This window comes from Kineosporia babensis (assembly GCF_021129305.1).
In the GTDB taxonomy this organism is placed as follows: Bacteria; Actinomycetota; Actinomycetes; order Actinomycetales; family Kineosporiaceae; genus Kineosporia; species Kineosporia babensis.
The window spans coordinates 115,343-171,875 of sequence record NZ_JAJOMB010000022.1 but is presented as its reverse complement, the minus strand read 5'-3'; the positions used below and the strand labels follow the sequence as shown (position 1 = coordinate 171,875).

The following is a 56,533-nucleotide window of genomic DNA, read 5'->3' as shown; positions in this document are numbered from 1 at the left end:
CGCGGGGCACATCGACACCGTCCCGATCGCCGACAACCTGCCGACCTGGCTGTCTCCCGACGGCACGATGCTCCACGGTCGCGGAACGGTGGACATGAAGGGCGGCGTCGCCGTCGCACTGGCACTGGCCGCGCAGGTCGAAGCGCCCTCTCGCGACATCACCTACGTGTTCTACGACTGCGAAGAGGTAGAGGCCACCCGCAACGGGCTGGGCCGGCTCTCCCGCACTCGGCCCGAACTGCTCCAGGCGGACTTCGCGGTGTTGGGGGAGCCCACTTCGGCGGTGGTCGAGGGCGGCTGTCAGGGGACCATGCGGATCGAGGTGGAGACCACAGGAACGGCGGCCCACTCGGCGCGGTCGTGGATGGGCTCCAACGCGATCCACAAGGCCGGCGCCGTCCTGGACATCCTGAACGAGTACCAGGCGCGCGAGATCGAGGTGGACGGGCTGGTCTACCGGGAGGGCCTGAACGCCGTAGGTATCTCCGGGGGCATTGCTGGGAACGTGATCCCCGACCGCTGCACGGTGCTGGTCAACTACCGGTTCGCCCCGGACAAGACGCTGGACGAGGCCGAGGCGCACCTGCGCTCGCTGTTCGGCGAGTACGCGGTGAAGGTCACGGATGCTTCACCCGCGGCCCGGCCGGGGCTGAACGCGCCGGTGGCGGCCGAGTTCGTCCGGGCCGTGGGCGGAACTCCCGGCCCGAAGTTCGGCTGGACCGACGTGGCGCTGTTCTCCACGCTCGGTATCCCGGCGGTGAACTTCGGGCCCGGCAACCCCTCGCTGGCGCACAAGGACGACGAGCAGTGCCCGGTCAGCGAGATCGCGGCCTGCCTGAGCGCCCTGCGGCGCTGGCTGACCGCCTAGAAACCTGAAATTGAGGACGTCGTGGTCGCCTCAGGCGACCGCGAACAGATGGTCGACGATCGGGTCGGGAACCGCGTAGGAGTTCGCCCCGTCGATCGTCAGGCAGGTGGTGGTGCCCTGCATGAACCAGACCACGTCGTCGAACTCGAACGGCACCACCGGGCGCATCAGCCAGTGCTTGAACGACTCCCGGTGCATCACGGCCAGCGTGCGATTGCCGTACCAGAGCGTCACCGTGTCGATCCGCACCACGACCTCGATCGTGCCCACCCGCCAGCCCCGGCTGTCGGTGAGGTCGAACTCCAGCCGGCCGGTCCACTGAACCGGATGCACCTGCTGCGGATTGAACGGGGTACGCGGAGTCTGGGGGGCCGTGTCGGCCGCCCGGTCGTCACTGCGGTCCGGCTTGGAAGCGTCGAGTCGGCTGCCACTGGTCTGCTGCTCTGTCATCAGGTCTCGATTCCGCCCGTCACGCCCGTCACCGTCGCCGTACTCCGCACTGCTGCGCGTGGCCGGAATCCGCACGTCAGCCACAACGGGCTCGCGCCCGGCCCGCCGTCACCGTGCTGGTCTGCGTACTCATCTCGCCAGCGTCCCCCGGTCATCTCGCCCGTTGTGTCGCACCGTTACATCTTGCTCACGCATAGGCTTAATCAATGAGTGATTAGAGCGCAATATGGCGTTTTGCGCACCCGACGAGTGCAGTAAGCGTTCATTGATGAAGGTGGACAGGGGGTGTGGAAGATGCGGGGTCGTGTTACGGGGTACTTGCGAGTGTTAAGGGACCAAGGGGAACGGCGAGCAGATGGGCCGATACAGCCGAGAGATTTAAGAATCCTCGGCTCGGCCGAATCCGGTTACCGCCCGGTGCAGTCCCAGTGCATCAGCCCGGTGCATCAGGAGGGTGCAGCCGACAAGGCGGATCCAGCGGGGTGCCGCACCGCAGACTCATACCCCTGGCCTGCCCCGCCGGCCAGCGCGTCTGCCTGCGCCGCCGCTGCGCCTCTTCCGGCTCCCGGCGTGGGGCGAGCGGGGTCGGCCGTTTTGCTCGGCGTGGCTTTCCGGCTGCTCGCCATCGCCGGTGGTCCTTCGGTGGTCGCGGGGGCAATCCGGCGTTGTGTACTTCGAGTACATCCGGTGCCATGTGTACACAAGTGGCGGTGGGGGGTCGTTTCTCGCGGGGCCCCGGTCGGGCTCGGCGCGCACCATGGTCATGGGGCAAGCGGGCGCCTTCTCACCTACTGCGGTGGAACGGTGCTGCCTCGGCGTGACTTGCGGGTCGCGCCCTAGTCCCTAGGGCCTGTCCTGCGGATCTTTGCCTACTGCGGGGCACCCGGGACGCCGTCTGACCGCGTCCGGCGTGGCCCCACGCAAAACCATTGCGAGGGGCCCCACCGGCCACGCCCAGCCGACGCCCCGGGCACCTCCTCGCTACGGCCCTGATCCGCAGGACAGACCCTAGTCGTTGCGGTGCCGGCGGCGGGCCGAGAGGTCGATGATCGCCTGGCGTGAGGTGGGCGGGCCCAAGGGGTCGCGGCGGCCCTTGCCAGAGGACTTGCCCGACCCTGACTGCTCGCGGCCTTCGTCTTCACCGTTCTCGTCCGGCCAGCCGTTCGCCGAGCCGGCGCCGGCCTGCGGGTCCTTGTCCCACGGGGCCGGTGAGGACGGGGATGGGCTGGGGCTCCAGGGAGCGGGCTCTTCCGGGGCGTTGCTGTACGGCGAGGGGTAGGACGAGCTGCCGGAGTAGCTGTCGCCGAAGCTCGAGCTGCCGTACGACGAGCTGCTGCTGGAATAGCTGCTGTCCGAACCGGAAGATGAGCCCGAGGACGGGTAACCGGAACCGCTGCCGTACGAGGAACCGGAGTAGCTGTCACTGGACGACCGGCTGCTCGAGCTGCCGGAACCGGAGCCGGGCAGGGGGTCGTTGAGCGGGTCGCTCAGGGCCCGGATCGTCTCGGTGGACGGGCCGAGGTTCGGGTTGGGCCGGTAGATCTCGGCCGCTGCCTCCTGGAAACGGCGGTCCGCTTCGACCTGCTCCGGGCGCGGGGCCGAGGGCGTGGTGGGGGACTCGATCGCGGCGGCGCCGGGCATCATCCAGCTGCCGGTGTTCGGGCCCTGGGTGGTGGGCCAGCTGCCGGTGCTGCCGGATGCCGAAGCAGCCAGCCGGGCGGCCCGCTCGTAGGCCTCGCGGCGAATCTCCTCGGCGGCCCGGCGCACCTCTTCCAGGCGGCGGCGCTCGGCCTCGTCCCGCTCAGCCTGATCGCGGGCCAGGCGTTCGGCTTCTTCCCGCTCGGCGCGCTCACGGGCCTCGCGTTCCCGGCGGGCTGCCGCGGCGCGCTCGCGGGCCTCGTGGATCCGGCGCTCACGCTCGACCCGCTGCCGCTCCAGGCGGTCGGCCTCGGCCTTGGCCAGGGCCTCCTTGCGCTCCTTCTCGGCCTTTTCGGCAGCGATCCGCTCGGCTTCCGCCTTGGCCCGGGCCTCGGCTTCCTTGCGCTCGCGCTCCAGCCGTTCCCGTTCGAGCCGTTCCCGTTCGAGCCGTTCCCGTTCGAGCCGGGCCTGCTCCAGGCGCTCGCGCTCGAGGCGTTCGCGTTCCAGCCGTTCCCGTTCCAGGCGCTCGCGCTCGACGCGCTCCCGTTCCAGCCGTTCCCGTTCCAGCCGTTCCCGCTCCAGGCGTTCGCGTTCCAGGCGCTCGGCCTCGGCCTTGGCGCGGGCCTCCGCCTCCCGACGCTCACGTTCGACACGTTCGCGTTCACGACGTTCGGCCTCCGCCTTGGCGTGCGCCTCGGCAGCGATCCGCTCACGTTCCTTGCGCTCGCGATCCAGGCGCTCGGCCTCGGCCTTGGCCCGGGCCTCCGCCTCCCGACGCTCGCGCTCACGGCGCTCGGCGTCACGACGTTCACGTTCACGTCGCTCGTGTTCGATCCGCTCGCGTTCGCGGCGTTCCGCCTCGGCCTTGGCCAGCGCGGCCTGGCGTTCCCGCTCCAGCCGCTCGGCCTCGGCGCGGGCCTGCGCCGCCTCCCGCTCCCGCTCGATCTGCTCGGCCAGGCGCCGGGCCTCGGCCTCGATCCGCTCGCGCTCTTCCTTCTCGCGGCGCTCGGCCTCAATACGCTGCCGGGCCTCCTGGGCCGCGCGTTCCCGAGCCTCCCGTTCGCGAGCCTCCCGCTCAGCCCGTTCCCGGGCCTCCCGCTCGATCCGCTCTCGGGCTGCCCGCTCCCGTTCGGCGCGTTCCTGAGCCTGACGTTCGGCCTGCTCCCGGGCTTCTCGCTCGACCTTGGCCCGGGACTCCCGCACTGCCCGATCCTGGGCCTCGGAAGCCTGCCGGGACACCACAGAAGCAGCTGCAGCCTCTGCCCCGAGCGCCCCGAGCAGGCCCTGCGGCTCGACCGAGATGCCGTTGACCGGCGAAGCCGCCGCCTCGGCGTCCCGCGCCGCCCGCCGCGAGCGCCGGGTACCGGTGCCGGGCGTCTTCGGCGACTGTGACGATGCCGACTGGGACGACGGAGTGGACTGCGGCAGCTCGGCAGTGGTGCCGTAAGGCGTTTCGGCCCGGCCCTCTTCGATCTCGCGATCGGCCAGGCCGTCGGCGAGCGCCGGGTCTCCCGCAGCCGGCAACCGCAGGTCGACCCCGTTCACCGGGGCGGTACCCGAGGTGACCTCAGCGGCACTGGCATCGAGTTCCGGGTCGGTGGCCCGACGTCCCCCATTGAGCCCTTGAGAGACTGCGGAACGCGTGCCCGGACGGCTGTGCGGGCCGAGCACCTCGGCGCCGAGAGTGCGGGTCGGCGTGGGCGGTATCGAGACGGCCGTGACATCGTCCGCCGATTCCGCATCCCAGCTGGTGGTGGGGGCGCCGCTGTAGAGCGAGCGCGCCTCTTCGTCGCCCGGACGTTCCCGCTTGGCGGCCAGCAGACGTTCGTCGGCCCGGCGGAACAGCTTCTCGGCGTCCGCGTCGGGGCGCCGGCCGGACAGTGACCAAACCGCGGCCACCCCGGTGGTGATCGTCACGTCGAGACCGTCGGCCAGCTCGTTCCAGGGCCGTGCCCCGACCGCCGCGCACATCCGCTCGGCGACCGCGTTGGCCTCTTCGTCGCCGGTCCCGGGCAGCAGCACCACGAATTCGTCGCCGCCGTAACGCAGCAGCTGATCGTCGGTGCGCAGCTGCAGGGACAGGCTCGCGGCCACCCGGCGCAGCACCTCGTCCCCGACGACGTGGGTGAAACGGTCGTTGATCTCTTTGAAGTGGTTGACGTCGACCAGGATCAGCGCCAGCGGCAGCGAGCCGAAACGCAGCAGCTGCCGCAGTTCCTCGTCCAGCGCCCGGCGGTTACCCACCCCGGTCAGCGCATCGGTACGGCTCTCGGTGCGCAGCGCCTGGTGTTCCAGGGCCTGGCGGGCGGTGTCGGCCACCAGGTCCATCCCGCGCCAGCCGAGCCGGACCAGCAGCTCGGTCATCCGGTGCAGCACCGGCACGACCTCGCCGTTGGCGTAAGTCTCCAGCCAGAGCCGTTCCCGGGTCCGGCAGACCTCGAGCACCAGGTTGGGCAGGGTGGCCGGCGGGGCGATCGCCGCGTCGTCCAGGCTGCGGGCAGTGGCCAGCGAGCCGACCAGGGCGTGGGCCCGCATCGCGGCCAGCGAGACGATCTGACGCTCGGCGGAGGGTAGGTCACCCACCGTGCCGAAAGCATCGGGTCCGAGCAGCCGCAGGGCCTCGGACGGCCGGCCGCGGTAGGCGGCGGCCAGCGCCCGCACCCCGTTCGCACCCCGGCGCAAGGTGCCGGGGACCGCGTCCTCAGGCAGTTCGTCGACCTTCGTGGCCAACTCGACCGCACGCGTCATGAATTCTTGCTGCGGGTCCTGGGCACCCCCGGCCAGCGGTTCCATCGCCCGGGCGGCCAGTTCGGTGGCCCAGGTGGCCCAGTGCTCGGCCTGGTCGAGGGTGCTGCGCGAGGAGATGGTGTGCTCGATCCGGGTGCGGATCTCGTCGGCCCGGTCCTGCAGCCGCAGCGCCGCGTAGACCACCGCGAGGCCGTTCAGCAGCCGGTAGCCGCCGTCCTCGGTGAGCTCGTCGCCGGCCAGCGCGGAGTCGGCCCGGGCCAGGTCGGACGTGGCCCCGCCGATGTCTCCGGAGTCGACCCGGAACTGCGCCCGGGCGGCACAGGCGATCGCCGCCCAGAGCCCGGCCTGACGTTCGTGGGCGGCGCGTTCCAGCACGTCGCAGGCGGCGATGGCGGTCTGGTGACCCCCGCCCAGCCTGCGCAGCAGCACCGCGCGGCCGTACAGCGCGAGCAGCAGCGTCTCGTCGTCGGCGGTCTGGGCCAGGCTCGGGATCAGTGCCTCGAGTCGCCGAAGAGCGAGATCGGCGCGCCCGTACCGGCCTTCGACGACGAGTTTCTCGACGTCCGCCAGCGGAGACACGCCGTCCCGGGTCAACTCCTCCGGCAGACCGCGCACGCGCCGCACACTATCTGGGTTTGAGCGCACGACTCGAGTGAAGCGGGTCGTTAATTCTCAGGTGTGGGCTGAGCGTCACCTACGCGGACGAAGCGTAACGGTCGGGGCGGGTGATGAGGATGGTGTTGCGGTAGTGCGGGCCTGCCCCGAGCGCCTACCGTCACCGGATGAGCACGCGATCTGACAACGACCCGCAGCTGGCCAAGGACGAGCACACCTCCGGCCCGACCACGCTGCGTGGCGAACTGGTACCCGGATCCACCACCGACCAGAGGCTGCTGGACGGCCGCGGCCGAAGTGACTGGGTCCACACCGATCCCTGGCGGGTGATGCGCATCCAGGCCGAGTTCGTCGAGGGTTTCGGCACCCTCTCCGAGCTCGGGCCGGCGATCAGCGTCTTCGGCTCGGCCCGGACCCCGGAGGGCGCACCCGACTACAAGCTCGCCCAGCAGGTCGGGCAGGCGCTGGTGAAGGCCGGCTTCGCGGTGATCACCGGCGGCGGGCCGGGGGCGATGGCCGGGGCCAACCAGGGCGCGCACGAGGCCGAGGGGGTCTCGGTCGGCCTGGGTATCGAGCTGCCGTTCGAGCAGGGCCTGAACCCGTGGGTGAACCTGGGCGTCAACTTCCGCTACTTCTTCGCCCGCAAGACCATGTTCGTCAAGTACGCCCAGGGATTCATCGTGCTGCCGGGCGGTTTCGGCACCTTCGACGAGCTGTTCGAGGCGCTCGTGCTGGTACAGACCCACAAGGTCACCTCGTTCCCGATCGTGCTGCTGGGCACCGAGTACTGGCAGGGCCTGATGGACTGGCTGGCCGGGCCGGTGCTGGCCCGGGGGATGATCAAGGAGTCCGACCTGAAGCTGGTCACGCTCACCGACGACGTGGACGAGGCGGTGGCCCTGATGGTGGCCGCCCGCTCGGAACACGCCGCCGCCCCGGACCCCGCCGCGCGGGCCTGAGCCACCGGGTCAGAATGGCCTGGTGGCCCGCATCTGTGTTTTCTGCTCGTCGTCCGTGAGGATCGATCCCGCCTTCGTCGAGCTCGCCGCCCAGGTGGGCACCGCGATCGCCGCCCGGGGCCATGACCTGGTCTCCGGCGGCGGCTCGGTCTCGATGATGGGCGCGGTGGCCCAGGCGGTACGGGCCGGCGGCCGGCACACCGTGGGGGTGATCCCGCAGGCGCTGGTCGATCTGGAGGTGGCCGACCACGACTCGGACGAGCTGATCGTCACCCCCGACATGCGCACCCGGAAGGGGCGGATGGACGAGCTGGCGGACGCCTTCCTGACCCTGCCGGGCGGGATCGGCACGCTCGAGGAGCTGACCGAGGTCTGGGTGGCGGCCTCGCTGGGTATGCACGCCAAGCCGGTGGTGGTGCTCGACCCGACCGGGCTGTACGCGCCGCTGCACGAGCTGATCAGGAAGCTCTCGGCCGAGAACTTCCTGTCCGAGTCCGCGCTCGAGACCTTGGCCTGGACGGCTTCGGTGGACGAGGCGCTGGATCAGATCGACGCCCGGCTCGGCGAACTGCCGGTGGTGCCGGCCGTGATCGAGCAGGTGGAGTCCGCTCCGTGACGCTGCCTGCCCCCTCCGCCCGGCTCCGGCTCGGCGGCCGGGATTTCGCGCCCGGTGTGCCGGTGGTGATGGCGGTGATCAACCGCACCCCCGACTCGTTCTATGCCGGCAACCGGATGTTCGACGAGGACAAGGCGGCCGCCGCGGTGGCGAAGGCCGAGGCCGACGGCGCGGACATCGTCGACGTGGGCGGGGTGAAGGCTGGCCCGGGCGATCTGGTGGACACGGCCGAGGAACTGCGCCGGGTGGTCCCGTTCATCGCCCGGATTCGCGCGGCCCACCCCAATCTGCTGCTCAGCGTGGACACCTGGCGGGCCGACGTGGCCCGGGAGGCGTGCGCGGCCGGGGCGGACCTGATCAATGACACCTGGGCCGGTCACGATCCGGAGCTCCCTGAGATCGCGGCTGCCGCGGGGGCGGGGTTGGTCTGCTCCCACACCGGCGGAGCGGTCCCACGGACGCGTCCGCACCGGGTGGGCTACGGCACCTCGCCAGAGGGGGTGGTCGACGACGTCCTGAGCGGTCTGGCCTCCAGTGCCCGACGAGCAATGGACGCTGGGGTCCCGGGGGAGTCCTTGCTCCTGGACCCGACCCACGACTTCGGGAAGAACACCTGGCACGGCCTGGCTCTGCTGCGCCGTACCGACGATCTGGTGGCGCTAGGGCACCCGGTGCTGATGTCGTTGTCCCGCAAGGACTTCGTGGGCGAGACGCTGGACCTGCCGGTGGACGAACGGCTCGAGGGGACGCTGGCGGCGACGGCTGTGGCGGCCTGGTGCGGGGCGAAGGTCTTCCGGGTGCACGACGTCGCGGCCAGCCGGCGGGCGATCGACATGGTAGCGAGCATCCGCGGTGAACGGCCGCCGGCTCGTGCGGTGCGGGGGCTGGCGTGAGCGGTGGTTCAGAACTGCGTGAGGACGTGCGGGGCTGGTTCGCGCGGCGGACGTGGCAGCCGGTGCCGTGGTCGGCTGCGCAGCTGTTCGAGGCCAAGCGGGGGCAGACGGTCAGCGTGGTGCTGCCGGCGCTGAACGAGGAGGCGACGGTCGCCGGGGTGGTCGAGGCGGTCCGCGCGGCCGGGCCCCTGGTGGACGAGATCGTGGTGATGGACGGCGGGTGCACCGACCGCACGGCACAGCGCGCGGCCGCGGCCGGGGCCAAGGTGATCGGGCTGGCCGAGGCGCTGCCCGGGGTGGAGCCGCGGCCGGGCAAGGGCGAGGTGCTCTGGCGCTCGCTGGCCGCGACCACCGGCGACCTGGTGGTGTTCGTGGACGCGGATCTGGTCGAGGTGGGGCCGGAGGTGGTGGTCGGCCTGCTCGGGCCGCTGCTCACCGAACCGCAGGTGCAGCTGGTCAAGGGCTTCTACCGGCGGCCGCTGCGGCTGGACTCGGTGGAGCAGCGCAGCGGTGGCGGCCGGGTGACCGAGCTGATGGCCCGGCCGTTGCTGGCCCGGTTCGCGCCCCAGCTGAGTGGGGTCGTGCAGCCGCTGGGCGGGGAGTACGCGGCCCGGCGGGCGCTGCTGGAGCAGTTGCCGTTCGCCGGTGGGTACGGGGTCGAGATCGCCCTGCTGATGGACACCGTGCGCCGGGCCGGGCTGGACGCGATCGGGCAGGTGGACCTGGGGGTGCGCAAGCATCGCAACCGGGATCTGGCCGACCTGGGGGTGATGGCCTCGGAGATCCTGGCGGTGGTGCTGGATCGCGCCGGGGTGGACGAAGAGCCGCAGCCGGTCGACCTGGTGCAGTTCGCCGAGGCTGGTTCTTCGGCTGGTTCGTCGGCTGGTTCGTCGGTAAGGCCTGAGGCCGGGGGTGGCTGGCATCCGGTGGTACGGACCGTCGCGCGCTCCGGCCGGGCGCCGATCGAGCAGGTCCTGACCAGCTCATAGGCGCGACAAACCCGAACTGTCGGTGGCCCGTGGGACGATCTGTCGCGTGACCCTGCTGCTTCTGCTGCTCACCCTCGCCGTGATCGCCGCGGTGATCGCCGTGGCCACCGGCATGATCCGCGGCGGCCTGGACGAACCGGCCCCGACCGTCCCGGCCCGGGCCCTGCCGGCCGAAGGCATCACCGGCCGTGACGTGGCCGCGCTGCGCTTCGTGCAGGGCCTGCGCGGCTACCGGATGGACCAGGTGGATGCCGCGCTGGACGTACTCGGCGCCGAGGTGGACCGGCTGCGGGCCGAGGTGGCGCAGGAGCGGTCTGCCCGCCTGCAGATGGCGCGCGGCGGGCTGCTGAACGGTGGTCTCTCGGATGTGACGGTGCCGGGTGAAGGTGCCGCCAGCGCTGGGCCCGCCAATGTTGGGCCGGCCGATGCCGGGCGGACAGTTGAGCCGCAGGACGAGCCGAGTTGGCAGAGCGCTGCCCCTGGGCAATCAGGTGAGGCCGGTCAACCTGGCGCAGGCGGGGCTCCCGGCCCAGGAACCGGGCCTGCGTACGGATTCGCGACCGGCGCAGTTGCCGGCCAAGGGGCCAGCTCCGCCTCCGGTTACGGGGCCGGCGCAGCTGCCGGCCTGGGGGCCAGTTCTGCCTCCGGTTACGGGACGGGCGCTGCTCCTGGCCGCAGGACCGAGCCTGAATCCGGGCCTGAGATCGGCGCTGGCCTCGATCCCGGGCCGGGTGCCGTTCCTGAGCGCCCGGCGGACTCTGGAGCCACCTCAGGCTCTGGTGCCGCTCCACTCGGCTCTGCTCAGGGCAGCGGTCCCTCCTCCGGCCTCCCCGCCGGCGTCGCGGCTCCTTCCTGGCCCGATCCCAGCGTCCCCGAGACATCTTCTCCCACCAGCGATCCCGCACCTTCTTCCGCCAACGCGCCCACCCCGTCCCCTGATCCGGTTACCCGACCGCTGCGCCGCCCCCGGCGCCGCGCCGCAGGCGATCCGCTCACCGGTGAGTTCCCGGGGTCCCGGCCGGAAGAGCGTTCCTGATGGCGCAGTTCCGGGTCGAGGTCCCGGTCGCCGCGCCGGTCGCGCAGGTGTGGGCCCGGCTGACCGACTGGCCCGCCCACGCCGAACTGGCCCCGCTGACCACCATTCGGGTGATCGGGCCGGGCAATGCACCGGGTTCGTCGTTCGTCGCGCGGACGGGTTTCGGGCCGCTGGCCTTCGACGACCCGATGGAGATCGAGGAGTACCGGCCGCCGGCCGCTACGGGTCTGGCCGACCCGGAAGGGCGGGAAGAAGGTACCTCGGCGGCGGCCCGCTTCCGGGTGCGCAAGACCGGGTGGGCGGTGCGCGGCTGGATCGTGGCGGAGCTCTTTTCCGGTACCGGCTCCTCCGGCCGGCCCACCACCCGGCTGGTCTGGACCGAAGAGATCCGGGTGCCTCCCGAGCCGCTCACCCGTTGGGCCGCACCGGTGATCGCTGCGGTGGCCAAGGCCGGCTACGGGGCGGCGCTGCGGAAGATGGCCCGCCAGATCGAGAAGGGATCCGATGGCTGAGACACCTGCCCTGCTCACCGGCGAGGACGGCCTACGGCGCTGTTTCTGGGGCACCTCCAGCGCGGAGTACCGGGCCTACCACGACGAGGAGTGGGGGCGTCCGGTGCGGGGCGAGACGCGGCTGTTCGAGCGGATCACCTTGGAGGCGTTTCAGTCGGGTCTGGCCTGGATCACGATTCTGCGCAAACGGGAGAATTTCCGGGCTGCCTTCCACGGCTTCGACCCGGAGAAGGTCGCGGCCTTCGGCGAGGCCGACGTGGACCGGTTGCTCGGCGATCCGGGGATCGTGCGCAACCGGGCCAAGATCAACGCCGCGGTGCGCAACGCCCGGGCCGTTCTCGAGGTCCGGGACTCGGTCGAGGGCGGCCTCGACGCGCTGATCTGGTCGTTCGCGCCGGAGAAGCCTGCTCGGGCGCCGCGCCGGGCCGCCGACGTCCCGGCCACCACGCCCGCCTCCACGGCCCTGGCCAAGGAGCTCAAGCGGCGGGGCTTCGCGTTCGTCGGCCCGACCACCGCCTACGCCGCCATGCAGGCCTGCGGGCTGGTCAACGACCACTTCCAGGGGTGCCTGGCCCGGGACGCCTCAGGCCGCGGTTCAGCGGCGAAAAAGTGACGGTTGGGGCGCGAAGAGCGCGCCGATGTCCCAGGTCATGCCAAAATCGTCCGGCACCGGCTGATGTAATGCGGCCCCCTCGGGCGGCAAATCCTGCATCGCAGGTTGTGGTGGCAGCAAAATGAGGCGTGCGGACCCCGCCGGGGGCCACCGCGTTTCGTAGTGGAACCGGTAAGCGGGATAATGCTCGAGGTCACGCTCCGTGCCTGGCACGGGTTCGCGGCGGGTGTTGTGCCCACTAGCATTCAGCGATTCCAAGATCAGGAGTCGCGCCGAGGAAGGGGAGCCAGATGGCGGCCATGAAGCCGAGGACCGGCGACGGACCGCTGGAGGTCACGAAGGAAGGGCGCGGCATCGTCATGCGCGTTCCTCTCGAAGGTGGCGGCCGGCTGGTGGTTGAGATGTCCGCCACAGAAGCGAGCGAGCTGGGTGACGCGCTCAAGGCGGTAGGCAACTAGTACGGGTCCGGCCGGTGTCCGCACCGGCCGCAGTGACGGAGGTCGGGAACAGATGGTTGCGGTGGCACCGGTAGCGGTAGCACCCCGAGTGGGACCGCAGACCAGCGTCACGAGCAGGTCCGGGAACCTCGTCTCCGCACTGCGGCAGACGCAGGAGGCCGACCTGGTCGCGGTGTCGGTCCGCAAGGCCGAGGGTTCGGTCGTCGCGGACCGGCACGGCGATCAGGTCGCCGCCGCCTACGGCGTGGACCTGCGCGCGGTGATCGAGGCCGAGCGGGTCAAGGGCAGCACCGGGGAGATCGTCCGGGTTCCGGTGCTGGCCCCGGACGGTCTGCCGCAGCGGTTCGTCCTGGTCGGGATCGGCGCGGGCACCCCGCAGGACCTGCGCCGGGCCGCGGCCGCGCTCGGCCGTTCCGCCCGGGGCCGTCGCCATGTGATCACCACCCTCGGTAACGGATCATCCGCGGAAGGTGCTCGCGCGGTGGTCGAGGGTGTGGTTCTCGGCGGGTACACCCCGCCCAGCGCGGGCCTGAAGTCCCGCACCGAATCTTCGCCCGTCCCCCAGGTCACCCTGGTCGGCGCTCATCCCGAGGCCGGACTGGACCGGGGCCGGGCCCACGCCCGGGCCACCGTTCTGGCCCGCGACCTGGCCGAGACCCCGGCCAACCTCAAGAGCCCGGCCTGGCTCGCCGCCCAGGCTGCCGAACTCGGCGCCGCGGCCGGGCTGGAAGTCCGGATCTGGGACGAGGCGCGGCTGGCCGAAGAGGGTTTCGGCGGTCTGCTGGCCGTCGGCTCCGGCTCCAGCACCCCGCCCCGGTTCGTCCGGATCGACTACCGGCCCGAGGGCGTGCGGGCCCGCAAGCCGATCGTTCTGGTCGGCAAGGGCATCACCTACGACACCGGCGGCATCTCGATCAAGCCGCGCACGTCGATGGTCTCGATGAAGACCGACATGTCCGGGGCCGCCGCGGTGCTCGCCACCTTGCTGGCCTGCCCCGAGGTCGGCGTCCGCCGTCCGGTCACCGGTCTGCTGCCGCTGGCCGAGAACGCGTTCGGCGCCGACTCCTACCGTCCGGGCGACGTGGTCACCACCTACGGCGGCAAGACGGTCGAGATCCTGAACACCGATGCCGAGGGCCGGATGGTCCTGGCCGACGGACTGGGCTACGCGGTCGGCAACCTCGATCCCGAGGTCGTCGTCGACATCGCCACCCTGACCGGTGCCGCCTCGCTCGGCCTGGGCAAGCGGCACGGCGCGCTCTTCAGCAACACCGACCGCCTGGCCGCCGCCCTCACCGCGGCCGGCGCCGGCAGCGGGGAATCGTTGTGGCGCATGCCCCTGGTCGAGGACTACCGCCCGGTGCTCGATTCGACGCTGGCCGACATCCGCCACGTCACCGGCCGCGGCGCCGACACCAGCGGAGGCGGCGCGATCACGGCTGCCCTCTTCCTGCGTGAGTTCGTCGGCAACGCGCGCTGGGCCCATCTGGACATCGCCGGCCCGGCGCGTTCGGAGCGTGAGGAGTACGAAGTCACCCGGGGCGGCACCGGTTTCGGTGCGCGACTCCTGCTGCGCTGGCTGGAAGGCCTGCGCTAGAAGATTCGTAGGTCACCGGGGCGTTGCCCCGATGACAGGCACGTTGGGCGAGGGTCAGTCCTCGACCGCGGCGACCTGCCAGGTGCTCACGAAGTCCGGGTCGATCACGATCTGGCCGGTGTCGCGCAGCGTGTAGCGGCCGCTCTGGGCCTTGCGGTAGGCCGCCACATCGGCCGGCAGAACCGCGGGCTCGGGTTCGCCGGGGCGTTCCACCACCACGACGCCGTCGGCCACCTCGAGCACCCGCCCGCAGAACTGCTGGGCGTTGGTGACGTTGCCTGACTCGTCCAGGAAGGTGATGCCCACCAGCAGCCGGTGGCCGACCATGACGCTCAACTGCTCGCCGCCCCGCTGCAGCCGTCGCGGCGCGGTCGGACGGTTGGGGTTGATCGGGCCGGTGCGGTACTGGCCTGTGCGCTCTTCCTCGGTGAGGTCGTCGTCCGCGTACTCGGGGTACTCCAGATCCTCGGCAGCGGGTTCCTGGTCGTACTGGGTCAGGTCGATGCGCTCGTGTTCCGTAGGTGGCGAGCTTTCCTCGGGGGACGCCGCGTGGGCGCCCCGGGAGGAAGCACCTGCGGCAGGAGCGTCCAGGCCGAGGTCGATGCCGCGGTAACCGGAAGAGCTCAGCAGCGGGCTGATCACCTGTTCGGAGTTCTCCGGCTGCTCGTTCGATCCGGAACCGGTTCCCGAACCTGTTGCGTGCCGGCCCCCGCCTTCGCGGCTCAGCGCTTCACCGCCAGCAGAAGGCCGCCCCCGGAGGGCAGCATGGCCGGCAGGAGCTGCTTGTGGTCGCGGACGGCCTTGCCCAGTTCCCGGATCGAGGTGGTGATCGGGTCACGCTGGGCCGGGTCGGCCACCCGGTCGCGGTAGAGCGCGTTGTTCACCGCTACCGCTCCGCCGGGCCGCAGCAACCGGACCGCCTGCTCCAGGTGCTCTTCCACATCTAGCGTGCCCGCCTCGAGCAGCACCAGGTCGTAGGCGCCGTCGGTGAGGCGTGGCAGGACCTCCAGCGCCCGGCCGGGGATCATCCGGGTGCGGTTGGGGCGGATCCCGGCCTCGGCGAACGCCTCGCGGGCCGCGCGCTGGTTCTCCACCTCGACGTCGATCGTGGTGAGCACACCGTCGGCGGGCATGCCGCGCAGCAGGTAGACCCCGCTCACGCCGGTGCCGGTACCGATCTCGACCACCGCACGCGCCCGCAGCGCGGCCGCCACCACACCCAGTACGGCCCCGGCCCCGGGCGCGATCGTGGGGAAGCCCAGCGCGTCGGCACGGGCCCGGGCTCGCGCGAGTACTTCGTCCTCAGGGACGAATGTCTCGGCGTAGGCCCAACTGGCGGGCGTGGGGGCTTTGATTGTCGGCTCCAGTAGCGGGTGTGGTTCCGGTGTGGCGGTGTGACCGGCTCGGATGTTTCCACTCCGGCACCCCAAGAGTAGTGCTCCATCCGGTGGACACTCATCTACTGCAGACGGGTGACGGACCCCACGCGATGTACCTCTGCGGACGCAGAACCGGAGGTAGGCGTACTGCCGGTGCTGCGGGGGTACCTCAGGGTCGGACCGGGGGATGACCTGATGGTGGAGCCGGGGTGCCGGCCCCAGGATTGATGGGGCGAGGTGGCGCAGTGACCGGAGTAATGGGGGACGGATGAGGTCGGCACCGTGGTCGGCAAGACACCGGGGGAGCCCGGTGACAGATCAGCCGGCACCGATCCGGTTCCCAGGAAACTCTCGGGTTGAGCTGGAAGCGTCATCTCGCAGAGAACGGGAACGCGTCATCCGAGTGGCGCGTTGGGACCAGTTGAGTGAGAGGCGCTCAGGTGAGTGGCAAGAAGCCCGAACCGTGAGCGAGGATGGGAGGCAGGGTGTCGGCGTACGCGATGCCTGCGGGTTCGTTCCCGCTGAGGCTGTTCGGTCGAGGCCGCACGCAGGACCGGGCGGGCCGCGGCGTGGGTGAATCACGTCTCGCTCCGTCCGAAGGGTCCGGGTTGCCGCACGAGGCACCGAAGTCGTCCGAACCGTCCAGCGTTCCGCTTGTCGAGCAGCGCGCGGCTGCGCCTGCTGCGGTCGTCGCCGCCGCGGTGGCTCCCGCCGAGGTCGCGTGGACGCCGCCGAGCTGGGACGAGATCGTCCGCGAGCACTCGGCCCGGGTCTACCGCCTGGCCTACCGCCTGACCGGCAACCAGCACGATGCGGAGGACCTTACCCAGGAGGTCTTCGTCCGGGTCTTCCGGTCGCTGTCCTCCTACACCCCCGGCACGTTCGAGGGCTGGCTGCACCGGATCACCACCAACCTGTTCCTCGACCAGGCCCGGCGCAAGCAGCGGATCCGGTTCGACAACCTGACCGACGAGGTCACCGACCGGCTGCCCGGTCGCGAGGCCGGCCCGGAGCGGGCCTGGGAGCACAACAACCTGGACTACGACGTGCAGCGGGCGCTCGACGCCCTGCCGCCGGACTTCCGGGCCGCGGTCGTGCTCTGCGACATCGAGGGTCTGTCCTACGAGGAGATCGCCGCCACGCTGGACGTGAAGCTGGGCACCGTGCGCTCGCGGATCCACCGTGGCCGGGCCCTGCTGCGCGAGGAGCTGGCGCACCGCCGTCCGGCCCCGCCGGTCTTCGCGGATCTGAACAGCACCGAGGCCACCGTCACCGCGCCCGGTGAGCAGGTGACTCAATGAGCCATCTCGGTGGACGTCTGAGCGAGCTGGTCGACGGCGAACTCGAGGGTGCCGCCGCCGACCGTGCGCTCAGGCATCTCGCCGAGTGTCAGGACTGCCGGGACGCGCTCGAGATCGAGCGGCTGATGAAGCAGCGTCTGGCCAGCCTGACGGTTCCGGAGCCGGGTGACGCCCTGCTGCGCAACCTGTTCGACCTGGGCGGCCCGGCCGGTCCGCTGCCGCCCCGGCGCGAGCACGTGCCCGGCAGCCCCCGGCCCGCCTACGTGTCGCCGGGCGTGAGCGTGCGCCCGGCCCGGCCGGAGGTGCAGGTCTTCGCCGGCCCGCCGCCGCCGAGCCGCAAGAACCTCACCTTCGACCAGCGCCGGGCCCGGATGAGCCGGCCGCAGCGCCGGGTCGCCGCCACCCTGGTCGGTGCGGCCTGTCTGGTCGGGGCCGGGGTCGCGGGTGGGGTGGCCAGCTACGCGGTCAGCCCGGCCGACGTGGTCACACCGGTGGACAGCTTCGTGGTGCGGCACTTCGCCACCGCCGATGTCACACCGTGGGATTCGCAGAACAGCTGGTCCGTCCTCGGCGGTCGCTGAGCCGGGCCGGGTACCGGCGAGGAGTTCCGGTAATGACCAGAACCTCGGCTGCGCCAGACCTTCGCGGGGCGCAGCTGCGGAACTGGGCGGTCGTTCGGCCGCGGGTAAGACCGGTGTATGAAGGTGCGACATCTGGCTCGAGTCAGGTCTGAAGGCGGTGTCCGATGCGCCGCACTCAGGTAGACGTGCCAGAGTTGAGCTCGGCCGAAAACCGGCCGTTGGCCGCACGTCCATGAGCACCACCCGCGAGGAGCAGGGATGACTGACAAGGACCAGCCGTCGCAGAAGGACGAGCAGGTCTACTGGGCGCCGCAGACCGGACCGGCGGGGCCGGGAGCAGGACGCGCCGCGGATCCGGACGATGCCACCGCAGAGCGTCCGGCAGTTGGTCACGGCGGTGAGTCGAGCCAGACCCAGCCGGACGCCGGTCGAGCGCCTGGGGATCAAACGAATGCGGGTCAGGAAGCGCCACTGGCTGAGCGCTCCCCGCAGCAGAACCAGTACGCCCGCCCGGATGGTTCGCAGCCTTCGCTGAGCGGGCAGTCGTCTGTTCCGGGCGGCGCAGCTACTCCGAGTTCGTCTGGGCAGCGGGTGGAAGCTCCCGCGTGGCCGGCCTACCCGCCGCGCCCGGGGCAGCCAGGCCAGCCTGGTCTCAGTGGTTACGGCGCCGGGCAGTCCGGCCCGGGCGGTTTCGGCCAAAGTCAGAGCGGTTACGGCCAGGGCCAGAGCGGCTACGGCCAGAGTGGTCCGGGTCAAAGCGGTTACGGGCCGGGCTCTTCCGCGCAGAGTGGTTACGGCCAGGGCCAGTCCGGTTCGGGGTCGTCGGGTCAGCAGCCGGCCGGTCGGGAACAGGCCGGTCCGGGGCAGTGCGGCTCGGTGCAGTCGGGTGAGAGTCGTTACGGACAGGGCCAGTTCGGTCCGTCCGCGGGTCAGGGTGGCAGCGAGTCGGGTGAAGCCTCGGTGCAGGAACGGGATGCGGCGTTGAGTCAGTCGGCACAGGGCAGTGGCGGGTTCGGAAACCACGAGCACGATCAGAAGACGGGCGAGGCGCAACCGCCCTCGTCGGCGGCCAGGGACGCCGGAGCGGAGTCGGCGGACCAGACCTCGCCGAACGAGACGGTGGGCAGGCCGGACCAGCAGAGCCAGGGGCAGCACTACGGGGCCTACCCGGCCGCTTCAGGTGGCGGGCAATCCGGCTACTCCCAGAACACGTCAGGGAGCCAGGGGCAGCCCGGTCAGGCGCAGAACAGCCAGGCCCAGGGTGGCTCGAGCGGTCAGGGTGGTCCGAGTCAGGGCAGCCAGGCACCGGGCGGTCTGATGCAGGGCAGCCAGGGCCAGGGTGGTCAGGGCGGTTCGAGTCAGGCCGGCCAAGGCCAGAGCGGCCAAGGCGGTTTGAGCCAGGGCGTTCAGGCGCAGAGCGGTCAGACGCAGAGCGGTCAGACGCAGAGCGGTCAGGTCCAGGGCGGTCTGGTGCAGAGCGGTCCGAGCCAGGGCAACCAGGCGCAGGACAGCCTTGGCCAGAGTGCTCAGGGTGGTTCGAGCCAGAGCGGTCTGGTGCAGGGCGGTCAGGGCCAGAGCGGTCAGGGTGGTTCGAGCCACGGCGGTCAGGCGCAGGGCGGTCAGGGCCAGAGCGGTCAGGGCGGTTCGAGTCAGGGCAGCCAGGGTGGATGGTCTTCGCCGAGCGGTTCTTCCACCGGTTCCTGGACGGCCGACCTGGGCGAGGCCCGCTCCGGCGCCAATCCCCAGAACCCCCAGAGCACTCAGAACCCGAACCAGGGCGCCTATCCCGGCGCCGGACCACTCGGCTACGGCAGCGGCGGCCACAACACGGGCGGCTACAACTCGGGTGGCTACAACACCGGCGGCTACAGTTCGGGCGGTTTCAACACTGGCGGCTACAGCTCAGGTGGCTACAACACCGGCAGCTTCAGCCCGGGCGGCCAGAACGCAAACGGCCAGAACCCTGGCGGCCAGAACACCGGTGGCTTCAGCGCTGGTGGCTACAACACCGGCGGTTTCAACGCCGGCAGCTACAACACCGGTAACAACAGTGCTGGCAACCCTGCTGGCAACAACCCTGCCGGCAACAGCGGCGACCCGCTGATCCCCGGCCTCCAGCCGGCCTGGGGCCCACCGCCGCCGATGCCGCCCGGCCGTCCCAACGGCAAGGCCTCGGGCCGCGCGTCCCTGATCGCAGCCGCTCTGGGTGTGGGTCTGCTGGCCGGGGTCTTGGGAGGCTTCGGGGGTAGCGCGCTCTACGACGATGTTGCGGACGCCGACGGCCGCGCTCCCACGGTGTCGCTGCCCGAGCCGGTGAAGGACGACCGTAACCAGACGTCCGGCGAGGTCACCACCGTCGCGTCCGCGGTCACCCCCAGCGTGGTCTCGCTCGAGGTGGTGGCCGGGCAGTCGCAGGGCACCGGCTCCGGCTTCGTGGTCGACGCCGAGAACGGCTACATCCTGACCAACAACCACGTGGTCTCCGGCGACGGGGGCGATGCCGGCGCCGGGGGCAGCAGCCCGGACATCCAGGTCGTCTTCCAGGACGGCACCCAGGCCAAGGGCACGCTGGTCGGCGCCGACGCCTCGTACGACCTGGCCGTGGTCAAGGTCAAGGCCAAGGGTCTGCGCGAGCTCTCGTTCGGTGACTCCGACGAGGTGCAGGTGGGCGACCCGGTGGTGGCGATCGGCGCCCCGCTGGGCCTGACCGGCACGGTCACCACCGGCATCGTCAGCGCGCTGAACCGCCCGGTCGCGGCGGGCGAGGGTGACAGCCCGGCCTTCATCAACGCGATCCAGACCGACGCCGCGATCAACCCCGGCAACTCCGGCGGCCCGCTGGTCAACGCGGCCGGGCACGTGATCGCGGTGAACTCGGCGATCGCCCGGGTGCCGGGCACCACCGACGCCACCGGCGGCAGCATCGGCCTGGGCTTCGCGATCCCCAGCAACCAGGCCCAGCGCACCGCCGAGCAGCTGATCCAGACCGGCAAGGCCGACCACCCGATCATCGGCGTCACCCTCGACCCGACCTACGCCGGCGAGGGCGTGCTGGTGAACCAGGAGGCCCGCCAGGGCCAGGAGCCGGTCACTCCGGGTGGCCCGGCCGACCAGGCCGGGATCGAGCCGGGCGACGTGATCACCAAGTTCAACGGCCGCCCGGTGACCGCCCCGGACGAGCTGATCGTGGCGATCCGGGCCGAGAAGCCGGGCGACACGGTCACCCTGACCATCCGCCGGGGCGGGGGCAAGGAAGAGGAAGTGAAGGTGAAACTCAGTGCGTCCAGTGACTGAGCGTCGCGGCGCCGGGAACACCGCCGGGGCCGGCGTGACTCGAACGGAATACCGGACGGTTGGAGTTCCGTCCGGTACGGCCTAGTCTCGCGTTGTGTTCGGTATCAATCCGGCCGAGTTCATCGTGCTCCTGGCGGTGGCTGCGGTCGTCCTCGGCCCGGAACGCCTTCCGGAGTACGCCCAGGGGCTGGCCCGTCTGGTCCGGCAACTGCGGGCGATGGCCCAGGGCGCCCAGAAGCAGGTGCGCGAGGAGATCGGTCCGGAGTTCGACGAGATCGACTGGCAGAAGCTCGATCCGCGCCAGTACGACCCGCGCAGGATCGTGCGGGACGCGCTCTCGGACGCCTGGGACCCGGACGACCCGCTGGGCCTGAAGGAGAACGGCTACAACCGGGACACGATGAATCCCGATCTGGACGGCAAGCAGGCCCGGATGAACGGGTCGGCCGGTGGTTCCCGGCCGACACCGGCGGCCGGAGACCCGAAACCGCCCACTCCGGGTGGGGCGCCCGCGTTCGATCCGGACGCCACCTAGGAAAGGCCCTAGAACAGCACATGCGAAAGGCCCGGGAGAATTCCCGGGCCTTTCGCATACCCGCCGGCCGACTACGTCACCCGGCCACCGCCGTCGGAAACAAAATGGCGAGAGCCGGGCACGAGCACCGACCGCCACTCAGAGCAACGAGCCGCCAACTGGGGACGTCCGTGGCCACCCAAGTCGCGCCGGTGCGCCGATGGTGGCCGCACCCGTTCCGGAAAAGCTTTTCAGCGACCCGCGGGAGTCAACCCGAGCGAACGACCCGACAACCCACGGGCCCGCTTACCCAGCTTGCGGGCCACCGCGATGAGCGCCTGCGAAGCCGCGCTGTCGGGGTTGGAGCGCACGACCGGCACGCCACCGTCGCCCCCCTCACGCAGCGAGACGTCGAGCGGGATCTGGCCAAGCAGCGGCACCGGAGCCCCGATCGCCTCACCGAGGGAGTCGGCTACCGCCTGACCGCCACCGGAACCGAAGAGCTCGAGCCGGGTACCGTCGGGCTGCTCCAGCCAGGACATGTTCTCAACCACGCCGACCACCTGCTGCTTGGTCTGCAGAGCGATCGAGCCGGCCCGCTCGGCCACCTCGGCGGCGGCCTGCTGCGGCGTGGTGACCACCAGGATCTCGGCGGTGGGCAGCAGTTGGGCGGTGCTGATCGCGATGTCACCGGTGCCGGGCGGAAGGTCGAGCAGGAGCACGTCCAGGTCGCCCCAGAACACGTCGGTGAGGAACTGCTCCAGAGCACGGTGCAGCATCGGCCCGCGCCAGACCACCGGCTGGTTGCCCGGGACGAACATGCCGATCGAGATGACCTTCACGTCCTGCGAGACGGGCGGCAGGATCATGTCGTCCATCCGCGTGGGCGGCCGGTCGACACCGAGCATCCGGGGTACGGAGAAACCGTAGACGTCGGCGTCGAGCACACCCACGGAGAGCTCTTCGGCCGCCATGGCCGCGGCCAGGTTGACCGTGACCGAGGACTTGCCTACCCCGCCCTTGCCGGAAGCCACGGCGTAGATCCGGGTCAGGGAACCGGGCCGGGTGAAGGGGTTCTCCTTGGTGACCTGTCCGCCGCGCAGCTTCTCGCGCAGGTTGCCACGCTGCTCGTCGGACATCACGCCGAGGTCCACCTCGACCTGCGACACCCCGGCCACGGCGCCGACGGCGGCCTTGGTGTCCTGGGTGAGCCGATCCCGCATCGGGCAGCCGGCCACGGTCAGCAGCACCCGGACCGACACGGTCGAGCCGTCGATGTCGACCGATTCGACCATGTCGAGTTCGGTGATCGGGCGACGGATCTCGGGGTCGTTGACGGTGGCGAGGGCGGCGTGGACGGCATCAAGCAGCGGCGCTGACATACCGCCACTGTATTCCGCGCGGCCGGGCACCCCGGACGGAAGGGTGTCCTCAGCAACCTGGTTGATAACGATTCGGCGCGCGCGATCGGCCGATCTGCCTCAGGATGGTGCTCGGGCCAGGGGGAGCCTGAGATAACGGGACCGCGGCCGGCCGGGGGAAACGGGCTGGTCGTACCGATTTGGAGGTGTGGTGGAGCTACCGCCACGAACCCCGCTACCGGCGGGTGCAGTACCTGATCTGGATGTGTTGTGCCTGCGTACGGCCCAGCGCCTGAACAGCCCGGTGGCCTTGGTGTCGCTGGTCGACGAGGAGGGCCAGGCCCTGCCGGGCGTGTTCGGCCTGGCCGAACCCTGGCTGACGGAGCGCTGGACGCCGCTGACCCACTCGTTCTGCCAGCACGTGGTCACCTCCGGCGCGCCCTTCGTGGTGACCAACGCCCATGACGACCCGCTGGTGGCCAAGAACCTGGCGATCATGGACCTCGGGGTGATCGCCTACGCGGGCGTGCCGCTGCTGTCCGACGGCCGGGTGGTGGGGGCCCTGTGCGCGATCGACCACAAGCCCCGGGTGTGGACGGACGAGCAGGTGGCGGAGTTGAGCGTGCTCTCGGCCGAGGTCTCGCAGCAACTGGGCCGGCTGCTCCGGGCGAACTAGTGCCGGGGTAAGCCGTTGCGGCAGTAGGGGCACACGTTCCACTCGGCCTGGACCGACTTGCCGCAGTGCTGGCAGTGCCCACGGTCGAGGTTGGTGGCGCAGTAGGGGCAGACCACCATGTCCTCCTCGACGTGCTTGCCGCACTTGGGGCAGGCGTGGGTCTCGGTGGCGTCGGACTGTGTGACCCGGATGACTTCCTCGTAGGTGGTCTTGCCGTGCCGGGCCTTGAGCAGCCCGGAGGCGCGCAGCGTGGCCATGCCGGCCTCGCGGGCGGCGGCCGAGATCGCGGCCTCACTGGCGTCCTGCATCAGAACCTTGCGCATGGTGTCGTTGACCACCAGCACCTCGTACACCGCGGTCCGGCCCTTGTAGCCGGTGCCGCCGCACTCCGGGCAGCCGGTGCCCTTCATCGGGGTGGCGCCCTCCAGGTCGGAGGGCAGCAGCCCGAGCAGGGTGATCGTCTCCGCGCTGGGCCGGTAGGGCGCCCGGCAGGACACGCACGGGGTGCGCACCAGCCGCTGGGCGATCGCGCAGGTCAGCGACGAGGCCACCAGGAACGGCTCGACCCCCATGTCGACCAGCCGGGTCAGCGCGGCCACCGCCGAGTTGGTGTGCAGCGTGGTCAGCACCAGGTGACCGGTGATCGAGGCGGTCAGCGCCAGCTCGGCGGTCTCCTCGTCCCGCACCTCACCGACCAGGATGATGTCCGGGTCCTGCCGCAGGATCGAGCGCAGGCCGGCCGCGAAGGTCATCCCGATCTTGGCGTTCGCGCCGACCTGGGTGATCCCCGGCAGCTGCACCTCGACCGGGTCCTCGAGCGTGACGATGTTCTTCTCCGGATCGCTGATCTGCGCGATCGCCGAGTACAGGGTGTTGGTCTTACCGGATCCGGTCGGCCCGGTGATCAGCACCAGGCCCTGCGGCACGGCCAGCGAGGCCTCGAAGCTGGCCAGCTGGTCCGGCTCGAAACCGAGCTGGGCCAGGCTGGGTATCTCGTCGCCGCGGGTCAGCAGCCGAATGACCACCTTCTCGCCGTGCAGGCTGGGCAGCGTCGAGATCCGGCAGTCGATCGCCATCCCCTCGACCACGATCCGGGTCCGGCCGTCCTGCGGGATCCGGCGCTCGGAGATGTCCAGACCCGACATGATCTTGATCCGGCTGATCACCGAGGTGGCGATCCGGCGCGGCGCGTTCATCACGTCGCGCAGCAGACCGTCGATCCGGTAGCGCACCCGCAGCACCTCACGCTGCACCTCGACGTGGATGTCGGAGGCCCGCAGCCGGACTGCGTCGCCGAAGATCCGGTTCACCAGCTTGACGATCGGGGCGTCGTCGTCGGTGCTGCCGGCCATCCCGGAGAGGTCGGCCTCGTCCTCCTCGACGCTCTCCTCGGCCATCGAGACCGCGCTGGAGTCGGACCCCAGCGACCAGGCCCGGGCCAGCTGGTCACGGATCTGGCTGTCGGTGGCGACCATCACCGTGATGTCCGCGCTGCGGGTGTAGAGCTTCACGTCGTCGAGCGCGAGCACGTTGGTCGGGTCCGCCGCGGCCACCAGCAGGCCCTTGGGGGTGCGGTCGAGCACCAGGACGCGGGTGCGCTCGGCCACCGCGCGGGGCAGCAGACGCACCACGTCGGGGGCGGGCATGGTCCGGGAGAGGTCGACGATCTGCAGCCCGAGCAGCTTGGCCAGGGCCTCGGCGACGTCGCGTTCGGTGGCCAGGCGCAGGTCCGAGACCACCTGGCCGAGGCGGCGGCGCGGGGCGTCGGGGCGGCGCTGCTCGTTCAGCGCCATCTCGAGCTGCTCGGGTGTGAGCAGGCCCGACTCGACCAGGACGTCGCCCAGCCGGCGGCGCCCAGCCATGGGTGACGGACCGGGCTGGCGGGGCACACCGGAAACCCCGGCGCCCGGAGGGGTCGTCGTCACGAGGTCTCTGTCGGCACCACTTGCCCGTTGGTTGAGCCGGAACGGTGATCCGGCGGCTGCGCACCGTTGCCGGACGTGTCCGGGGCAGCTTTCGGGGTCCCGTTCGATCCGCCGTTCGAGGGCTCCTTGGCTTCTTTCGGTGACTTGGCGCTCTTACGGGCCGGGCTCTTCTTCTTGACCGGCCGGGGCCGGTCCTCGCCGTACTCCTCCAGCAGCGAGCGCAGTTCCGAGCGGACGAAGTCGCGGGTGGCCACCTCGCTCAGCGCGATCCGCAGCGCGGCCACCTCGCGGGCCAGGTACTCGGTGTCGGCCAGCGCCCGCTCGGCCCGGTCGCGGTCCTGCTCGGCGGCCACCCGGTCGCGGTCGGCCTGCCGGTTCTGGGCCAGCAGGATCAGCGGGGCGGCGTAGGAGGCCTGCAGGCTCAGGATCAGCGTCATCAGGGTGAAGTTCAGCCGCCGCGGGTCGAACTGCAGGTCCTCCGGGGCCAGCCAGTTCCACAGCAGCCAGCCGCCGACGAACAGGGTCATCCCGACCAGGAACGTGGCGGTGCCCATGAACCGGGCGAAGCGTTCCGAGGCCCGGCCGAAGCGCTCGGCGTCCACCGGAGGCCCGCTACGCCGGTTGCGCCGGGCGGCGTCCAGGGGCGTGTCCAGGCCGGTGCTGCTGCTCTCAAAGGCCGACATCAGCCGGCGGCGCCAGGCCTTCAGCCGGTGTACCGGTTCCTCCGGCACACCGCGCTCGGGCGGCTTACGGGCTTTCTTCTTCTTGCGCTCAGAGGACACGCGGGATCTCCCCGGTCATCGTGACGTCACGAAGATCGGCCGGATCCTCCCGCCAGTCCTCGGGCAGCAGGTGGTCCAGCACGTCGTCCACGGTGACCGCGCCGATCAGCCGGCCCAGCTCGTCGGTGACCGGGACCGAGACCAGGTTGTAGTGCGCCAGGTGCCGGGCCACCTGCTCCAGCGTGGCGTCGGCGCGCAGGCTCTTGACGTCCTTGTCCACGATCCGGCCGAGCAGCTGGGACGGGGGTTCGCGCAGCATCCGCTGGATGTGGACCATGCCCAGGAACTTGCCGGTCGGGGCCTCCAGCGGCGGGCGGCAGACGAACACGGCCGCGGCCAGGGCGGAGGAGAGCTCGGCGCGCCGGACCCGGGCCAGGGCCTCGGCGATCGCGGCGTCGGGCGGCAGCACCACCGGCTCGGAGGTCATCAGGCCCCCGGCGGTGTCGTCGCCGTAGGCCAGCAGCCGGCGCACATCGTCGGCCTCGTCCTTCTCCATCAGCTCGAGCAGCTGGTCACGTTGCTCCAGCGGCAGCTCGGAGAGCAGGTCGGCAGCGTCGTCGGGCTGCATCACCTCGAGCACGTCGGCGGCCCGGCCGGACTCCAGCTCGTTGAGGATCTCGACCTGGATCTCCTCCGGCAGCTCCTCCAGCACGTCGGCCAGCCGGTCGTCGGTGAGCGCGGAGGCCACCTCGTGCCGGCGCTTGGGGGCCAGCTCGTGGATCACCTCGGCCAGGTCGGCGGCCTTCATCCCGTCGAACGCGGCCAGCAGGTTTGCTGCGCCCTGACGTTCCTCGACGATTCCGAAGCCCTCCAGCGCGTCGATGTCGACGACGAAGGCTTCACCCCTTCGGGCGAAGCGGCCCGGCCGCACCCGGCGCACGTAGGCCCGGCACAGCCGCCACTCGCGCGTCCGGTTCGGCTGGATCGCGACGTCCTCGATGGTGACCTGGCTGCCGTCGTCCTTGAGCGTGACGGTGCGGTCGAGCAGCTCGCCCAGCACCAGGGTCTCGGTCGGCCGCTGCTCGAACCGGCGCATGTTGACCAGCCCGGTGGTGATCACCTGACCGGCGTCGATGCTGGTCACCCGGGTCATCGGCAGGAACACCCGGCGGCGCCCGACCACCTCGACGACCATCCCGACCACGCGGGTCGGTTTGCCGGGCCGGAACATGACGATGACGTCGCGGACCCGGCCGACCTGGTCACCGAGCGGGTCGAAGACGGCCAGTCCGGCCATCCGCGCGACGAACACCCGATTCGCGGCAGCCACACGTGCAGACTAGGTGGCCGGGTGAAGATCGGCTCGCTGGGGGATCGTGGTGCCGGTCACCGCACTCGGGCCTTTGAACCACACAAACTGGAGACGCTCTCCGCACCGGCCGCCGACGTCTGCAGTTTGGTCTGGCGGTCAGTCCTGATCGTTCTCGCGCCGCCGGCGAAGGCGGAGCGCGCGGCGCAGCCGCCCACCCCAGTGGAACGGCTGGCGTTCGGTGGTGGTCGCCGGACCGCCGGGCGGGGGAGCGGCTCCGGACGGGGAGTCGTCGTCGCCTTCGGCCGCCACCGTGACCGCGATCGGGCGCAGCAGCGAGATCATCGCGCCCGAGGCCCAGCGCTCGCGCTGCTGGGCCACGTCCACCCCGTTGAGCCGCGCGGCCGAGAGCACCGTGGCCGCCGCGTCCCACTCCGGGGTGTGCGCGGTCAGCGTGTCCACGTGGGCCAGGAATCCGATGACGGCGGCGCCGGTGTCCTTGCTACGGGCCATCACCTCGACCTCACCGCTGAGCATCGGCAGCATCTGCTCTCCGGCGCCGTAGACCACCGCCACCGCGTCGTCGTGCCAGGTGTGCCAGACCGCCTGATACCGCTCGGCCCCCGCAGGTTTCAGCCACACCACGTCGCTGCGGCTGCACGCCTCGGCCACCAGCGCGGCTTCGACCGGAGACAGCGGCCGGCGCAACTGCGAGGCGTTGCCGGATGCGGGATGGGTGGTCACAGATGCGAGAGTGCCACACCGATCTGGTCGTTCCGCCCGGTGCGCGCGGTCTGCTACCGAGCTGTGGCCGGGACGTGACCTGATCACCGCGTGGCCGTGACTTGAGGCTCTGGTACGAAGGGTTCTCGTGACTGCACTGCGGGCCTGGACATTGGTGGCGATCGGCGTCTTCGGCGTCAGCATCTCCGCCCCTCTGACCGCCGGAACCCTGGCCCCGATCATTGCGATCGCCTTCTGGCGCAACCTGGTCGGGGCCGGGGTGAGTGGTACCTGGGCGCTGCTCGGCGACCGCGAAGGGTTGCGCCGGATACCGGTGGGAGTGGTGTGGCTGTCGGTGTTCTCGGGAGTGGTTCTGGCCGCCCACTTCACCAGTTGGTTCGCCAGTCTGCGACTGACCAGCGTGGCCGCCTCCACCGCGCTGGTCTCGACCACGCCGGTGTTCCTGGTCGCCATCGATCTGATCCGCCGGATCGCGGTGCCGCGTTCGGTGCTGATCGGGGTCGCGCTCTCGCTGGCCGGGGTACTGGCGATCACCAGGGTGGACGCGGGCCGCTCGGCCGAGGCGCTGGCCGGGGACGCGCTGGCCATCTTTTCGGCCCTGGCCATGGCGTTCTATGTCCTCGCCGGGCAGAAGGTGATGCGGACGACATCACCGGCGATCTACACACTGATCGTCTACGCCACCTGTGCCGCCGTGATGCTGCCCGCGGCCCTGCTCACCGGCACTCAGTTGCTCGGCTTCTCCGCCCGCACCTGGATCGAGATCGGCCTGCTCACCCTGGGCGCGCAGGTGCTCGGCCACACCTTCTTCAACGCGGCGCTGCCCACCGTCGGCCCCACCCCGCTGGCCCTGGCGATCCTGCTCGAGGTACCGGGCGCCTCGCTGCTGGCCTGGGCCTGGCTGGGGGAGGCGCCGCCGGTGGCCGTGATTCCGGGAGCGGTGCTGATGCTGCTCGGGCTGGTGGTGGTCGTGCGCTCGCGGGCCGCTGCCCGGCCGGCCGAACCGGTCGAGGTGCCCTAGGTCGTGTTTTGAAATTCCATGCCTACTGCGGGGCACCCGGGACGCCGTCTGACCGCGTCCGGCGTGGCCCCACGTAGAACACCGCTACGAGGGGCCCCACCGGCCGCGTCCAGCCGACGCCCCGGGCACCTCCTCGCTACGGCAGCGAATTCCAAAACACTCCCTAGGCCTTCGCCCGGGCCAGAATCCGTTTCGCGTTCTCGACGTGCAGGTTCTCCACCAGCCGACCGCGCACGGTGGCCACCCCTCGTCCGTCGGCGGTGGCCTCCTCCCAGGCGGCCAGAATCTCCTGGCTCTCGGCGATCTGCTCGGCGCTGGGGGAGAACACCCGGTTGCACGGCTCGACCTGGGAGGGGTGGATCAGCGTCTTGCCGTCGAACCCGAACTGTCGTCCCTGCAGGCATTCAGCCTCGAACCCGGCCGCGTCCTTCACGTCGTTGTAGACCCCGTCGAGGATCAGCTTGCCCGCGGCCCGGGCCCCGAGCAGAGCCAGGCCGATCCCGGTCAGCAGTGGGGCGCGGCCCGGTACGGACTCGGCGTGCAGCTCGTTGGCCAGATCGTTGGTGCCGAGCACGAGCATGGTGAGGCGTTCGTCGGCCGCGGCGATCTGCGCGGAGCAGAGCACCGCGGTCGGGGTCTCCAGCATCGCCCAGATCGGAGTTTCGCCCGGAATGTCGCGAACTGTCTGCGGTGATTCGACTTTGGGCACCAGGACGGCCGACGGTCCGGCTTCCAGGGCGGCCTGCAGATCGGCTTCGTGCCAGGGAGTTCCCGGAGCGTTCACCCGGATCGCCACGGTCCGCTCGCCGTACGCCCGATCGGCCACCAGAGCGCAGACTCGTTCGCGGGCAGCCGGTTTGGCATCCGGCGCGACCGCGTCCTCAAGGTCGAGGATGAGCGCATCGGCGGGGATGCTCTTGGCCTTTTCCAGAGCCCGTTCGTTCGCACCAGGCATGTACAGGGCCGAGCGGATCATCGGAATCTCCTAGAGAGAATGGCGTTCCAGGAAGGCGGCGCCGGCCTTGGCCCGGCTGTGGACGGTCCGGGCGGTGAAACCGGTCAGGGCGAGGATGGCGACGAAGAAGAACAGCCGCAGCGGATCGCTCGGGTCGCTGACCGCGATGCCAAGCGCCGCGACCGCTCCGCCCAGGCAGAACCAGAGGCCCACTTTGCGCGCCACCATGCCCTCGGCCATCGCCCGCAGTCGGGGCAGTTCCGCGGCCGAGACCTTGCCGTTGCTCTCGATCTGCCCGCGCAGTTCGGCCTGGTCCTGCGGGGTCAGGCCGATCAGCGCCTCCGGCACCCGGGCGATCGCCGACTTGCCCAGGGTGGCGCGCAGCATCGGCACGATCATCACCACCACGCCCACGACGATCAGGACCAGGCCGGCAACCGCGAGTGCTTCTTCACCGTTCACCTGGCCAGCCAATCCGGTCCGGGGTGGTTGCGTCCAGCCCGGGTGGTTGCGGTCCGGTCACACCAACGGACGACTGCGCGGGTGCACGAGCCGGGCGCGGCTGGGGGACGTGGTCGGGGGAGTGAGCGGGGCAACAAAGTTGGCCGGGGGCAGACTTTGTTGCCCCGGTAATGTGGATTGGCGATAACAGGCCGCAAATGCGGCCGAGAAAAGCCGGGGTGGGCGGTGCGGTGGCGGGCGTTGGGCCGAACCGGGGCGGTCTGTCGGGCAGCGCGGCCGGAACTTGATGTGATCGGGGGCCGTTGTCCCGCTTGGATCAGCAGGTGCACCTTTTCCGCGGATAGGTAGTTTGACTGACATGAGTGCTGAGGCGGTTCGGCCCCCGGCGGTGCTGGTGGGGCAGGCAGTGGTCTGCGGTATCGCCGTCGCGGCGGCCCGCTTCGTCCCGGTGCCCCTGCTGGACGACGCCATCCGACTGCGCGCCACCCAGGTCGCCGTGGTCCGCACCCTGCGCGCCGGCGATCGCAGCTACCCCTCACGCCAGGTCGCGCCGCTGTACGAAGGCGCCGACACCGGCGGGGTGTTCCGCGAGGCCATGCGTTACCTGCGCACGGTGCCCCGCCGCGTCATCCTGTTCCCGGTGCGCAAGTACGTGGCCATCTTCGGCGCGGTGAAGGGGGTGCCCACCGACGTCATGCAGGTGGTGCTGCTCTCCCGCGCAGTGCATCGCAGCCTGGCCCGGGGCCTACTGCCCGACGACTCGGACAAGGACGCGCGCGAGGCGGAAGCTCGCCAGGTGCGCCGGGCTTACGACGAGGCGCTCAAGGGCATGGACCTGCGCCTGCTCACCGCGGCCATCGCGGACGGCCTGTCCCAGGGCCGCAAGCTCACACCGGCCGCGGTCAAGTTCGCCCGCCGGACCTTCAGCAAGCCGGAGGACGAGAAGGTCACCGACGCCGAACTGCGCCCCGATGGTGAGGTGGGCGAGAGCGCCGAGCGGGTCGAGGAGGCTCTGCAGCGCCCCGAGATCCAGGTCATCCTCGAGCGTTTCGACGAGGAATTCGAACGCGCACTGCAGCGCCCGGAAAAGTGAGTCAGCCGGGCGGACCCAGGGAGTGTAGGGCCCACCCGGCTGAACCGGCGTGATCAAGGGGCGCACAACGTCCCCATTCGGGTTTAAAGGTGGATGCCGCACTCCGACTTGGCCCGGCCCGCCCAGCGTCCGGCCCGCGCGTCCTCACCCGGCGCCACCGCCCGGGTGCAGGGGCCGCAGCCGATCGAGCGGTAGCCCATCTGCAGCAGCGGATTGCTCAGCACCTCGGGGTGCGCGTCCTGGTAGGCCTCGACGTGCTCGTCCGTCCAGGTCGCGATCGGGGCCAGCTTGAGCAGGTCCCGCTTGGCGTCCCACTGCACGATCGGGGTGTTGGCCCGGGCCTCGGACTCCGAGCGCCGCAAACCCGTTGCCCAGGCGCGGTATCCGCGCAGGGCGTTGTTCAGCGGGGCCACCTTGCGCATCGCGCAGCAGGCGTCCGGGTTGGTCTGCCACAGCTTCCCGCGCTGTGCCTCGTGCTCCTGCACCGACTCCTTCGGCCGGATGCTGAGCATCCGCAGCGGGTAGGAGTGCTGCACGGCCGAGGCCGTGCCGATGGTCTCGGCGAAGTGGTAACCGGTGTCCACGAAAAGCATGTCGGTGCCCGGGACGGCCCGCGAGGTCAGGTGGGCCAGCACGGTGTCGCCCATCGACGCGGTGATCACCAGGCTCTTGCCGAAAGCCTTTCCGGCCCAGCCCAGAACGGTCAGCGGGTCGGCGCCCTCGAGCACTCGGTTGGCCTCGGCGGCGAACGCCTCGGGGTTTTCCTCGAGCGCGGCGGCGACATCCTCGGGGCGGCTGATCAGAGAACCGATCATGGCTTCACTCTCCGGAAGGTTTATCTAGGTAAGGATAAGTCGAGCTGTTCGGGGCGGTGCAGTCCGTGAAAACTCATGCTGAACAGGCGAAGACAGCTACGACAGTGCCAGCCGCCGCGGCTGAGGCCCTCGACCGTGCCCGAGGCGATCGGTCGCAGGTCCTCCTCGCCGCAGAACGGGCAGCAGTACGGGACGGCCCTTTCCGAGGAGCTCACTTCAGGTCCGCCTCGTCGGCCCGGATCACCCAGGCCGCGAAGGACTCCTCGTCGGTGCGCTGCTTCAGCCAGGTCCGCACGATCCGCTCGACGAAGTCGGGCAGGTCGGCCGCCGTGGACTTCAGGCCCCGCACCTTGCGGCCGAAACCGGCGTGCACGCCGAGCCCGCCGCCGAGGTGGATCTGGAAGCCGTCGACCGTGTCGCCCTGCGGGTCGGCCGGGTTCGGCAACTGCACACCCTTCAGGCCGATGTCGGCGATCTGCGCCCGGGCGCAGGAGTTCGGGCAGCCGTTCATGTTGATGGTCAGGCCCGGGCCGTCCAGGGTGAACAACTCGGGGACGTCGGCCAGCCGGTTCTCCAGCTCGGCCACCAGGTCCGTGGCGGTGGACTTGGTCGCGGTGATCGCCAGCTTGCAGAACTCGATCCCGGTGCAGGCCATCGTGCCCCGCCGGAACGCCGAAGCCCTGGCCGTGAGCCCGATCTCCTCGAGCGCGTCGAGCAGGTCGGGCACCTTGGAGGCCACCACGTCCAGGATCACGATCTTCTGCTGCGGGGTGAAGCGCAGCCGATCGCTGCCCGCCGCCTCGGCCGCGTCCGCCAGCTTGCTCAGCACCGTGCCGCTGACCCGGCCGACCACCGGGGTGATGCCGACGTAGAACTTGCCGTTCTTCTGCCGGTGCACCCCGACGTGGTCGTGCCGGCCCTTCGGCAGTTCCGGCGCCGGGCCGTCGATCAGCTTGCGGCCCAGGTACTCCTGCTCCAGCACCTCGCGGAACACGTCCGGGCCCCAGTCGGCCATCAGGAACTTCAGCCGGGCCCGCGAGCGCAGCCGGCGGTAGCCGTAGTCCCGGAAGATCTTGATCACGCCGTGCCAGACGTCCGGCACCTCGTCCAGCGGCACCCAGGCGCCCAGCCGCTTGCCCAGCATCGGGTTGGTCGAGAGCCCGCCGCCGACCCAGAGGTCGAAACCCGGCCCGTGCTCAGGGTGGTTCACCCCGACGAAGGCGATGTCGTGGATCTCGTGGGCCACGTCCTGGTTCGGGTTGCCGCTGATCGCGGTCTTGAACTTGCGCGGCAGGTTCTGCAGTTCCTCGTCGCCGACGAACAGCTCACGGATCCGCTCCACCGCCGGCGTGCCGTCGATGATCTCGTCGGCGGCCACTCCGGCGACCGGCGAGCCGAGGATCACGCGCGGGGTGTCCCCGCAGGCGTCGGTGGTGATCAGGCCCGCGTCCCCGAGCTGGGTCCAGATCTGCGGCATGTCCTCGATCCGGATCCAGTGGTACTGGATGTTCTGCCGGTCGGTGACGTCCGCGGTGTCCCGGGCGTACTTGGTCGAGATCTCGGCGAGCGTGCGCAGCTGGTTCAGATCGACCGCGCCACCGTCGGTGCGGACCCGGAGCATGAAGTACTCGTCGTCCAGCTCGTGCGGCTCCAGCGAGTTGGTGCGGCCGCCGGGGATTCCCGGACGACGCTGGGTGTACAGCCCCCACCAGCGCATCCGGCCCCGCAGGTCGTCACCGGGGATGCTGGCGAAACCCTGCTGGGCGTACGTCTCGAAGACCCGGTCCTTGACGGCCAGGCCGCCCTCCTTGGCCTTCCACTCCTCGTTCGGGGTGAGCGGGGTGGTCTCGCCCAGGGCCCACTGTCCCTCCGAGCGCTTGGGCTTCGGCGGGAAGACGGTACCGGCGCCGGTCTGCGCGGTGTCGGTGCTCACGAGCGGTTCCTCCGGGTGATGGCAAGGTGGCGGACGGTAGTGCGCACACCCCAGAACCGCACACGTCAGCCGCCGGGCCGCGAACTGTCGCGGATACCGGTGGGTGAGGCGGCCTGGTGGGCCGGTGGGTTCTGGCGGGCGAGCGCGAGGTCGAGTCGGTGGATCTACCGACAGGCTGCGCTCGCAGTTCGGAGCAGGTCGACGTAGGCGCGCTTGGTCAGCATCTGCCCGGTGGGCGATCCGGCCGTGGAACTTCGGGGCGGCACCTGCGCTGGCATGGTTTCCTCCATCGGTCCTGGCGGTAGCACCGGCTCCGCATCCCCAGGGGTTTGCGGGTGGTTGCTGCGGCGTCTTCGATCCAGGTCTCTCGGCCGCTCTGGATGGTTTTCTTGACCGTACGTTCACATAACGAGATCGTCAACGAGCAAGTCCAGGATTTGGGACGACCAAAGCGTGGCTTTGGTCTGCCGGGCTCACTGCGCGTGTGGTCCCGCTGCTGCGGTCACTGGGAGAACATGCAGCCTGAGCACCGGATTCCCGCTACCCGACGGTCACAGAAAAGAGTCGGCACGTTACGAAGTGGTGTCGCTCACATCCGCCCCCGATGCACCCATTCGGGTGAGTCCGGCCGGGGGCGGCTCGACCTGCGGCGCTACCGGCGCCGTCCTAGCGTTTTCGCATGGCTACCACGACGTCCACGAACAGCAAGGAACAGCTCACGACGACGCAGATCAGCCCGAACACCCCGGATGCCTTCCAGGGCACGCCGAGCTACACGGTGCCCGGTCTGACCCTCGAGCAGGGGGCGGCCACCGCCGCCGCGCTGCAGCGGGTCCTGAACACCTACAACGATCTGCACCTGACCCTGAAGCACGTGCACTGGAACGTGGTCGGGCCGAACTTCATCTCCGTCCACGAGATGCTCGACCCGCAGGTCGAGCTGGTGCGGGGCTACGCCGACGACGTGGCCGAGCGGATCGCCACCCTGGGCAGCTCGCCGCAGGGCACCCCGGGCGCCCTGGTCGAGCAGCGGGACTGGGACGACTACTCGATCGGCCGGGCCGGGGCGATCGAGCACCTGGCCGCGCTGGACGCCGTCTACGTCGGCGTGATCAGCAGCCTCCGCAAGGCCGCGGCCGAGACCGAGGACCTCGACGACGTCACCAACGACCTGCTGATCGGCCACCTGCACGAGGTCGAGCAGTTCCACTGGTTCGTCCGGGCCCACCTGGAGAACGCCGGGGGCGTGCTCAGCACCGCGGGCCAGAACACCGAGAAGGGCTCGGCCCGGGCCGCCACGTCCTGACCGGCCGGACCTTCCGCCCCGGCCGGGTTCCGCTCTTGGCGGACATCCGGCCCGGACGGAAACTCCCCGGGCGGCTCCGGACGTTCCCCTCTCAGAGTCACCTGAAGAGATTCCGGCGGCCTCCGGGCGCGGATGCGCCGGGGCCGCGGGATCGGGGAGAATGATCACATGTCGAACCTCAGTTCGCTCCGGTCGCAGTCGCAGTCCGGGCTGCCCACCCCACCCCGTGGCGACACCATCGCGCAGTACGCCACGTACATCGAGGCGCAGCGGGCGGTCGACTACCTGTCCGACAACCACTTCCCGGTCCAGGCGGTCACCATCGTCGGGGTCGACCTGCAGATGGTCGAGCGGGTCACCGGCCGGCTCACCTACTCCCGGGTCGCCATCGCCGGCATGCTCTCGGGCGCCTGGTTCGGTCTCTTCGTCGGCCTGCTGATCTCGCTGTTCGGCAACGCCGAGGGCTTCAGCGTGCTGGCCGCGATGCTGATCGGTGCGGCCTTCGGCGGTCTGTTCGGCCTGATCTCGTACGCGTTCACCGGCGGCAAGCGCGACTTCACCTCGACCAGCCAGATCGTGGCCGGCGAGTACCGCGTGCTGTGCCTGAGCGAACAGGCCGGCGCCGCCCGCCAGCTGCTGAACAAGCTGGCCAGCGAGGGCGGCCCGCGCAGCCGCCCCGAGCGCCCGGACACGCCGGTCTCCCCGATGCACCAGCCCCAGCCGGGCCAGTACCCGGGTTACCAGGGCCAGCCGCAGCAGCAGTACGGCCAGCCCAACCCGCCGCAGGGTCAGCAGTGGGGCCAGCCCTGGGGCACCCCGCAGCAGCCCGGCCCGCACAACCAGGGCCAGCCCTACCAGCAGGACCAGTACGGCCAGACCGGGCCGATCGGCCAGCCGGGCCAGTACGGCCAGGACCAGTACGGCCAAGGTCAGTACGGGCAGAACCAGCACGGCCAGGGCCAGTACGGGCAGAACCAGTACGGGCAGGGGCAGCCGGGTCAGTACGGCCAGGGCCAGTACGGCCACGCCCAGCCCGGTCAGAACCAGTACGGCCAGCCCGGCCAGTACGGTCCCGGCCAGGGGCAGCCCACCGGCCAGTTCGCCCAGCCCGGGCACCCAGGGCAGCCCGGCCCGCAAGACCCCCCGCCGCCCCCGGTCACCGGCCCCACCTACAGCGAGATGATTGAGCGCAAGCGCGCCGAAGAACGAGAGGCGGCCGAACGCGAGGCCCTCGAGAAGCAGCGCCGCGCCCAGGCCGAACGCGAAGCCGCCGAACAGCGCGCCCGCGAACAGGCCGAGGCCACCACCCCGCAGCCGATCAGCCCGGACCCGGAAAAGCAGGACTGACAGCAGAACTCGCAGCCGCGGCTACCCTCCTGCCGCCCGGCGAATTTCGCGACAACGCGGAAACAAAGTGTGCTCTGGCAACACTTTGTTTCCGCGTTCTTGTCAGCGTTCCCTCGAATCGGCCGGCGGTCCACCCCTGTTCGTTGCGGTGCAACCCGCGCGGCCTGGACCTACCAGTGCTATGGCACAGAGCCCGGCGAACAACTCCTTGCGCTGCGTCAAGGTGGTCCATCTGGTGCCAGGTGTACACGTTGTCGAGGTGTCCGCCGCCCGACCACTCACGGTCCGGGGCTGTTTGTCCTTGTCCGGTGCGGTGGTAGCGAAACTTGACCGGGTCGACACCGCCCCGCGTAGGCATGAGCTTTCAGAACACGACCCAGATGGAAAGCTCGAGTTGTGATGCGGCATCCGGATCACACGTGATGGCCAACGTGGCCCGGGGAGAGCAGGTCCAGATCGGTGCCCGCCTGGCCGACGTGGCAGTGGCGCTACAGCAGGCGGTCGCCTACTGCGAGGCACCCGGTGGCCGCCTGGACTGCGCCGTTGGGACGCCCACGTAGAACACCGCTACGAGTCCCCCAGCCCTAGAGGGCCGGGAGGTGCCCCCAGTCCCAACGGCTCGCCAGACGACCACCGGGCACCTCCTCGCTACGGCAGCGACGTCCAGAACACTCCCTAGTTGAGCGGGGATCAGGCAGCGTGCCGTTGAAAGCGGCAGTTCGACGTTCGAGGCCGGGACCGGCAGTTGCATCCGCGAGATTCCCAGAGGCGCTTGGGATGTGGGCTGCCTGGCGGCAGTGCCGGATCAGGGGGCGGCGGAGGGGAAGCGGGACAGGTATGAGGGTGCTTGCAGGCCGCCGAACGAAGTCTGGTCCACGGGGGTTGCGGCCAGGGCAGCGTCCATGACGGCGAGCATGACTGCGTCTGCGGCGGCGGCTTGGATGGCGATGATGGTGGGGAAGTCGACTTCTACCGCGCCGGTGGCCAGGGCGAAAACTGTGTCTCCATCAAGCAAAGTGTGCGCTGGGGCCAGGGAACGGGCCAGGCCGTCGTGGGCTGCGGTGGCGGTGCGCCGGGCCTTGGCCGGGTCCAGGGCGGCGTTGGTGGCTACTACGGCGAGGGTGGTGTTGGCGGCCGGGGGAGCCGTGGCAGCGCTGAGGTCGGCCAGGTAAGAAGCGTTTTCGGCCGGGGAAGGCGTGATGGGCCGGGGGAGGCCGGGCGGGACGAAAGCGCTGCCGAGGAGGGTGCCGGTGGTCAGGTCCAGGGGTGAGCCCAGGGCGTTGAGTACGGCTATGGCGCCGACGATTACCCCGCCGGGCAGCTTGATCGAGGCGGTGCCGATGCCGCCCTTCAGCGTGGTCCGGGCGGCGAGGGCTCCGGTGCCCGCGCCGATCACACCGCGCTCGGTGACTGTGGAAGCGGCTGCGGCGGCCTGGTATCCGAGGGCGGCGTCGGGGCGGGCGGACAGGTCTCCGCCTCGGCCGAGGTCGAAAATGGCGGCGGCGGGGACGATCGGGACGAGGATCGACGTCGGATCCTCAGGCGGGCCGGCGGCGAAGCCCAGTCCTTGTTCCAGGCACCACTGCTGAACGCCGCCCGCGCTGGCCAGGCCGAAAGCGCTGCCGCCGGTGAGGGTAACGGCGTCGACCGTGGGCACCAGCGTGGTCGGGTCCAGCGCATCGGTCTCGTGGGTACCGGGACCGCCGCCACGCACGTTCACCGATCCGATCGTGCCGGGTGGCGGGATCACCGCAGTGACCCCGCTCAGCCAGCCGTCACCGATCCGCTGGGCGTGCCCGACTCGTAGGCCGGGGACGTCCGTGATCGAACCCCACTGCGAAACCGGCGGTGACACGTCCATAAGCAGTGATCCTAAAGCCACCCGTTGCGCTTGAAGCCCCGGAAGAGCCCGGCACAGATCGTCGCCATCAACGTCAGCACGGCCGGATAGCCCCAGGTGTGCTGCAGTTCCGGCATGTGCTCGAAGTTCATCCCGTAGATGCCGGCGATCATCGTCGGTACCGCGGCGATCGCCACCCAGGCCGAGATCTTGCGCATGTCCTCGTTCTCGGCGATCGAGACCCGGGCCAGGCCGGCCTGCAGGATCGAGGTGAGCAGCTCGTCGAAGCTGGCGACCTGCTCGTGCACCCGGGCGAGGTGGTCGGACACGTCGCGGAAGTACTCGCGGATCTCGGCGTGGATCATCCGGCGCGGCCGTTCGGACAGCTCCCGCAACGGCGCGGCGAGCGGCTGGACGGTGCGCTTCATCTCGATCACGTCGCGCTTGAGCTGGTAGATCCGCTCGATGTCGGTGTTGCCGCGCGGGGCGAACACGGTGCTCTCGATCTCTTCCAGGTCCTGCTGGACGGCGTCGACCACGGCCAGGTAGTCGTCGACCACCTTGTCGGCCACGGCGTGCAGCACGGCGGAGGGCCCGAGCGCGAGCTGTTCCTGGTCGCCCTCCAGCCGGCGGCGCAGCCCGGCCAGGGCAGCGGCCTTGCCGTGCCGGATGGTGATCACGAAGTAGTCGCCGACGAAGACCATGACGGCACCGGTCTCGACCACGTCACCACCGGCGTCCCGGTCGACCGAGTCGACGTAGGCCAGGGTGCGCATGGCCAGGAACATGTCGCTCTCATGGCGTTCCAGCTTGGGCCGCTGCCGGGGGCTGGCGGCGTCCTCGAGCGCGAGCGGGTGCAACGAGAACACGTCGCCGAGCTGTTCCAGCTGCTCGGACGAGGGCTCGTGCAGGCCGAGCCAGACGAAACCCTCACCCTGCTGGGCAGATCGGACGGCGCGGGGGAAGTCGGAGGTCTGCATCCGGCGGCCGTTGCAGTACAGCCCCCAGTCGACGGCAGCCTCGAGGAGCCCACCGGTCTTGGCGGACTCGTTCTCGATGCTGCGCTGCTGCAGGACGTCGATCGGGCCGTAACGCAGTGCTGGGTAGACGTTGCGCAGCTGCGGACGGGGTAGGGCCAGGGACCGGGCGAGGCCGGTGCGGTTCGTACGAGCCATGAGGGGGGTCACCTCCGTTGCAAAGGCAGACCCGCGGAGGGCGGCGCGTCAGGTCGGGCGCAACCCTGTGAAAGCTCCGCCGGCCCGGGGACAACGGGCAGCGCGGAGCTCATGATCCGCGGGGGAGTCGGTACTGGCAGGGGTGTCATCTCTGGACGGCACCGATCTCACCTCCCTCATCCGGGACCTTCGTCGAAGAGCATCATCGACCGTGCGACCGCGCCCTTGATCAGCCGTACGGGCGGACGGAACGGCATTCGGCCGCCGCTCATGCTAACCCTCGGGTAGCACCGGCAGAGGCCAATCCCTGGACATCCGTCCGAAGTCCGGGTGACCAGGTGATGACCTGGGCCCCGGGCTCACGCCCACGCAAACATCGTGATCGACGGGCAAAGCGTTACAGCCCGCCCCGGAGACGATTCCGGGGCGGGCTGTGGAAGACCCAATGAGGGACGAGGCGCGCACCGGCCGCCCAAGCGGCCGGTGACGCGGTTTGCTCAGGCGCGCAACGAAGCCATCCAGGCCTCGATCTCGTCCGGCCGGCGCGGCAGCCCGGCCGAGAGGTTCTCCACCCCGTCGGCAGTGACCAGCACGTCGTCCTCGATCCGGACCCCGATGCCGCGCAGTTCCTCGGGCGCCAGCAGGTCGTGCGGGCCGAAGTAGAGGCCGGGCTCGATCGTGAAGATCATGCCCGGCTGCAGCTCGGCGTCCAGGTACATCTCCTTGCGGGCCTGGGCGCAGTCGTGCACGTCGATGCCGAGGTGGTGGCTGGTGCCGTGCACCATCCAGCGGCGGTGGAACTGGCCCTCGCGCTGCAGCGACTCCTCGGCGGTGCCGGGCAGCAGGTCCCACTCGGCCAGGGTGCGGGCGATCACCTGCATGGCCGCGGCGTGCACCTCGCGGAACTTCACCCCGGGCCGGGCCGCGGCGAACGCGGCGTCGGCGGCGTCCAGCACGGCCTGGTAGACCCGGCGCTGCGGCTCGCTGAACCGGCCCGAGACCGGCAGGGTGCGGGTGACGTCGGCGGTGTACAGGCTGTCCACCTCCACCCCGGCGTCCACCAGCACCAGGTCGTTCTCGTTGACCGGGCCGTCGTTACGGATCCAGTGCAGGGTGCAGGCGTGCGGCCCGGAGGCGGCGATGGTGTCGTAGCCGACGCCGTTGCCCTCCCGCCGGGCCCGGCTCTCGAACACCGTCTCGACCACGCGCTCACCGCGCACCGCGGACACGGCTTCGGGCAGGGCCCGGACGATGTCCGCGAAACCCCTGGCCGTGACGTCCACCGCCCGGCGCATCTCGGCGACCTCGAACTCGTCCTTCACCAGGCGCAGCTCGGAGACGATGCGGGTGAGTTCCTGGTCGGCCTGGTGAGCCTCGTCCGCGCCGACCCCGGCCTCGGCGCGAGCCTGGTCGAGCAGCGTGTCCAGGCTCGGGTCGGCGTCGCGCACCACCCGGACCTTGACCGCGCCGACGTCCTTGGTGATCGCATCGCGCAGGTCGTCCAGCGGGCGGCAGGCCAGACCGGTCTCGGCCTCCACCTCTTCCAGGCTGGGCCGTACGCCCACCCAGAGCTCGCCGTAACGCGGGTCGGCGAAGAACTGTTCGGTGTCCCGCTCGGCCCGGGGCTGGAAGTAGAGCACGGCTTCGCCGCCGGACTCGATCACCAGGGCCGCGTCCGGCTCCCGGTCGGTGCCCAGCCCGGTGAGGTGGGCGAAGGCGGAGTGCGGCCGGAAGCGGTGGTCGGTGTCGTTGCTGCGGACCCGGAAGACCCCGGCCGGCAGCACCAGACGCTCACCGGGCAGTTCGGCCACCAGGCGGGCCCGGCGCTCGGCCGCGTAGGAGGCGGAAGGCATGCGGGCGGGCTGGTCCGAGGACCGCGGGGCCCAGCCGGAGGCGATGAACTTACGGAAAGCCGGCGAGTTCGGCCGCTCCCGGTGCTCGACCTCCTGAGGCTTCGCGGATTCGCCCTCAGGGCCCTGCACAACGGGTTCGTTCTCGCTCATGGGCAACATTCTGCCGCCTCCGGCCACGGGCAGTCAGGCGGGATTCGCGGGTTCAGCAGCGTTCCGGCCCAATCCGGACAGCAGAGCTCTGGGCCGTTCGTGCGCTGCCGCCCGATCGTCGCCCGGCCGGCCCGCCCGATGGCCTGCGGGTGGTGCGACAGATGGCCGGATGGCCTCGCGCGGCGGCTTGACCTGCGGCTCCGGGCAGGCAACCGTCTCTGTGTGACCCTTCTGCGGACCTGTCCACGCTGTGGCTCGGTCGCCCGGGAGCCGGGCGAGCACGGCGGCACCTGGACCTGTGAGGAACACGGCCAGATCGTTCCGGTCGGGCCGGCCCAGGTGCCTACGCAGAAACTTCTCCGGCAGGTGGCGCTCGACTCGCTGGTGCCGGTCTGGATGCCGCGTCCGCTTCCGCAGGGCTGGGAGGTCACCGGTCTGCAGTGGGCCGGGGCGGGCGCCGGGGGCACGGTGGCCTGTGTCGTGGCGGTCTCCGGGCCGCACCCGCTGCCGGAGATGGGCGACGAGGAACCGACCGTCGACCTGATGTTCGTGGCCGAGCAGCCGGGGATCGGCCTGGGGGCGCACCTGGCCGGGATGCACGGGGTGGACCCCGGACCGCTGCTGGCCGAGAAGGCGGCGCACGACCCGGCCGAGATCAAGCTGGAGGCCGACGACCACGAGGTGCCGCTGTGGTCGGTGCCGGTGGACGGCGGCCTGGCCTACGTGGGGGAGGCCTCCGGGGTCTGGCTCTGGGTGCTGGCCTGGCCGAGCTCGGCGGCGCTGGCTCTGCTGAACCGGTTCTGCCTCGTCGATGCCCGCAATGTGGAGACCGAGCCGGACCTGCCCTGCGGTTCGCTGACGCCCCGCCTACGCTGACCTGCGTGCGAATCGACCTTCACGCCCACTCCAGTGCCTCGGACGGAACCGAGACCCCGGCCGGGGTGATGGAGGCGGCCGCCGCTGCGGGGCTCGACGTCGTCGCGCTCACCGACCACGACACCACGGTCGGGGTGCCGGCCGCGGCCGAGGCCGCCCGCCGGCTGGGCCTAACCCTGCTGCCCGGCGCCGAGATCTCCTGCCAGGTCGGCGGGATCGGCGTGCACATGCTGGCCTACCTGCACGACCCGGCCGACCCGGCGCTGCTGGCCGAGCAGGAGCAGACCAAGCTCGACCGGCTGACCCGGGCCGAGCGGATGGTCCGGCGGCTGGCGAAGGACTTCGACATCACCTGGGCCGACGTACAGCGGCAGTGTGAGCCGGGTGCCGCGGTGGGTCGCCCGCACATCGCCGACGCCCTGATCGAGGCCGGGGCGGTGGCCACCCGCGACGAGGCCTTCGCCACCGTGCTGCACGGTCGCTCGCCGTACTACCTGCCGTACCACGCGCCCGAGGCAGGGCTGATCGTGCGCCTGGTGCGAGCGGCCGGCGGAGTACCGGTGATGGCGCACCCGCGGGCCGGCAAGCGCGGGCGGCTGGTCTCGGAGGCCGACATCGCCGCGCTCGCCGAGAGCGGGCTGGCCGGGCTGGAGGTGGACCACCGGGACCACGAGGAGCGGGACAAGCAGGTGCTGCGCGGCCTGGCTGCCGACCTAGGCCTGCTGACCACCGGTTCCAGCGACTACCACGGCACCGGCAAGGTCAACCGGATCGGTGAGCACACCACCGCGCCCGAGGTGCTGGAGAAGATCATCGCGCTCGGAACCCCGGAGCGGGTGATCCACGGGTGAGTGACCAGCTCGAGCTCCTGGGGATGCCGGAACCGCTCTACCCCTGCACCCCGACCCGCCTGGTCAACTGGCGAGACTGCCCGCGCCGCTACCGCTTTACCTACCTGGACAAGCCTCAGCCGCCGCGCGGACCGGCCTGGGCACACACCAGCATCGGCGCCGCGGTGCACTCCGCCCTGGCCGACTGGTGGGGTACCCCGCCCGAACGCCGGGACCCCGAACTGGCGTATCAACTGGTGCGCAAACGCTGGCTGAGCGATGGTTTCGCCGACCGGGAGCAGTCGGCCGCGGCGGGGCGGCGGGCCGTGGACTGGGTGAAGGACTACCTGTACGGCTCGGAGACCGACCCTCTGGCCGAACCGGTCGGGGTAGAGCGAACAGTCAATGCACGGACGTCGCGGCTGGCTTTGTCGGGCCGGGTGGACTTGATCGATCTGCGGGACGACGAACTCGTGGTGGTCGACTACAAGACCGGCCGCCGCGAGCCCACCGAGGAAGACGCCTTCGCCAGCCTGGCCCTGGCCGTGTACGCCGTGGCCACCGCGCGCACCTACCGGCGGCAGTGCGTGCAGGTCGAGCTGCATCACCTGCCCACCGGAACCCGCGCGGTGGCGCGCTACGACCTGGCCGGGCTGGAACGCAAGCTGGCCGAGGCGGATTCGCTGGGCGAGCAGGCCGCGGCGGCCGATGCGGCGTTCGCCGAGGGCCGGCGTGGAGATGACGTGTTCCCGCCGAACCCCGGCCCGGGCTGCTCGTTCTGCGATTTCCGCCGGTCCTGCCCCGAAGGGCGGGCAGCCTCCGAGGACCGCCCGCCCTGGAGCGCGCTCAAGCAGTGAGACAACCTGCTCAGGCAGTGAGCAGTGCCTGTTGCACCGCTTCCTCGGGGCTGCTCACGTAGGCGATGCCGTCGTCCACAGTTGTGCCGTCCGGCCCGACCACCCGCCAGCCGTCCAGCACCACCACCGGCACCCCACCCCGGCGCCGGGCCAGCGCGACCTCGCTGAGCGTGCCCCACGAACCCCCGACCGCGATCACCGCATCCGCGCTCCAGACGATGACGGCGTTACGTGCCTCGCCGATGTTCGTGACGATGGTGACCGACAGATCCGGGCTGGCGCCCTCGCGATCGGCCCCGGGGCGGATGCCGATCACGGTGCCGCCGGCCGAGCGCACCCCGGCCGCCACCGCGGCCATGACCCCGGTGCCGCCCCCGCAGATCACCACCGCTCCGGCCTCGGCCAGCAGAACACCTACCTGTCTGGCCGCCGCGGCCTGCTCGTCGGTGCAGTTGCGCGGGCCGCAGACCGCGACCTGGAAGACCCGGTCGGTCTCCTCACGGTTCGGGGTGGGCCGGGGCGATGGAGGCAGCACGATGCGGATCCCTTCGCAGAGCGGGTGAGGACGCCGGTGGAGCTCCGGGACGGCTGATCAGGTCAGGGCGTCCGAGAGGTCCCGACGGGCCGGATAGGCCCGGAACAAGGCGATCTCGTCCAGTAGCTGCCTGGATAGAGCTGAATGGGTGAAAACGCCGGATTGCAGCGTGCGTGCGGCGGTGGAGACCCGGCCGACGATCGGCTCGGTGCGGTTGTCAGCCGGCAGGGACAGCACCTGACGCAGCTCCCCGGCCGCCGCGTCCAGGTCGCTCAACGCCAGGTGGGCGTTGCACAGGTCGAGCCGGGCGGCGGCGACGAGCTCGGGGCAGCGCTGGGCCGGGACCGCGACCTCGAGCAGTTGCAGCGCCTCACCGGCCTCGCGCGCGGCCAGCCGGGCATTGGCCTCACCGCCCAGCGCCAGCCAGGCCTCGCTGGCGTAGTAGGCGGCCTTGGCCGGGCTGAAGCGGAACACCCCGGGCTGGTCGTCCACGGTGTCCAGCTCGCGCGCGGTGCGGGCCGCGCTGAGCGCCTGCTCCACCTGTTTCGTCTCACCGCAGGCGGCCCAGGCCCGGGCCTCGGCGCTGACCAGCCGCAGCAGGTTGCTGCCCTTGGTGGCGTGCCGCCGCCCGCTGTGCGCGATCTGGGCGGCGAGCGGGTAGTCGCCGCCCCAGTAGGCCACGTTCGACTGGACCCAGCGCAGGAAGGCCCGCAGCGAGTCGTCGTCGGCCAGCTCGGCGCAGAGCCAGGCGGTGCGGGTGTTGGTCTCGGCCGCCACCGGATCCCCGAGGTCGGCGCTGGCGTGGGCGATCAGCGCGCACAGCCGGCCGGCCAGCGAGTACAGCGGCGCGGTGAGGCTGGGGCGCTGGCGCTTCTCCAAGAGCTCGAAGACCTCGCGCCGCAGCCGCCAGACCGGGCCGACCAGGGCCAGCGGAGGTTGCGTGAGGTAGTCGTCGGAGAGCCGGCGGACCTGGGCGGCGAGCTGGTCGAGCAGGTCGTGGTCGAGACCACCCCGGCTGCCGGGCGCAGGCACTCGGTTCATCCGCGGACCGCCTCGTCTGGCTCAGGAGCAGGGCAGGGGCCCCGTCATCGGTGCCGGGGCAGGGCCAGGCTAATGGCTGCAACCGGGTTTTGGGGATGAAACACCGACGTTGCGTGACGGATCGCATACTTCCGGCGATCCGGATCGGGTTTCATTGTCTCGGCAACCAAAATCGGGTCACTCCGGGAACCAAACCGCGAACGTCCTCAAACCAAACGGCTTGAGGACGTCGGTGCGCACCCTGAGTGAGGCGAGCGGACTTTCAGTGGCGGTTGCGGTGCAGCTCGTCGCGCAGCGAGTGCAGGGCCACCGTGGCGGCCGACGGGGCCAGCGAGCCGGCGCCGTCACCCGGGACCGACGAATACATCCCGCGCGCCCAGTTCGGCAGCGAGGACCAGGCCAGCCCGGCGACCGGCGCCCAGGACGGCCGGTTGCGCTGGGTCAGCGCCAGCAGCTCCGGAACGGCCGGGCTGATCAGCGAACTGATGAACGCCCGGGCCTCGTGGGTCATCCGCAGCTGGGGTCGCATCCGGCGGAAGTACCGGGTCAGGTCGCGGCGGGTGGCCGGCACCCGGTCCGGCTCCAGTCCCCACACCGCGGCCGTGCGCAACTGCTCGTTCAGGTAGGCCTCGTGCTCGGCATCGCTCAGCGTGAGCCCACCGCGCCGGGTCACCTCCACGAACGAGGCGACCTGGCAGCAGTGCATCCACAACACCAGTTCCTCGTCGTCGCCGCGGAACTCGCTGCCCTCGCCGGAGAACCCGCCGACCTGACCCATCACCGCGCGCAGCCGGGCCCCGGTCATCGCCGCCTCGATGCTGTTGCCGAAGATCACCGCACCGATGTGACGCTGGGCCCACTGCAGCCGGTCCCACGGGTCGTCCACCCGCCGGGCGGTGGCGAACACGTTGGCCATGCCCTCCGGGTGCAGCACCTGCATGGCCAGGGCACGCAGCGTGGCCAGCCCGATCAGCGGGTCCGAGTGCACCCGCCAGGTCACCGTGCTCGGGCCGAAAAGCCCCCACTGACCCGCCTGGTCGGACTCGTGATCGGCATCGGGCTCGTCCGGCTCGGGATCGGCCCCGGCGGCCGCTGCGCGGTCGGCCGGATGCTCCAGGTAGTCCCACTGCTGCGGCTGAAGCGCCTGCTCGTGGTAGCTCTTGTGCTGTTCCACCTGTCCCTGTCCCCAGGCCCGGCGGGCCCGTCCGGCAGCGGATTGCGGCGTCCCTCGCCGACGTCCGGGCTCCAGCTCGACCGATCTGCCGTCGGAACGTGCGGCACCGGCCAAGGGAAGAAGGGCACTGCTCCGTTCCCAGCTGTCATCCGTCGCGCTTGCTGCCATGGGGGTAAGCCTGTCGGATTCGACCCTTGATCGCCTGTCGAGCCCTCCGACGGCCCAATCGGACACAGTCAGTCGATAGTCTGAAAGCGGGTCTTTCCGGCCCGCCGTCTGGAGGGAACCGATCCATGGGCCGCGTAATCGCCGTCGCCAACCAGAAGGGCGGCGTTGCCAAGACCACTTCGGTGGCCTCGCTCGGCGCGGCGTTCGTGCTGCGCGGGCTGCGCGTCCTGCTGGTCGATCTGGACCCGCAGTCGTCGCTGACCTTCAGCCTGGGCATCGATCCGGACGTGGTCGAGTACTCCATCTCGGACGTGGTGCGTGGCGAGGTGGACCTGACCACGGCCCGGCTGCGCACCAGCGAGGGGATGGACCTGATCCCCTCCACGATCGACCTGCTGGCCGCCGAGGCGATGCTGCTGCCCGCCCCGCAGCGCGAGTTCGTGGTCCGCCGCGGCCTGGAGGAGGTGCTCTCCACCTACGACGTGATCCTGCTCGACTGCTCGCCCAGCCTGGGCCTGCTCACCCTGAACGCGCTGGCCGCGGCCGACGAGGTGATCGTGCCGCTGCAGTGCGAGATGCTCAGCCACCGCGGGGTGGGCCAGCTGCTGGACACCGTGGCCGACGTGCACCGCCTGCTCAACCCCCGGCTGCGGGTGCGCGGTCTGCTGCCGACGATGTACGACAAGCGTTCGGTGCACGCCCGGGCGGTGCTGGGCGACGTGAAGCGGCGTTACCGGGTGCCGGTGCTGAACCCGATCCCGCGCTCGGTGAAGTTCGCCGAGGCGCCCAGCGTGGGCACCACGATCATCGCCACCTCGCCCAGCTCCTCGGGGGCCCGGGCGTATTTCCGGATCGCGGACGGCCTGCTGCGGGCCTGGCGGTTCGGTGGCCGGAAGGCCGCCCCGCCGGCGGCCCCCCGCCCGACCCGGATGGCCCCCAGCGTGCGCCCGCCGGCTCCGGGTGAGGCCGACGCCATGTGACCCCCTGCTTCACCAGCGCTTGTGTCACCTACCCAGACTTTGCGTTGGCAAAAGCCCTGGTGGTGGGTCGGGCGGGAACCGCAAAGCCGTGTGAAGCCTGGACGGAGGCTGGTGAAGCAGCGCGGCGCCCTAGACGCAGATGTGGCCCGCACCGAACCGGTGCGGGCCACATCCGTTGCTGGGGACTAGCTTTCGGTGGAGCCGGCCGAAGCGCTCTCGGCGGGGGCGGCGGAAGAGCCGGAGCCCCGGCCACCCCGGCGGCGGCGCCGGCGACGAGGAGCGTCGCCGCCCTCGCCGGAGCCCTCGCTCGAGTTGCTCTCGGTCGCGCTGCCCTCGGCTACCGCCGGAGCGTCGGAACCTTCGGTGGCAGTAGCGTTCTCGACCGGAATGCCGGCCCGGGTCCGGCGCCGCTGACGGGTCCGGCTACGCCGCGGCGCGTCTTCGGTGCTCTCGCCCGCGTCGGCCTTCTCCTCGCCCTCGGACCGGGAACGGCTGCGCGAACGGCCGCCCTTGCCGGAGTCCCGGGAACCGCCCGAGTCCCGCCGCGAGCCGCCGGAACGGGTAGCGGGACCGCCGCCCCGCTTCCCGGTCTCGCCCAGGTCCTCGACCTCTTCGGCGGCCAGTCCGGCGCGGGTGCGGGAGGCGCGCGGCAGCGTGCCCTTCACCCCGGCCGGGATGTTCAGGTCCTCGAAGAAGTGCTCGGACGAGGAGTACGTCTCGGCCGGCTCCGGGATGCCCAGGTCGAGCGCCTTGTCGATCATCATCCAGCGGTGCAGGTCGTCCCAGTCCACGAAGGTGACGGCGACACCCGTGTTCCCGGCCCGGCCGGTGCGGCCGATCCGGTGCAGGTACGTCTTCTCGTCCTCCGGGCAGGCGTAGTTGACCACGTGGGTGACGTTCTCCACGTCGATCCCGCGGGCCGCCACGTCGGTGGCCACCAGCACGTCGATCTTGCCGTTGCGGAAGGCCCGCAGGGCCTGCTCGCGGGCACCCTGGCCCAAGTCACCGTGGATCGCCGCGGCGGCGAAGCCCCGGTCGGCCAGTTCCTCGGAGACCTTGGCGGCGGTGCGCTTGGTCCGGGTGAAGATGATCGACAGCCCGCGGCCCTCGGACTGCAGCAGCCGGGCCAGCATCTCGACCTTGTCCATCGCGTGCGCGCGGTAGATGAACTGCGCGATCGCCAGCACCGTGGCGCCGGAGTCGGTCGGGTCGGAGGCCCGGATGTGGGTCGGCTGGGTCATGTACTTGCGGGCCAGCGAGACCACCGCGCCCGGCATGGTGGCCGAGAACAGCAGGGTCTGGCGGCCGTCGGGGGTGAGCGACATCAGCTTCTCGACGTCGGGCAGGAAGCCCAGGTCGAGCATCTCGTCGGCCTCGTCGAGCACCAGGGTGCGCACGTGGGCCAGGTTCAGCAGGCCCTGCTGGGCCAGGTCGAGCAGCCGCCCGGGCGTGCCGACGACCACCTCGATGCCCTTCTTCAGCGCCTCGACCTGCGGCTCGTAGGCCCGGCCGCCGTAGACGGTGAGGATCCGCGCGCTCAGGTTCTTCGAGGCCACCTTGAGGTCCTCGGCGACCTGGGTGGCCAGTTCCCGGGTGGGGACGATGGCCAGGGCCTGCGGGGCGCCCGGGGCGGCCAGCTCGGCGAAACCCTCGTCCTTCGGGCCGACGACCCGGTGCAGCAGCGGGATGCCGAAGCCCAGCGTCTTGCCGGTACCGGTCTTGGCCTGGCCGATCACGTCGCTGCCGGCGATCGCCACCGGCAGGGTCATCGCCTGGATCGGGAAGGGGGCGCTCATCCCGGCCTTGAGCAGGGCCTCGGCGACCCGCGGGTCGGTGCCCAGCTCGGCCCAGGTGGGCACGTGGACGGCGGCCTCGGCGTCGTTCTCCACGACGGCCACGATCTCGCCGGCGGTGTCGAGGTCGTGCCTCGCCGCGGCGGACAGATTCTCTTCGGACGATTCGCCGGAGTTGCTGGATGAAGCGGACACGCAGTGCCTAACTCTTCGGGGGCGCAGGCCTGCGGCCGGAGTGCGCCGACCCCAGTGGGGGTGGCGGAGGGAAAAGGCGCTCCGGCGGGCCGCGCTGCGGCATTCGGAAGCCGACCGTGTGAGCGACCGGTCATCCACTTACAGATGGTTCCAGGTGTAGCAGGTACCTCTAACTGACTGATCCTACCTGGTCGGAGGGCTCAGTACCCTCTGCATCATGGAGCAGCAGGAAGACAGGTTCGCCGATCCGGCATACCGGGCGGCGGTCGTCGATCTTTTGGGAACCCTGGCCTACGGTGAATTGAGCGCATTCCTCCGTCTTTCCACGGACGCGGATCTGGCCCCCCGGCTTTCCGCCAAGGCCGCGGTCGCCGCCCTGGCCGCCACCGAGTACGCGCACTACGACCGGCTGCGCGCCCGGATCGTCGAGATCGGCGCCGACCCGGAGGCCGCGATGGCCCCGTTCGTCGAGGCGCTGGACGGCTTCCACGAGCGGACCAAGCCCTCGAGCTGGCTGGAGGGGCTGGTCAAGTTCTACGTCGGCGACGGCATCGCCTCGGACTTCTACCGGGAGATCACCACCTACCTCGACCCGGACACCCGCGACCTGGTGCTGGGCACCCTGGAGTCGGACAAGCGCTCGTCGTACGTGCTGCAGGAGGTGCGCCAGGCGATCAGCGACGACCCGATCCAGGGCAGCCGGCTGGCGCTGTGGGCCCGCCGCCTGGTCGGCGAGGCGCTCAGCCAGGGCCAGCGGGTGGCGGCCGACCGGGACACCTTCTCCACCCTGCTGACCGGCACCAGCGAGCACCCGGGGATGGGCCTGGCCGGGATCGTCTCGATGTTCAGCCGGATCACCGAGCAGCACACCCGGCGGATGGCCGAGATGGGCCTGAAAGCCTGAAGAACGTCGAAGGCGCCGGTCCCCGAGGGGGAACGGCGCCTTCGCAACAGTGGTGCTACAGCGTGCCGAAACCGACCCGGCGGGTCTCTTCCGCACCGATCTCGACGTAGCCGATCTGGGCGCCCGGCACGACCACGAGGCGGCCCTTGTCGTCCTTCAGCCGCAGCAGCGAACCCGAGGCGATCGCGGCCTCCACGGCCTTGACGACGGACTCGGCCGAGTCGGGCGACTCCAGCACGATGTCACGGGCGATGTCCCGGACGCCGATCTTGACCTCCACGCGAGTGGCCCCTTCCGTCCTTGCCGGCCCCCTCGCGGGGCAGCTTTCCGACTTTCCGACTGATCATCCGAAGCCTAAGGGTCTCCTGGCGGTTTGCCGCCCCCGACGCACACACGGGTTGGCCGCCGAGGTGGTCCGGCCGGTGTGAACGGCCGGGACGAGCCGCCGGGATTTCCACAAACAGCCTGGTCGGCCCGGCCACCGGAGATCGTCACCGACCTGGCCGGCTTCGCCCGCGGCAGAGTTAGCCGATAGCGGAATCGCCGGTCCGGGCGATCTCTCAGTGCCGGTGGATCGCCTCCTGGCTCTCACCCAGCCCGGTCAGATCGGCCACCGGACGCGGACCGTTCGCCAGATCGTCCGACAGTTCGCTCTGCCGATCGCTGCCGGAACGGTCCGCCGGCTCGGCGGCCCCCTCCGGACCGGACGGCTGCTCACCGGGCCGCTCCTCGTGCAGCGGGATCGAGCCGATCCCGCGCCAGGTGATCCCGGCCAGCAGGCGCACCGCGTCCTCGCGGCCCATCGGCCGGCCCTTCTGCAGCCAGTTGCGGGCGGCCACGTGCGCCATCCCGGACAGGCCGATCCCGATCAGCTCGCACTCGCGCCAGGGCTGGCCGGTCTCCTCGTGGATCACCTCGGCGATCATCCGGCCGCACTGCTCGTTCACCGCCTCCACCCGGCCGCGCACGTCCGGGTCGTTGGTGAGGTCGGACTCGAAGATCAGCCGGAACGACTCGTTCTCCCGGTCGATGAACTCGAAGAACGCGCCCAGCGCGCTGGCCACCCGCAGCTTGTTGTCCGGGGTGTTCTCGATGGCGCCGCGCAGCAGGTCCACCACCTCGGCCGAGTGCTGCTCGATCAGCGCCAGGTACAGCTCCCGCTTGCCCGGGAAGTGCTGGTAGAGGACCGGCTTGCTGACTCCGGCCCGCTCGGCGATCTCGTCCATGGCGGCCGCGTGGTAGCCCTGAGCCACGAAGACCTCCCGGGCGGCCCCGAGGAGCTGGCTCCGGCGTGCTGTCCTCGGCAACCTGGTTCCGCGCGAGCGCACCTCTGGTGTCGACATTGCTTGCCTCCCCGCATCAGTGCCCGTCAGCGGATGCTAAGACGCTTCGGCTGCGCCCCCGCGATTCCGATGCTTTAAGTGATTGTAAGGCTACGAGGCGTTACCAAATCATGGTGCGAGTAGCCCCTCTGCGGCGGGAGAGACATCCGTTCAGGTGATCGTCCCCACGTTTCAACGCCACTCCAATGGGTATAGCCGCTACCTCTCGGTTCTTAACCGTCCTCTTGCTGCCGCCGGGTCGTCGGTCCCAGCCTGTCCGGAAAGCCGGCTCGTCGTCACGTCCGTGTCCCGGTGACCCTCCGGACTCGGAAGGCAGCGCGAAGCCGGGTAGCGTGCGGGGCTGAACTGGCGCTGCTGGAAGGAAGTAACGGCCGATGCGGACGGGTAAGCGGCTCAACCGATCACTGGTCCTGCCTCTGGCGGCGGTGATGCTCGCACTGGCCGGCTGCTCGGCGCTGCCCGGCGGATCCTCCGGTGAGGACAGTGCCGCAACCGCCACTACGTCGCCGGAATCCGCAGTTGCCCCGGAGGCGACGGCCGGGGCCACCCCGAGCGCGGCCGGTGAATCGGATTCGGCGCAGGCGGCCGGGGAGGAACAGCAGCCCTCGCCGCTGCCCAAGGGCCTGACCCAGAAGGACGTCGACGCCGGCGTGCTCTCGGCCAAGGTGAAGTGGAAGGCCTCGGGCCGGCTGCAGACGGTCAAGGGGCAGGCCAAGGCGCCGGGTAAGAAGGGCGAGGTGATGAAGGTCCGGATCCAGGTGGAGAAGGGCCTGAAGATCGACCGGGAGAAGTTCGCCGACTTCGTCCTGGCCACGCTGAACGACAAGCGGAGCTGGACGGAGAAGGGCAAGCGCCGCTTCGCCCGCACCGACGACGCTTCCGCGGCCTTCACCACGGTCGTCCTGGCCAGCCCGCAGACCTCGGCCGACCTGTGCCGGCCGCTGCAGACGATGGGCAAGCTCTCCTGCCGCAACGGCGACCGGGTGGTCCTGACCAATTACCGCTGGGTCAAGGCGATCCCCGAATATCAGAAGAACCGCCAGGGTTACCGCCAGTATGTCGTCAACCACGAGGTCGGCCACGCGCTCGGGCACGGGCACGAGTACTGCGCCGGCAAGGGCGAACTGGCTCCGCTCATGATGCAGCAGACCAAGGGCCTGCTGGGTTGCAAGCCGAACCCCTGGCCGCACCCGTGAAGCCGCTCGTCGAGCCGGGTTCCGAGTTGACCTCGGACGAGCTGACCCGGTACTCGCGCCAGGTGCTGCTGCCCGGGATGGGCTCGGACGGGCAGCGCCGGCTGAAGAACGCGCGGGTGCTGGTGATCGGCGCCGGGGGACTGGGCAGCCCGGTGCTGACGTATCTGGCCGCGGCCGGGGTCGGATCGATCAGCGTGATCGACGACGACGTGGTCGAGCTGTCGAACCTGCACCGCCAGGTGTTGCACGCCGGGGCGGCCGCGGGCACGCCCAAGGTAGAGAGCGCGCGCGCCGCGCTGGCCAAGCTGAATCCGCTGGTGCTGGTGGAGACGAGCAACACCCGGATCAACCGTGAGAACGCACTGCAACTGATCGACGGCCACGATCTGGTGCTGGACGGGACCGACAACTTCGCCACCCGCTACCTGGTCGGCGACGCCTGCGCGGTGGCCGGGGTGCCGCTGGTCTGGGGCTCGGTGTTCCGCTTCGACGGCCAGGTTTCGGTGTTCTGGTCGAAGCCGCCCGAGGGGCACCAGCCGGTGACGTATCGCGATCTGCACCCCACGCCTCCGCCTCCCGGGTCGGTTCCCTCCTGCGCGGAGGGCGGCGTGCTGGGGGTAACCTGCGCGGCCATCGGGTCGGTGATGGCGACCGAGGCGATCAAACTGATCGCCGGGGTAGGGGATCCGCTGCTCGGGCGGATCATGCTGTTCGACGCGGCCGGGATGAACTGGCAGACGATCCGGGTTCGCCCGGCGCCGGATTCGGCTCCCGTCACCCAACTCCTCGACGACTACGAGGCGTTCTGCGCAGTGGCGCCCACCACGTCCCCAGTTGAAGATCTGACCGTAGGCGAACTGGCCCAGCGTCTGGAGCGGAGGGAACGTGGCGAAGACGATTTCGTGCTTGTAGACGTCCGCGAGCCCGAGGAGCGGCGGATCGCCTTGATCCCGGGGGCGGTAGGGCTACCCCTTTCAGTGCTTCGAACTGGAGACGTCGGTGCGCTCCTGGCGGAGGTGGCCGACGGACGTCCGTTGGTTCTGCACTGCAAGAGCGGGGTGCGTTCGGCGCAGGCGCTGGAACTCGCCCGCTCGGCCGGGGTGAGTGACATCGTGCACGTACGCGGAGGCGTCCTCAGTTGGATCGCCGAGATCGACCCCGGTCAGCCCCGCTACTGAAGCCCGAAAATCCTTTCCCCGGGCGACGTTGCCCGGGGAAAGGACGGTTACGGAAGATCAGCGACGGGACCCGACCCGACCGCGAGTGCCGACACCGGCGAAGTGCAGCGCCAGGAGGAACAGGCCCAGCGTGGTGAGCGTCGTGTTCGTGAAGGCGTCGCCGAGGTCGGCGTTCGCGAAGTCGAGCAGAAGCGCAAGACCGAAAACTACAGCTGCCGCGATCGCGAGCATGGTTACCTCCGTGTGAGGGTCCCCGGTCGGTGAGGACAGTCCTGGCCCGGTTGATCACCGGGCGCTGCAACGATCTTGGGGCTCCTGATCAAGGTACGCATTTCGAGTCAACCCTCACCGATGTGAGGTTAGGAGTGATCGTGCCGTTCACGGGTAGTCATCCCGCCGCCGTACTGCCCTTGCTGGGCACCCGGCTGGTGCCGTCCGCGCTGGTGATCGGCAGCATGAGCCCGGACCTGCTGTACTACCTGGCGCTGCCCGACCCGGTGCGCTGGCGCTGGTCCGAAGTCAGCCATTCCCCTTTCGGAATAGTCGGTTTCGACTTGGCGATGGGTTTGCTGGCGTTCCTGATCTGGCACGGGCTGATCGTTCCGCTGGCCGTCGCGATCTCGCCCGCAGCGTTGCGTGATCGGCTTGCCCCCGAGCTTCCGGTGCCCCTGCTGCATCATGCCCGCCGGGTGCCGGTGATCGTCCTCTCCCTGTGGATCGGCGCGGCTACCCACGTCCTCTGGGACGAGTTCACGCATCCCGGCCGTTGGGGCACCGAGAACATCCCCTGGCTCGCTGAGCAGCACGGACTGCTGCTGGGCTATCGCTGGGGGCAGTACGGGAGCAGCGTTGTCGGCCTTGCCTTGATCGGCTGGGTGTTGCTGCGCTGGTGGATGCGCACTTCCCCGCAGCCAGGTTTGCAACGGGTTGCCGCCTTGCGCCCGGCGGTCGCTGCGGGGGTGTGGCTGATTGTGCTGAGCTGCGCCGGGGTAGGCGCCGGAATCGGCCTGTGGGCCAGTATCAGTGGCGCGCTGGGAACCGGATCCCTGGCGTTCCTGGTGGCTACCTACGGCGGTGGTGCGGGGATGGCGGCGGTTCTGATCTGTTCTGTCGCGGTGCCTTTCCGGCGGGGGTAGCTAGGGCCTGTCCTGTGGATCAGGGCCTATTTCTTCTTCGGGGTTTTAGGGGTGCCCAGTTGCTCGGCCAGTGCTTGGTGCATCGGCTGGCCCTCGACCAGCCAGCCCGCCCGCTGCGGCCAACCCCGCTGCACCGTCTCGATGATGATCCGGTCGAACTCCGGCAGTTCCCCCTCCTCGACCGCGGTGAGGAAGTCGGACCAGTGCATCACCTCGAGCTTGGTGAAGTACGGGGCCAGCAGGCCTTCGGCGCGGGAGATGAACGAGTCGTTCACCACCAGGGTGCGGCCCTTGATCATCGGGGCGGTGGTGGACCAGGCCCGGAACACCGCAACGCCCCGGCCCGAAGGTGACTGCTCGGTGTGCGCCCGGATCGTCACGTCGTCGCGGGTGACCTGGTACACCGGCACCATCGTGTTCCGCGAGATGCCCATCAGCCGGTACAGGTCGTTGTCCGCCTTCTCGTCCTTCACCTGCACCGCCTTGGGCGCGCCGGCCAGCGACCCGGGCGCCTCGCCGCGGGCGATCAGGGCGTCCAGCACGGTCTTGGACCAGACCAGGGCGCCCTTGCTGGTCCAG

Annotated in this window: 53 protein-coding genes and 1 pseudogene (2 of these 54 cut by a window edge); 28 read left to right on the top strand and 26 right to left on the bottom strand. The window is 70.7% G+C overall.

Annotated elements, in window-relative coordinates:
* A protein-coding gene (gene dapE, locus LR394_RS32035) for a succinyl-diaminopimelate desuccinylase (protein WP_231448358.1) crosses the window boundary here: on the top strand, positions 1-868 show its 3' portion. The gene continues 218 nt to the left of window position 1, outside the view; the window shows 868 of its 1,086 coding nt (coding positions 219-1,086); the start codon falls outside the window, past its left edge; it ends in the stop codon at positions 866-868.
* A 30-nt stretch (positions 869-898) separates the two neighbouring features.
* On the opposite strand, the gene LR394_RS32030 is transcribed toward dapE, so the two are convergent.
* Together LR394_RS32030 and LR394_RS32025 are read right to left on the bottom strand one after the other, a co-directional pair.
* Complete coding sequence (locus LR394_RS32030) at positions 899-1,318, bottom strand: hypothetical protein (protein WP_231448357.1); 420 nt, start codon at positions 1,316-1,318, stop codon at positions 899-901.
* Between the two features lie 1,008 nt (positions 1,319-2,326).
* Positions 2,327-6,319, bottom strand: a complete 3,993-nt coding sequence (locus LR394_RS32025; protein ID WP_231448356.1) for a GGDEF domain-containing protein — start codon at positions 6,317-6,319, stop codon at positions 2,327-2,329.
* Between the two features lie 167 nt (positions 6,320-6,486).
* Here LR394_RS32025 and LR394_RS32020 point away from each other — a divergent pair, with 167 nt between their 5' ends.
* From LR394_RS32020 to LR394_RS31980, 9 genes are all read left to right on the top strand, one after another.
* Entirely contained in the window at positions 6,487-7,278 is a 792-nt protein-coding gene (locus LR394_RS32020) for an LOG family protein (RefSeq protein ID WP_231448355.1), read from the top strand.
* Between the two features lie 55 nt (positions 7,279-7,333).
* The gene (locus tag LR394_RS32015) at positions 7,334-7,894 is read left to right on the top strand and encodes an LOG family protein (protein WP_231448354.1); all 561 of its coding nucleotides are present in this window, start codon (positions 7,334-7,336) and stop codon (positions 7,892-7,894) included.
* Positions 7,895-7,962: 68 nt separating this feature from the next.
* On the top strand, positions 7,963-8,787 hold the full coding sequence (folP, locus tag LR394_RS32010; protein ID WP_407937165.1) for a dihydropteroate synthase: 825 nt from the start codon (positions 7,963-7,965) through the stop codon (positions 8,785-8,787).
* The gene (locus LR394_RS32005) at positions 8,784-9,776 is read left to right on the top strand and encodes a glucosyl-3-phosphoglycerate synthase (protein WP_231448352.1); all 993 of its coding nucleotides are present in this window, start codon (positions 8,784-8,786) and stop codon (positions 9,774-9,776) included. The genes folP and LR394_RS32005 overlap by 4 nt, the downstream gene beginning before the upstream one ends.
* Before the next feature lie 46 nt (positions 9,777-9,822).
* The gene (locus LR394_RS32000) at positions 9,823-10,812 is read left to right on the top strand and encodes a DivIVA domain-containing protein (protein ID WP_231448351.1); all 990 of its coding nucleotides are present in this window, start codon (positions 9,823-9,825) and stop codon (positions 10,810-10,812) included.
* Positions 10,812-11,324, top strand: a complete 513-nt coding sequence (locus tag LR394_RS31995) for an SRPBCC family protein (RefSeq protein ID WP_231448350.1) — start codon at positions 10,812-10,814, stop codon at positions 11,322-11,324. Before LR394_RS32000 ends, LR394_RS31995 begins: the two co-directional genes overlap by 1 nt.
* Positions 11,317-11,937 carry a DNA-3-methyladenine glycosylase I gene (locus LR394_RS31990; RefSeq protein ID WP_231448349.1) on the top strand — a complete coding sequence of 207 codons (621 nt, stop codon included), beginning with the start codon at positions 11,317-11,319 and terminating at the stop codon, positions 11,935-11,937. Before LR394_RS31995 ends, LR394_RS31990 begins: the two co-directional genes overlap by 8 nt.
* Positions 11,938-12,227: 290 nt before the next feature.
* Entirely contained in the window at positions 12,228-12,395 is a 168-nt protein-coding gene (locus LR394_RS31985; protein ID WP_214156703.1) for a DUF3117 domain-containing protein, read from the top strand.
* Positions 12,396-12,447: 52 nt separating this feature from the next.
* Positions 12,448-13,992, top strand: a complete 1,545-nt coding sequence (locus LR394_RS31980; RefSeq protein ID WP_231448348.1) for a leucyl aminopeptidase — start codon at positions 12,448-12,450, stop codon at positions 13,990-13,992.
* Between the two features lie 54 nt (positions 13,993-14,046).
* Here LR394_RS31980 and LR394_RS31975 read toward each other — a convergent pair whose 3' ends face one another.
* Both LR394_RS31975 and LR394_RS31970 read right to left on the bottom strand, forming a co-directional pair.
* Positions 14,047-14,634: a hypothetical protein gene (locus LR394_RS31975; RefSeq protein ID WP_231448347.1), complete on the bottom strand. Its 588-nt coding sequence runs from the start codon at positions 14,632-14,634 to the stop codon at positions 14,047-14,049.
* 80 nt (positions 14,635-14,714) lie between these two features.
* Positions 14,715-15,347: an O-methyltransferase gene (locus LR394_RS31970; protein WP_407937164.1), complete on the bottom strand. Its 633-nt coding sequence runs from the start codon at positions 15,345-15,347 to the stop codon at positions 14,715-14,717.
* Positions 15,348-15,979: 632 nt separating this feature from the next.
* On the opposite strand from LR394_RS31970, the gene sigE reads away from it, so the two are divergent.
* Together sigE and LR394_RS31960 are read left to right on the top strand one after the other, a co-directional pair.
* Complete coding sequence (sigE, locus tag LR394_RS31965; protein ID WP_231448345.1) at positions 15,980-16,672, top strand: RNA polymerase sigma factor SigE; 693 nt, start codon at positions 15,980-15,982, stop codon at positions 16,670-16,672.
* The gene (locus LR394_RS31960) at positions 16,669-17,253 is read left to right on the top strand and encodes a zf-HC2 domain-containing protein (protein ID WP_231448344.1); all 585 of its coding nucleotides are present in this window, start codon (positions 16,669-16,671) and stop codon (positions 17,251-17,253) included. The genes sigE and LR394_RS31960 overlap by 4 nt, the downstream gene beginning before the upstream one ends.
* A gap of 1,212 nt (positions 17,254-18,465) precedes the next feature.
* Here LR394_RS31960 and LR394_RS31955 read toward each other — a convergent pair.
* Complete coding sequence (locus LR394_RS31955) at positions 18,466-18,852, bottom strand: hypothetical protein (RefSeq protein WP_231448343.1); 387 nt, start codon at positions 18,850-18,852, stop codon at positions 18,466-18,468.
* Between LR394_RS31955 and LR394_RS31950 the strand changes: the two genes are divergently transcribed.
* Together LR394_RS31950 and LR394_RS31945 are read left to right on the top strand one after the other, a co-directional pair.
* Positions 18,808-20,547 carry a S1C family serine protease gene (locus LR394_RS31950; RefSeq protein WP_231448342.1) on the top strand — a complete coding sequence of 580 codons (1,740 nt, stop codon included), beginning with the start codon at positions 18,808-18,810 and terminating at the stop codon, positions 20,545-20,547. The genes LR394_RS31955 and LR394_RS31950 overlap by 45 nt on opposite strands.
* 94 nt (positions 20,548-20,641) lie before the next feature.
* A complete protein-coding gene (locus LR394_RS31945; protein WP_231448341.1) occupies positions 20,642-21,082 on the top strand; it encodes a twin-arginine translocase TatA/TatE family subunit in 441 nt (146 codons plus the stop codon).
* Positions 21,083-21,312: 230 nt separating this feature from the next.
* Here LR394_RS31945 and LR394_RS31940 read toward each other — a convergent pair whose 3' ends face one another.
* Complete coding sequence (locus tag LR394_RS31940) at positions 21,313-22,443, bottom strand: Mrp/NBP35 family ATP-binding protein (RefSeq protein ID WP_231448340.1); 1,131 nt, start codon at positions 22,441-22,443, stop codon at positions 21,313-21,315.
* 247 nt (positions 22,444-22,690) lie between these two features.
* On the opposite strand from LR394_RS31940, the gene LR394_RS31935 reads away from it, so the two are divergent.
* Positions 22,691-23,098: a GAF domain-containing protein gene (locus LR394_RS31935; protein ID WP_231448339.1), complete on the top strand. Its 408-nt coding sequence runs from the start codon at positions 22,691-22,693 to the stop codon at positions 23,096-23,098.
* Here LR394_RS31935 and LR394_RS31930 read toward each other — a convergent pair.
* From LR394_RS31930 to LR394_RS31915, 4 genes are all read right to left on the bottom strand, one after another.
* Positions 23,095-25,023: an ATPase, T2SS/T4P/T4SS family gene (locus tag LR394_RS31930; protein ID WP_231448338.1), complete on the bottom strand. Its 1,929-nt coding sequence runs from the start codon at positions 25,021-25,023 to the stop codon at positions 23,095-23,097. The genes LR394_RS31935 and LR394_RS31930 overlap by 4 nt on opposite strands.
* Positions 25,020-25,706, bottom strand: coding sequence for a DUF1003 domain-containing protein (locus tag LR394_RS31925; RefSeq protein WP_269330139.1), 687 nt, complete (start codon positions 25,704-25,706; stop codon positions 25,020-25,022). Before LR394_RS31925 ends, LR394_RS31930 begins: the two co-directional genes overlap by 4 nt.
* An 88-nt stretch (positions 25,707-25,794) precedes the next feature.
* Positions 25,795-27,075: a magnesium transporter MgtE N-terminal domain-containing protein gene (locus LR394_RS31920; protein ID WP_231448336.1), complete on the bottom strand. Its 1,281-nt coding sequence runs from the start codon at positions 27,073-27,075 to the stop codon at positions 25,795-25,797.
* A 138-nt stretch (positions 27,076-27,213) separates the two neighbouring features.
* The gene (locus LR394_RS31915; protein WP_231448335.1) at positions 27,214-27,798 is read right to left on the bottom strand and encodes a hypothetical protein; all 585 of its coding nucleotides are present in this window, start codon (positions 27,796-27,798) and stop codon (positions 27,214-27,216) included.
* Positions 27,799-27,925: 127 nt separating this feature from the next.
* Here LR394_RS31915 and LR394_RS31910 point away from each other — a divergent pair, with 127 nt between their 5' ends.
* On the top strand, positions 27,926-28,819 hold the full coding sequence (locus LR394_RS31910) for a DMT family transporter (RefSeq protein WP_231448334.1): 894 nt from the start codon (positions 27,926-27,928) through the stop codon (positions 28,817-28,819).
* A gap of 163 nt (positions 28,820-28,982) precedes the next feature.
* Here the strand turns inward: LR394_RS31910 and LR394_RS31905 are convergent, their stop codons facing one another.
* Positions 28,983-29,795, bottom strand: a complete 813-nt coding sequence (locus LR394_RS31905) for an HpcH/HpaI aldolase/citrate lyase family protein (protein ID WP_231448333.1) — start codon at positions 29,793-29,795, stop codon at positions 28,983-28,985.
* A 9-nt stretch (positions 29,796-29,804) separates the two neighbouring features.
* Positions 29,805-30,236: a hypothetical protein gene (locus LR394_RS31900; RefSeq protein ID WP_231448332.1), complete on the bottom strand. Its 432-nt coding sequence runs from the start codon at positions 30,234-30,236 to the stop codon at positions 29,805-29,807.
* A 358-nt stretch (positions 30,237-30,594) separates the two neighbouring features.
* Here LR394_RS31900 and LR394_RS31895 point away from each other — a divergent pair, with 358 nt between their 5' ends.
* Positions 30,595-31,329, top strand: a complete 735-nt coding sequence (locus tag LR394_RS31895) for a hypothetical protein (RefSeq protein WP_231448331.1) — start codon at positions 30,595-30,597, stop codon at positions 31,327-31,329.
* 83 nt (positions 31,330-31,412) lie between these two features.
* On the opposite strand, the gene LR394_RS31890 is transcribed toward LR394_RS31895, so the two are convergent.
* The 3 genes from LR394_RS31890 to LR394_RS43780 form a co-directional block, all read right to left on the bottom strand.
* Positions 31,413-32,144 (bottom strand): phosphoadenylyl-sulfate reductase, encoded by a 732-nt coding sequence (locus LR394_RS31890; RefSeq protein ID WP_231448330.1) that lies wholly within the window; start codon positions 32,142-32,144, stop codon positions 31,413-31,415.
* Positions 32,145-32,355: 211 nt separating this feature from the next.
* On the bottom strand, positions 32,356-34,077 hold the full coding sequence (locus LR394_RS31885; RefSeq protein WP_231448329.1) for a nitrite/sulfite reductase: 1,722 nt from the start codon (positions 34,075-34,077) through the stop codon (positions 32,356-32,358).
* A gap of 164 nt (positions 34,078-34,241) precedes the next feature.
* Positions 34,242-34,301, bottom strand: a complete 60-nt coding sequence (locus LR394_RS43780) for a putative leader peptide (protein ID WP_407937163.1) — start codon at positions 34,299-34,301, stop codon at positions 34,242-34,244.
* Positions 34,302-34,756: 455 nt separating this feature from the next.
* Here LR394_RS43780 and LR394_RS31880 point away from each other — a divergent pair, with 455 nt between their 5' ends.
* From LR394_RS31880 to LR394_RS31870, 3 genes are all read left to right on the top strand, one after another.
* Entirely contained in the window at positions 34,757-35,383 is a 627-nt protein-coding gene (locus LR394_RS31880) for a Dps family protein (RefSeq protein WP_231448328.1), read from the top strand.
* 168 nt (positions 35,384-35,551) lie between these two features.
* Positions 35,552-36,730 (top strand): general stress protein, encoded by a 1,179-nt coding sequence (locus LR394_RS31875; RefSeq protein WP_231448327.1) that lies wholly within the window; start codon positions 35,552-35,554, stop codon positions 36,728-36,730.
* 422 nt (positions 36,731-37,152) lie between these two features.
* Positions 37,153-37,290, top strand: coding sequence for a hypothetical protein (locus tag LR394_RS31870; RefSeq protein WP_231448326.1), 138 nt, complete (start codon positions 37,153-37,155; stop codon positions 37,288-37,290).
* Between the two features lie 245 nt (positions 37,291-37,535).
* On the opposite strand, the gene LR394_RS31865 is transcribed toward LR394_RS31870, so the two are convergent.
* From LR394_RS31865 to LR394_RS31855, 3 genes are all read right to left on the bottom strand, one after another.
* Positions 37,536-38,591 carry a P1 family peptidase gene (locus LR394_RS31865; protein WP_231448325.1) on the bottom strand — a complete coding sequence of 352 codons (1,056 nt, stop codon included), beginning with the start codon at positions 38,589-38,591 and terminating at the stop codon, positions 37,536-37,538.
* 11 nt (positions 38,592-38,602) lie between these two features.
* Entirely contained in the window at positions 38,603-39,745 is a 1,143-nt protein-coding gene (corA, locus tag LR394_RS31860; protein ID WP_231448324.1) for a magnesium/cobalt transporter CorA, read from the bottom strand.
* Positions 39,746-40,242: 497 nt separating this feature from the next.
* Positions 40,243-41,748 (bottom strand): aminopeptidase P family protein, encoded by a 1,506-nt coding sequence (locus LR394_RS31855; RefSeq protein ID WP_231448323.1) that lies wholly within the window; start codon positions 41,746-41,748, stop codon positions 40,243-40,245.
* A 222-nt stretch (positions 41,749-41,970) separates the two neighbouring features.
* On the opposite strand from LR394_RS31855, the gene LR394_RS31850 reads away from it, so the two are divergent.
* Genes LR394_RS31850 through LR394_RS31840 form a run of 3 tightly spaced genes read left to right on the top strand, consistent with a single transcriptional unit; the run spans position 41,971 to position 44,311 of the window.
* Positions 41,971-42,624: a DUF6758 family protein gene (locus LR394_RS31850; RefSeq protein ID WP_231448322.1), complete on the top strand. Its 654-nt coding sequence runs from the start codon at positions 41,971-41,973 to the stop codon at positions 42,622-42,624.
* Positions 42,625-42,629: 5 nt separating this feature from the next.
* A complete protein-coding gene (locus LR394_RS31845) occupies positions 42,630-43,475 on the top strand; it encodes a PHP domain-containing protein (RefSeq protein ID WP_231448321.1) in 846 nt (281 codons plus the stop codon).
* Positions 43,472-44,311 carry a RecB family exonuclease gene (locus LR394_RS31840; protein WP_231448320.1) on the top strand — a complete coding sequence of 280 codons (840 nt, stop codon included), beginning with the start codon at positions 43,472-43,474 and terminating at the stop codon, positions 44,309-44,311. The genes LR394_RS31845 and LR394_RS31840 overlap by 4 nt, the downstream gene beginning before the upstream one ends.
* Positions 44,312-44,321: 10 nt before the next feature.
* On the opposite strand, the gene LR394_RS31835 is transcribed toward LR394_RS31840, so the two are convergent.
* From LR394_RS31835 to LR394_RS31825, 3 genes are all read right to left on the bottom strand, one after another.
* Positions 44,322-44,846, bottom strand: a complete 525-nt coding sequence (locus LR394_RS31835; protein WP_231448319.1) for a TIGR00725 family protein — start codon at positions 44,844-44,846, stop codon at positions 44,322-44,324.
* A gap of 57 nt (positions 44,847-44,903) precedes the next feature.
* Positions 44,904-45,887 (bottom strand): hypothetical protein, encoded by a 984-nt coding sequence (locus LR394_RS31830; protein ID WP_231448318.1) that lies wholly within the window; start codon positions 45,885-45,887, stop codon positions 44,904-44,906.
* A 262-nt stretch (positions 45,888-46,149) separates the two neighbouring features.
* Entirely contained in the window at positions 46,150-47,061 is a 912-nt protein-coding gene (locus LR394_RS31825) for an oxygenase MpaB family protein (RefSeq protein WP_231448317.1), read from the bottom strand.
* Between the two features lie 293 nt (positions 47,062-47,354).
* Between LR394_RS31825 and LR394_RS31820 the strand changes: the two genes are divergently transcribed.
* Positions 47,355-48,209 carry a ParA family protein gene (locus LR394_RS31820; protein ID WP_231448316.1) on the top strand — a complete coding sequence of 285 codons (855 nt, stop codon included), beginning with the start codon at positions 47,355-47,357 and terminating at the stop codon, positions 48,207-48,209.
* Positions 48,210-48,394: 185 nt separating this feature from the next.
* On the opposite strand, the gene LR394_RS31815 is transcribed toward LR394_RS31820, so the two are convergent.
* Positions 48,395-50,197, bottom strand: a complete 1,803-nt coding sequence (locus tag LR394_RS31815) for a DEAD/DEAH box helicase (protein WP_231448315.1) — start codon at positions 50,195-50,197, stop codon at positions 48,395-48,397.
* Between the two features lie 217 nt (positions 50,198-50,414).
* Between LR394_RS31815 and LR394_RS31810 the strand changes: the two genes are divergently transcribed.
* A complete protein-coding gene (locus LR394_RS31810) occupies positions 50,415-51,101 on the top strand; it encodes a ferritin-like fold-containing protein (protein WP_231448314.1) in 687 nt (228 codons plus the stop codon).
* A 55-nt stretch (positions 51,102-51,156) separates the two neighbouring features.
* Here the strand turns inward: LR394_RS31810 and LR394_RS31805 are convergent, their stop codons facing one another.
* Together LR394_RS31805 and LR394_RS31800 are read right to left on the bottom strand one after the other, a co-directional pair.
* Positions 51,157-51,381, bottom strand: coding sequence for a DUF3107 domain-containing protein (locus LR394_RS31805; RefSeq protein WP_231448313.1), 225 nt, complete (start codon positions 51,379-51,381; stop codon positions 51,157-51,159).
* A gap of 451 nt (positions 51,382-51,832) precedes the next feature.
* Positions 51,833-52,444: pseudogene (locus tag LR394_RS31800) on the bottom strand (TetR/AcrR family transcriptional regulator); the annotation flags it as partial.
* A gap of 374 nt (positions 52,445-52,818) precedes the next feature.
* On the opposite strand from LR394_RS31800, the gene LR394_RS31795 reads away from it, so the two are divergent.
* On the top strand, positions 52,819-53,640 hold the full coding sequence (locus tag LR394_RS31795) for a DUF3152 domain-containing protein (protein WP_231448311.1): 822 nt from the start codon (positions 52,819-52,821) through the stop codon (positions 53,638-53,640).
* Positions 53,637-54,818, top strand: a complete 1,182-nt coding sequence (gene moeB / locus LR394_RS31790) for a molybdopterin-synthase adenylyltransferase MoeB (RefSeq protein ID WP_231448310.1) — start codon at positions 53,637-53,639, stop codon at positions 54,816-54,818. Before LR394_RS31795 ends, moeB begins: the two co-directional genes overlap by 4 nt.
* Positions 54,819-54,875: 57 nt before the next feature.
* Here the strand turns inward: moeB and LR394_RS31785 are convergent, their stop codons facing one another.
* Positions 54,876-55,049, bottom strand: a complete 174-nt coding sequence (locus tag LR394_RS31785; protein WP_231448309.1) for a hypothetical protein — start codon at positions 55,047-55,049, stop codon at positions 54,876-54,878.
* Between the two features lie 140 nt (positions 55,050-55,189).
* Between LR394_RS31785 and LR394_RS31780 the strand changes: the two genes are divergently transcribed.
* A complete protein-coding gene (locus LR394_RS31780; RefSeq protein ID WP_231448308.1) occupies positions 55,190-55,954 on the top strand; it encodes a DUF4184 family protein in 765 nt (254 codons plus the stop codon).
* Positions 55,955-55,980: 26 nt separating this feature from the next.
* On the opposite strand, the gene LR394_RS31775 is transcribed toward LR394_RS31780, so the two are convergent.
* Positions 55,981-56,533 carry the end of an alginate O-acetyltransferase AlgX-related protein gene (locus LR394_RS31775; RefSeq protein ID WP_231448307.1) on the bottom strand. It continues 1,112 nt past the right edge of the window, so the window shows 553 of its 1,665 coding nt (coding positions 1,113-1,665); the start codon falls outside the window, past its right edge; it ends in the stop codon at positions 55,981-55,983.

What these genes read in the sequence shown, in the direction of transcription:
- LR394_RS32030 (WP_231448357.1), bottom strand. Translation starts at nt 1,318, where the DNA reads ATGACAGAGCAGCAGACCAGTGGCAGCCGACTCGACGCTTCCAAGCCG.
- LR394_RS32020 (WP_231448355.1), top strand. Translation starts at nt 6,487, where the DNA reads ATGAGCACGCGATCTGACAACGACCCGCAGCTGGCCAAGGACGAGCAC.
- folP (WP_407937165.1), top strand. Translation starts at nt 7,963, where the DNA reads ATGGCGGTGATCAACCGCACCCCCGACTCGTTCTATGCCGGCAACCGG.
- LR394_RS31995 (WP_231448350.1), top strand. Translation starts at nt 10,812, where the DNA reads ATGGCGCAGTTCCGGGTCGAGGTCCCGGTCGCCGCGCCGGTCGCGCAG.
- LR394_RS31990 (WP_231448349.1), top strand. Translation starts at nt 11,317, where the DNA reads ATGGCTGAGACACCTGCCCTGCTCACCGGCGAGGACGGCCTACGGCGC.
- LR394_RS31985 (WP_214156703.1), top strand. Translation starts at nt 12,228, where the DNA reads ATGGCGGCCATGAAGCCGAGGACCGGCGACGGACCGCTGGAGGTCACG.
- LR394_RS31980 (WP_231448348.1), top strand. Translation starts at nt 12,448, where the DNA reads ATGGTTGCGGTGGCACCGGTAGCGGTAGCACCCCGAGTGGGACCGCAG.
- LR394_RS31960 (WP_231448344.1), top strand. Translation starts at nt 16,669, where the DNA reads ATGAGCCATCTCGGTGGACGTCTGAGCGAGCTGGTCGACGGCGAACTC.
- LR394_RS31940 (WP_231448340.1), bottom strand. Translation starts at nt 22,443, where the DNA reads ATGTCAGCGCCGCTGCTTGATGCCGTCCACGCCGCCCTCGCCACCGTC.
- LR394_RS31925 (WP_269330139.1), bottom strand. Translation starts at nt 25,706, where the DNA reads ATGTCGGCCTTTGAGAGCAGCAGCACCGGCCTGGACACGCCCCTGGAC.
- LR394_RS31905 (WP_231448333.1), bottom strand. Translation starts at nt 29,795, where the DNA reads ATGATCCGCTCGGCCCTGTACATGCCTGGTGCGAACGAACGGGCTCTG.
- LR394_RS31895 (WP_231448331.1), top strand. Translation starts at nt 30,595, where the DNA reads ATGAGTGCTGAGGCGGTTCGGCCCCCGGCGGTGCTGGTGGGGCAGGCA.
- LR394_RS31890 (WP_231448330.1), bottom strand. Translation starts at nt 32,144, where the DNA reads ATGATCGGTTCTCTGATCAGCCGCCCCGAGGATGTCGCCGCCGCGCTC.
- LR394_RS31880 (WP_231448328.1), top strand. Translation starts at nt 34,757, where the DNA reads ATGGCTACCACGACGTCCACGAACAGCAAGGAACAGCTCACGACGACG.
- LR394_RS31875 (WP_231448327.1), top strand. Translation starts at nt 35,552, where the DNA reads ATGTCGAACCTCAGTTCGCTCCGGTCGCAGTCGCAGTCCGGGCTGCCC.
- LR394_RS31870 (WP_231448326.1), top strand. Translation starts at nt 37,153, where the DNA reads ATGGCCAACGTGGCCCGGGGAGAGCAGGTCCAGATCGGTGCCCGCCTG.
- LR394_RS31865 (WP_231448325.1), bottom strand. Translation starts at nt 38,591, where the DNA reads ATGGACGTGTCACCGCCGGTTTCGCAGTGGGGTTCGATCACGGACGTC.
- corA (WP_231448324.1), bottom strand. Translation starts at nt 39,745, where the DNA reads ATGGCTCGTACGAACCGCACCGGCCTCGCCCGGTCCCTGGCCCTACCC.
- LR394_RS31855 (WP_231448323.1), bottom strand. Translation starts at nt 41,748, where the DNA reads ATGAGCGAGAACGAACCCGTTGTGCAGGGCCCTGAGGGCGAATCCGCG.
- LR394_RS31830 (WP_231448318.1), bottom strand. Translation starts at nt 45,887, where the DNA reads ATGAACCGAGTGCCTGCGCCCGGCAGCCGGGGTGGTCTCGACCACGAC.
- LR394_RS31820 (WP_231448316.1), top strand. Translation starts at nt 47,355, where the DNA reads ATGGGCCGCGTAATCGCCGTCGCCAACCAGAAGGGCGGCGTTGCCAAG.
- LR394_RS31810 (WP_231448314.1), top strand. Translation starts at nt 50,415, where the DNA reads ATGGAGCAGCAGGAAGACAGGTTCGCCGATCCGGCATACCGGGCGGCG.
- LR394_RS31795 (WP_231448311.1), top strand. Translation starts at nt 52,819, where the DNA reads ATGCGGACGGGTAAGCGGCTCAACCGATCACTGGTCCTGCCTCTGGCG.
- LR394_RS31785 (WP_231448309.1), bottom strand. Translation starts at nt 55,049, where the DNA reads ATGCTCGCGATCGCGGCAGCTGTAGTTTTCGGTCTTGCGCTTCTGCTC.